The 54,283-nt window shown below is 44.7% G+C and carries 52 protein-coding genes (1 of these 52 only partly in view); 26 read left to right on the forward strand and 26 right to left on the reverse strand.

Translation table 11 applies throughout. The features are described 5' to 3' along the window. A protein-coding gene (locus tag R8N28_RS14995) for a GGDEF domain-containing protein (RefSeq protein ID WP_065275587.1) crosses the window boundary here: on the forward strand, window positions 1–805 show its 3' portion. It extends 344 nt beyond the left edge of the window; the window shows 805 of its 1,149 coding nt (coding positions 345–1,149); its start codon lies beyond the left edge, outside the window; the stop codon is at window positions 803–805. Window positions 806–808: 3 nt separating this feature from the next. Here the strand turns inward: R8N28_RS14995 and R8N28_RS15000 are convergent, their stop codons facing one another. Then, window positions 809–1,090 (reverse strand): hypothetical protein, encoded by a 282-nt coding sequence (locus R8N28_RS15000; RefSeq protein ID WP_005374405.1) that lies wholly within the window; start codon window positions 1,088–1,090, stop codon window positions 809–811. Between the two features lie 132 nt (window positions 1,091–1,222). Continuing rightward, window positions 1,223–1,507, reverse strand: a complete 285-nt coding sequence (locus tag R8N28_RS15005; RefSeq protein ID WP_065275586.1) for a pyrimidine/purine nucleoside phosphorylase — start codon at window positions 1,505–1,507, stop codon at window positions 1,223–1,225. A 328-nt stretch (window positions 1,508–1,835) separates the two neighbouring features. On the opposite strand from R8N28_RS15005, the gene R8N28_RS15010 reads away from it, so the two are divergent. Together R8N28_RS15010 and R8N28_RS15015 are read left to right on the forward strand one after the other, a co-directional pair. Then, window positions 1,836–2,339, forward strand: a complete 504-nt coding sequence (locus R8N28_RS15010) for a DUF2850 domain-containing protein (RefSeq protein ID WP_262635269.1) — start codon at window positions 1,836–1,838, stop codon at window positions 2,337–2,339. Between the two features lie 368 nt (window positions 2,340–2,707). Next, window positions 2,708–5,254, forward strand: coding sequence for a glycosyl hydrolase family 18 protein (locus R8N28_RS15015; protein WP_065275585.1), 2,547 nt, complete (start codon window positions 2,708–2,710; stop codon window positions 5,252–5,254). A gap of 168 nt (window positions 5,255–5,422) precedes the next feature. Here the strand turns inward: R8N28_RS15015 and R8N28_RS15020 are convergent, their stop codons facing one another. Beyond that, a complete protein-coding gene (locus R8N28_RS15020) occupies window positions 5,423–6,280 on the reverse strand; it encodes an alpha/beta fold hydrolase (RefSeq protein ID WP_065275584.1) in 858 nt (285 codons plus the stop codon). Window positions 6,281–6,408: 128 nt separating this feature from the next. After that, window positions 6,409–6,999 carry a TetR/AcrR family transcriptional regulator gene (locus tag R8N28_RS15025; protein WP_005374416.1) on the reverse strand — a complete coding sequence of 197 codons (591 nt, stop codon included), beginning with the start codon at window positions 6,997–6,999 and terminating at the stop codon, window positions 6,409–6,411. Between the two features lie 250 nt (window positions 7,000–7,249). Between R8N28_RS15025 and R8N28_RS15030 the strand changes: the two genes are divergently transcribed. Both R8N28_RS15030 and nhaD read left to right on the forward strand, forming a co-directional pair. Beyond that, complete coding sequence (locus R8N28_RS15030) at window positions 7,250–8,275, forward strand: acyltransferase (protein ID WP_065275583.1); 1,026 nt, start codon at window positions 7,250–7,252, stop codon at window positions 8,273–8,275. A 420-nt stretch (window positions 8,276–8,695) separates the two neighbouring features. Continuing rightward, the gene (nhaD, locus tag R8N28_RS15035; protein WP_065275582.1) at window positions 8,696–10,126 is read left to right on the forward strand and encodes a sodium:proton antiporter NhaD; all 1,431 of its coding nucleotides are present in this window, start codon (window positions 8,696–8,698) and stop codon (window positions 10,124–10,126) included. A gap of 37 nt (window positions 10,127–10,163) precedes the next feature. Here the strand turns inward: nhaD and R8N28_RS15040 are convergent, their stop codons facing one another. Then, a complete protein-coding gene (locus tag R8N28_RS15040) occupies window positions 10,164–10,559 on the reverse strand; it encodes a GFA family protein (protein WP_017821038.1) in 396 nt (131 codons plus the stop codon). Between the two features lie 201 nt (window positions 10,560–10,760). Between R8N28_RS15040 and R8N28_RS15045 the strand changes: the two genes are divergently transcribed. Beyond that, window positions 10,761–11,369, forward strand: a complete 609-nt coding sequence (locus tag R8N28_RS15045; RefSeq protein WP_005374427.1) for a YitT family protein — start codon at window positions 10,761–10,763, stop codon at window positions 11,367–11,369. Window positions 11,370–11,441: 72 nt separating this feature from the next. On the opposite strand, the gene R8N28_RS15050 is transcribed toward R8N28_RS15045, so the two are convergent. The 3 genes from R8N28_RS15050 to R8N28_RS15060 all read right to left on the reverse strand — a co-directional run bounded on the left by R8N28_RS15050 (window position 11,442) and on the right by R8N28_RS15060 (window position 14,207). Continuing rightward, on the reverse strand, window positions 11,442–12,260 hold the full coding sequence (locus R8N28_RS15050; RefSeq protein WP_065275581.1) for a hypothetical protein: 819 nt from the start codon (window positions 12,258–12,260) through the stop codon (window positions 11,442–11,444). Between the two features lie 100 nt (window positions 12,261–12,360). Continuing rightward, window positions 12,361–12,843, reverse strand: coding sequence for a methylated-DNA--[protein]-cysteine S-methyltransferase (locus tag R8N28_RS15055; RefSeq protein WP_025768736.1), 483 nt, complete (start codon window positions 12,841–12,843; stop codon window positions 12,361–12,363). Further along, window positions 12,840–14,207: an AlkA N-terminal domain-containing protein gene (locus R8N28_RS15060; protein ID WP_065275580.1), complete on the reverse strand. Its 1,368-nt coding sequence runs from the start codon at window positions 14,205–14,207 to the stop codon at window positions 12,840–12,842. The genes R8N28_RS15055 and R8N28_RS15060 overlap by 4 nt, the downstream gene beginning before the upstream one ends. A 194-nt stretch (window positions 14,208–14,401) precedes the next feature. Here R8N28_RS15060 and R8N28_RS15065 point away from each other — a divergent pair, with 194 nt between their 5' ends. From R8N28_RS15065 to R8N28_RS15075, 3 genes are all read left to right on the forward strand, one after another. Continuing rightward, entirely contained in the window at window positions 14,402–14,605 is a 204-nt protein-coding gene (locus R8N28_RS15065) for a hypothetical protein (protein WP_017633816.1), read from the forward strand. Between the two features lie 325 nt (window positions 14,606–14,930). Continuing rightward, window positions 14,931–15,374, forward strand: a complete 444-nt coding sequence (locus R8N28_RS15070) for a DoxX family protein (RefSeq protein WP_025768734.1) — start codon at window positions 14,931–14,933, stop codon at window positions 15,372–15,374. A 9-nt stretch (window positions 15,375–15,383) separates the two neighbouring features. After that, entirely contained in the window at window positions 15,384–16,079 is a 696-nt protein-coding gene (locus R8N28_RS15075) for a pirin family protein (protein WP_065275579.1), read from the forward strand. An 81-nt stretch (window positions 16,080–16,160) separates the two neighbouring features. Here R8N28_RS15075 and R8N28_RS15080 read toward each other — a convergent pair whose 3' ends face one another. After that, entirely contained in the window at window positions 16,161–17,054 is an 894-nt protein-coding gene (locus tag R8N28_RS15080; RefSeq protein ID WP_005374436.1) for a LysR family transcriptional regulator, read from the reverse strand. A gap of 149 nt (window positions 17,055–17,203) precedes the next feature. Between R8N28_RS15080 and R8N28_RS15085 the strand changes: the two genes are divergently transcribed. Further along, window positions 17,204–17,557 carry a DUF413 domain-containing protein gene (locus tag R8N28_RS15085; protein WP_005374439.1) on the forward strand — a complete coding sequence of 118 codons (354 nt, stop codon included), beginning with the start codon at window positions 17,204–17,206 and terminating at the stop codon, window positions 17,555–17,557. 147 nt (window positions 17,558–17,704) lie between these two features. Here the strand turns inward: R8N28_RS15085 and R8N28_RS15090 are convergent, their stop codons facing one another. Further along, window positions 17,705–17,956 (reverse strand): DUF3081 domain-containing protein, encoded by a 252-nt coding sequence (locus R8N28_RS15090; protein WP_005374440.1) that lies wholly within the window; start codon window positions 17,954–17,956, stop codon window positions 17,705–17,707. Between the two features lie 374 nt (window positions 17,957–18,330). Between R8N28_RS15090 and nagB the strand changes: the two genes are divergently transcribed. Beyond that, window positions 18,331–19,131 (forward strand): glucosamine-6-phosphate deaminase, encoded by an 801-nt coding sequence (gene nagB, locus R8N28_RS15095; RefSeq protein ID WP_005374441.1) that lies wholly within the window; start codon window positions 18,331–18,333, stop codon window positions 19,129–19,131. 90 nt (window positions 19,132–19,221) lie between these two features. Here nagB and R8N28_RS15100 read toward each other — a convergent pair whose 3' ends face one another. Continuing rightward, entirely contained in the window at window positions 19,222–20,088 is an 867-nt protein-coding gene (locus R8N28_RS15100) for a glycerol kinase (RefSeq protein ID WP_065275578.1), read from the reverse strand. A gap of 154 nt (window positions 20,089–20,242) precedes the next feature. Further along, window positions 20,243–21,469: a sodium/glutamate symporter gene (gene gltS, locus R8N28_RS15105; protein WP_065275577.1), complete on the reverse strand. Its 1,227-nt coding sequence runs from the start codon at window positions 21,467–21,469 to the stop codon at window positions 20,243–20,245. 413 nt (window positions 21,470–21,882) lie between these two features. Here gltS (R8N28_RS15105) and R8N28_RS15110 point away from each other — a divergent pair, with 413 nt between their 5' ends. From R8N28_RS15110 to R8N28_RS15120, 3 genes are read left to right on the forward strand one after another with little or no spacing between them, the layout of a single operon-like run. Then, complete coding sequence (locus R8N28_RS15110; RefSeq protein WP_005374444.1) at window positions 21,883–22,254, forward strand: GntR family transcriptional regulator; 372 nt, start codon at window positions 21,883–21,885, stop codon at window positions 22,252–22,254. Continuing rightward, window positions 22,251–23,108, forward strand: coding sequence for an ABC transporter ATP-binding protein (locus tag R8N28_RS15115; RefSeq protein WP_005383221.1), 858 nt, complete (start codon window positions 22,251–22,253; stop codon window positions 23,106–23,108). Before R8N28_RS15110 ends, R8N28_RS15115 begins: the two co-directional genes overlap by 4 nt. Further along, complete coding sequence (locus R8N28_RS15120; protein ID WP_017633815.1) at window positions 23,108–23,938, forward strand: membrane protein; 831 nt, start codon at window positions 23,108–23,110, stop codon at window positions 23,936–23,938. The genes R8N28_RS15115 and R8N28_RS15120 overlap by 1 nt, the downstream gene beginning before the upstream one ends. A gap of 101 nt (window positions 23,939–24,039) precedes the next feature. On the opposite strand, the gene gltS (R8N28_RS15125) is transcribed toward R8N28_RS15120, so the two are convergent. After that, window positions 24,040–25,275, reverse strand: coding sequence for a sodium/glutamate symporter (gene gltS / locus R8N28_RS15125; RefSeq protein WP_005374448.1), 1,236 nt, complete (start codon window positions 25,273–25,275; stop codon window positions 24,040–24,042). Between the two features lie 862 nt (window positions 25,276–26,137). Here gltS (R8N28_RS15125) and R8N28_RS15130 point away from each other — a divergent pair. The 4 genes from R8N28_RS15130 (at window position 26,138) to R8N28_RS15145 (ending at window position 29,797) form a co-directional block, all read left to right on the forward strand. Beyond that, window positions 26,138–26,932 (forward strand): DUF4344 domain-containing metallopeptidase, encoded by a 795-nt coding sequence (locus R8N28_RS15130; protein ID WP_065275575.1) that lies wholly within the window; start codon window positions 26,138–26,140, stop codon window positions 26,930–26,932. 24 nt (window positions 26,933–26,956) lie between these two features. Continuing rightward, window positions 26,957–27,343 carry a thiol-disulfide oxidoreductase DCC family protein gene (locus tag R8N28_RS15135; protein ID WP_025998548.1) on the forward strand — a complete coding sequence of 129 codons (387 nt, stop codon included), beginning with the start codon at window positions 26,957–26,959 and terminating at the stop codon, window positions 27,341–27,343. Window positions 27,344–27,518: 175 nt separating this feature from the next. Further along, window positions 27,519–29,180, forward strand: a complete 1,662-nt coding sequence (locus R8N28_RS15140; RefSeq protein WP_065275574.1) for a methyl-accepting chemotaxis protein — start codon at window positions 27,519–27,521, stop codon at window positions 29,178–29,180. 122 nt (window positions 29,181–29,302) lie between these two features. After that, complete coding sequence (locus tag R8N28_RS15145; protein WP_020195057.1) at window positions 29,303–29,797, forward strand: peptidylprolyl isomerase; 495 nt, start codon at window positions 29,303–29,305, stop codon at window positions 29,795–29,797. Between the two features lie 140 nt (window positions 29,798–29,937). On the opposite strand, the gene R8N28_RS15150 is transcribed toward R8N28_RS15145, so the two are convergent. The 7 genes from R8N28_RS15150 to R8N28_RS15180 are packed head-to-tail and all read right to left on the reverse strand — an operon-like array spanning window position 29,938 to window position 36,552. Next, complete coding sequence (locus tag R8N28_RS15150) at window positions 29,938–30,729, reverse strand: LytR/AlgR family response regulator transcription factor (protein WP_053303980.1); 792 nt, start codon at window positions 30,727–30,729, stop codon at window positions 29,938–29,940. A gap of 15 nt (window positions 30,730–30,744) precedes the next feature. Then, a complete protein-coding gene (locus R8N28_RS15155) occupies window positions 30,745–31,767 on the reverse strand; it encodes a sensor histidine kinase (protein WP_065275573.1) in 1,023 nt (340 codons plus the stop codon). Further along, window positions 31,768–33,096 carry a hypothetical protein gene (locus R8N28_RS15160; protein WP_065275572.1) on the reverse strand — a complete coding sequence of 443 codons (1,329 nt, stop codon included), beginning with the start codon at window positions 33,094–33,096 and terminating at the stop codon, window positions 31,768–31,770. It lies immediately after the preceding gene. Between the two features lie 45 nt (window positions 33,097–33,141). Further along, window positions 33,142–33,927: an outer membrane lipoprotein-sorting protein gene (locus tag R8N28_RS15165; protein WP_065275571.1), complete on the reverse strand. Its 786-nt coding sequence runs from the start codon at window positions 33,925–33,927 to the stop codon at window positions 33,142–33,144. Further along, window positions 33,920–35,188 carry an ABC transporter permease gene (locus R8N28_RS15170; protein WP_318183391.1) on the reverse strand — a complete coding sequence of 423 codons (1,269 nt, stop codon included), beginning with the start codon at window positions 35,186–35,188 and terminating at the stop codon, window positions 33,920–33,922. Before R8N28_RS15170 ends, R8N28_RS15165 begins: the two co-directional genes overlap by 8 nt. Beyond that, window positions 35,176–35,874, reverse strand: coding sequence for an ABC transporter ATP-binding protein (locus R8N28_RS15175; protein WP_054578576.1), 699 nt, complete (start codon window positions 35,872–35,874; stop codon window positions 35,176–35,178). Before R8N28_RS15175 ends, R8N28_RS15170 begins: the two co-directional genes overlap by 13 nt. Before the next feature lie 9 nt (window positions 35,875–35,883). After that, complete coding sequence (locus R8N28_RS15180) at window positions 35,884–36,552, reverse strand: hypothetical protein (protein ID WP_005383200.1); 669 nt, start codon at window positions 36,550–36,552, stop codon at window positions 35,884–35,886. 393 nt (window positions 36,553–36,945) lie between these two features. Between R8N28_RS15180 and rodA the strand changes: the two genes are divergently transcribed. Continuing rightward, the gene (gene rodA, locus R8N28_RS15185) at window positions 36,946–38,028 is read left to right on the forward strand and encodes a rod shape-determining protein RodA (protein WP_065275570.1); all 1,083 of its coding nucleotides are present in this window, start codon (window positions 36,946–36,948) and stop codon (window positions 38,026–38,028) included. Window positions 38,029–38,100: 72 nt separating this feature from the next. Here rodA and R8N28_RS15190 read toward each other — a convergent pair whose 3' ends face one another. The 3 genes from R8N28_RS15190 to R8N28_RS15200 form a co-directional block, all read right to left on the reverse strand. Continuing rightward, the gene (locus R8N28_RS15190; RefSeq protein ID WP_005374482.1) at window positions 38,101–38,817 is read right to left on the reverse strand and encodes a YebC/PmpR family DNA-binding transcriptional regulator; all 717 of its coding nucleotides are present in this window, start codon (window positions 38,815–38,817) and stop codon (window positions 38,101–38,103) included. Window positions 38,818–38,952: 135 nt separating this feature from the next. Then, the gene (locus tag R8N28_RS15195; protein ID WP_005374484.1) at window positions 38,953–39,162 is read right to left on the reverse strand and encodes a DUF3283 family protein; all 210 of its coding nucleotides are present in this window, start codon (window positions 39,160–39,162) and stop codon (window positions 38,953–38,955) included. A gap of 100 nt (window positions 39,163–39,262) precedes the next feature. Further along, window positions 39,263–41,161: a hybrid sensor histidine kinase/response regulator gene (locus tag R8N28_RS15200; protein WP_064369543.1), complete on the reverse strand. Its 1,899-nt coding sequence runs from the start codon at window positions 41,159–41,161 to the stop codon at window positions 39,263–39,265. Window positions 41,162–41,229: 68 nt separating this feature from the next. Between R8N28_RS15200 and R8N28_RS15205 the strand changes: the two genes are divergently transcribed. Next, window positions 41,230–41,985 (forward strand): substrate-binding periplasmic protein, encoded by a 756-nt coding sequence (locus R8N28_RS15205; protein WP_005374490.1) that lies wholly within the window; start codon window positions 41,230–41,232, stop codon window positions 41,983–41,985. A gap of 68 nt (window positions 41,986–42,053) precedes the next feature. Here R8N28_RS15205 and ribA read toward each other — a convergent pair whose 3' ends face one another. Both ribA and R8N28_RS15215 read right to left on the reverse strand, forming a co-directional pair. Continuing rightward, the gene (gene ribA / locus R8N28_RS15210; RefSeq protein WP_082240200.1) at window positions 42,054–43,115 is read right to left on the reverse strand and encodes a GTP cyclohydrolase II; all 1,062 of its coding nucleotides are present in this window, start codon (window positions 43,113–43,115) and stop codon (window positions 42,054–42,056) included. A 238-nt stretch (window positions 43,116–43,353) separates the two neighbouring features. After that, window positions 43,354–43,551 carry a PA3496 family putative envelope integrity protein gene (locus R8N28_RS15215; protein WP_005374493.1) on the reverse strand — a complete coding sequence of 66 codons (198 nt, stop codon included), beginning with the start codon at window positions 43,549–43,551 and terminating at the stop codon, window positions 43,354–43,356. A gap of 361 nt (window positions 43,552–43,912) precedes the next feature. Here R8N28_RS15215 and R8N28_RS15220 point away from each other — a divergent pair, with 361 nt between their 5' ends. From R8N28_RS15220 to R8N28_RS15230, 3 genes are read left to right on the forward strand one after another with little or no spacing between them, the layout of a single operon-like run. Next, window positions 43,913–44,761: an ABC transporter ATP-binding protein gene (locus R8N28_RS15220; protein WP_065275569.1), complete on the forward strand. Its 849-nt coding sequence runs from the start codon at window positions 43,913–43,915 to the stop codon at window positions 44,759–44,761. A 2-nt stretch (window positions 44,762–44,763) separates the two neighbouring features. Continuing rightward, a complete protein-coding gene (locus R8N28_RS15225; protein ID WP_065275568.1) occupies window positions 44,764–45,696 on the forward strand; it encodes an ATP-binding cassette domain-containing protein in 933 nt (310 codons plus the stop codon). Beyond that, entirely contained in the window at window positions 45,696–46,163 is a 468-nt protein-coding gene (locus R8N28_RS15230; protein WP_065275567.1) for a transcriptional regulator, read from the forward strand. Before R8N28_RS15225 ends, R8N28_RS15230 begins: the two co-directional genes overlap by 1 nt. 289 nt (window positions 46,164–46,452) lie before the next feature. Here the strand turns inward: R8N28_RS15230 and R8N28_RS15235 are convergent, their stop codons facing one another. Continuing rightward, entirely contained in the window at window positions 46,453–48,423 is a 1,971-nt protein-coding gene (locus R8N28_RS15235) for a replication initiator protein RctB domain-containing protein (protein WP_017635223.1), read from the reverse strand. A gap of 1,238 nt (window positions 48,424–49,661) precedes the next feature. Between R8N28_RS15235 and R8N28_RS15240 the strand changes: the two genes are divergently transcribed. From R8N28_RS15240 to R8N28_RS15250, 3 genes are all read left to right on the forward strand, one after another. Next, window positions 49,662–50,879 carry an AAA family ATPase gene (locus R8N28_RS15240; protein ID WP_005374503.1) on the forward strand — a complete coding sequence of 406 codons (1,218 nt, stop codon included), beginning with the start codon at window positions 49,662–49,664 and terminating at the stop codon, window positions 50,877–50,879. A 7-nt stretch (window positions 50,880–50,886) separates the two neighbouring features. Beyond that, window positions 50,887–51,861, forward strand: coding sequence for a ParB/RepB/Spo0J family partition protein (locus tag R8N28_RS15245; RefSeq protein WP_005374504.1), 975 nt, complete (start codon window positions 50,887–50,889; stop codon window positions 51,859–51,861). A gap of 105 nt (window positions 51,862–51,966) precedes the next feature. Continuing rightward, a complete protein-coding gene (locus R8N28_RS15250) occupies window positions 51,967–53,994 on the forward strand; it encodes a tRNA(Met) cytidine acetyltransferase TmcA (protein ID WP_213907521.1) in 2,028 nt (675 codons plus the stop codon). The last annotated feature ends 289 nt before the right edge of the window (window positions 53,995–54,283 follow it).

Consider the following 54,283-nt stretch of genomic DNA (forward strand, 5'->3'; position numbering starts at 1 on the left):
AATTAATGAGTTTAAGGTCGGTCTGCTGTTCAGTGTCACCTACATTTTACTGATCTTTTTTGGGGTCGCTTTTTTAGATCGACTGCCAACAGCCACAGAAATCATAGAGCGGAGATTGATGCTGACCCTGATAGCGACCGCGTTTGTGTGTCACACGTTCTCGTATTACTACACGAAAGTCCTCAATTACATTCAAACACTGTATCGTGAGGGGATTGAGGAGTTAGCATATTTTGACCAGCTCACTGGGCTTGCCAATCGCTGGAGCTTTGAGACTTGGGCGCGCGCAAAGCTCGATGAAATCAAGCACTCATCTGATGACAGCATCACCGCATTGGTTTTTCTCGATATCGATAACTTCAAGCACATCAACGACACCTACGGGCACGATATTGGTGACCAAGTACTTCAAGCCTTCGCAACTCGATTAAAAAATAACATTCGCAACAAAGACAGAAAAACAGATAAACACGACTACTCCATCGCTCGATTTGCGGGCGACGAGTTTGTAATCATGCTTTACGATGTAAAAAGTAAAGATGACCTAGACAGCATCCTAAAACGGATCGTAAATCTGTTTCCGACAGGTTACCGAAGCTACGATATGATTAACGAGTTAACGATGAGTGTAGGTGCTGCTATCTATAAGCAAGATGCAAAGGATTTGTCTGAATTGACTCGATGTGCAGACAAAGCAATGTACGCAGCTAAACATACTGGTAAAAACCAGTACGCCTTTTATGAGCACTGCAATACGGAAGAACAGTCAACATCTGATGCACCAGCGGTACCAGAAGCTTGCTAATGACTAAGCGAACACATGCATCACCCAAAGCCCCACAACGAGGAATACGATTAACCACACTACTTGCAACGTTCTGTTCGGCTTGTCTTGCTGACGAGTGGGGTGATCTTTAAACGCACGGCCCTTCATTTTGCCCATTAAGCTCTTTCCTAGAGCACGTCGATAAAATTCACGTCTCTTATGAGCGGCGTTGGCAACTTCGGTAAAGCGCTGTCTTTGCTCATTGGTGAGATCTTTATCCTCGTAACGAGGAGGGAGATCAGAATGCTTGCGTTGTACTGCCATCACTTCCTCCCTGGTCGATGGGTACATTTTTATTAAGTATATACCCAAATAACCAAAAAGATGCGTTATAAGTGAAGCACATAGACGAAAAAACCACCCGAAGGTGGTTTTATGACGAGCAACAAATGAACGCTAGAAGTACTCACATAAATACGCAGTCGCTTCTTTCACTTGAAGCTCAAATGAAGAATTACCTTCCACTTCAAAAAACTCACCACTTTGACAAGTCGTCCAATCGCTCTCGCCAACACGCTTGACCACAAGCGCACCTTTTACAACCGTCATACGCTCTGGTGCTTGAGTACCAAACGTGTACTCACCAGGAAGCATCACACCAACGCTAACATCCTGATCTTTCTGGTTAAAGCCTAGTGATTTTACACTACCAGCAAAATAGCTATTTTCCTTAATATTCATTATTGGTTTCCTTATCAAAAGTCCGCTCTTTTTTACCTTGTTTCTTTCCGTTACTCAAGCTTTGAAAGCCATTAAACTCAACGTAATAACGCACATCCTTTGCTACTGAGCGAGAACCTTTTTTCGCGAGGATTAATCAGGCGACCTAAACCGAGCAAGAAAACCTACGAAGTAATGAATGTGAGCAAACAACAAAACCATCAATAAGATGTGTATCTGAATGTAAAAGTGGACATTAGATCATAGTTTCGTCGTCTCAATGGCGGGATTGTTTGTTTTTAAAAAGGAAGGTTTCCACCATGTTAAAAAAGTGGAGAAAATTAGATCTATGGCGGACTCAACCCGCCGAAGGCGAAAAGCACGACAAGAACCAAAACTTTCATTTTTGGCTCGCCACCAATCTAAAATCCTCAAGAGTACATTTGTCTGCTTCGGGATGGGTCTGTTGACGTTTTTTGGCTATCAAATCCACCTTTCCTATCAAGACCACATTGATCCGGAAAAGGTGTACGGCGAATGGATTGAGATTGGCGCGCCACCCTACCAAACAGAACGTCTCGTTTTCACTGAAGATGGGGTATACCGAAACCATCGACTTATTACGACGGAATTTGAATTCGATGGCAAGGTCATCACGTTGAATACCGGATTAGGAAAGACAGCGTATCAGATCTCGGGCTCTCATCTTTCACCTCAAATACGCCGTATTGAGCCTCTTATTCCAGATCAGCGATTCATTCGTAAAGGATTTGAGCATACCGTTCAGGGCTCAGAAACCGGTGCAGCCTCTAAACGTCGCGCCGCGTTGAGTGAACACTTCAGCCGTGACTAATACGTCTTCACGGCTATTTTTCCTTTCAATTCTCTTTCTATATCAATGAAACAAAACCTTAATAAACAACAAAATAAGGCCTTCATCGCATTTAACTAACTCGTTACTGAGTAAACAATAATTTTAGTTTCTGCTGAGATTTTATAAATTATTGACTCAGTCTGACACTTTCTGTGTAACAGAGTGCGAGTTTTAGTTAAGTTCTCTCAAGTGCCTCGAAAACCGTCTTAATTTTTTTGACGAAAAAAAACTCTCTGAAATGCTGAGTGTGATGCTTTTGCACGTGGAGTAAATCCAATCATCTTATCTGGTGCAAGAGCAGCCTATGTTCTAGGTAGAACATGAATCCAAGGATTGAGAGAGAAGTTATGATTCGATTTAACCTATGTGCAGCTGGAGTTGCTTTAGCGCTATCAGGCGCTGCAGTTGCGGCTCCAACCGCACCAAGTATCGATATGTACGGTTCCAACAACCTTCAGTTTTCTAAAATTGAACTCGCGATGGAAACCACGTCAGGCTACTACGACATGGTGAAATACCATGAGCAAGCGAAGATCACTGTTAAATTTAACCAGTGGAGTGGCACACCTGGTGACACTTACAACGTCTATTTTGATGGTGTAAAAGTAGCAAGCGGCCCTATCACTGGTAGCCAAACGACAGCTTCGTTTGAATACGGCCAAGGTGGCTTATACCAAATGGAAATCGAAGCATGTGATGCGACAGGTTGTGCGAAAAGCGCACCAGCTGAAATCACAATTGCAGATACCGATGGTTCTCACCTGAAGCCACTAACGATGAATGTTGATCCAAACAACAAAACCTACAATACCGATCCAAGCGTCGTGATGGGTACGTATTTTGTTGAATGGGGCATCTATGGCCGTGACTACACAGTCGATAATATGCCGGTCGACAACTTGACTCACATCCTTTACGGTTTTATCCCAATTTGTGGCCCAAATGAGTCTGTGAAGTCTGTTGGCGGCAACAGTTTCAACGCGCTACAAACTGCTTGTACAGGTGTGCCTGATTATGAAGTCGTTATCCATGACCCTTGGGCTGCTTATCAGAAGAGCTTCCCACAAGCTGGTCATGAATACAGCACGCCTATCAAGGGTAACTACGCAATGCTAATGGCATTGAAACAACGTAACCCTGATCTAAAAATCATCCCATCGATCGGTGGTTGGACACTGTCTGACCCATTCTTCGATTTCGTGGACAAGAAAAACCGTGACACATTCGTCGCATCAGTTAAGAAGTTCCTGAAAACTTGGAAATTCTACGACGGTGTTGACATCGACTGGGAATTCCCTGGCGGCGGCGGTGCAGCAGCCGATAAGGGCGACCCTGTAAACGATGGCCCAGCATACATCGCACTGATGCGTGAACTGCGCGTAATGCTTGATGAATTAGAAGCTGAGACAGGCCGTACTTACGAGCTAACGTCCGCTATCGGTGTCGGTTACGACAAGATTGAAGACGTAGACTACGCAGATGCAGTTCAGTACATGGATTACATCTTCGCAATGACTTACGACTTCTACGGTGGTTGGAATAACGTTCCTGGTCACCAAACTGCGCTTTACTGTGGTTCATTCATGCGTCCTGGTCAGTGTGACGGTAGTGGCGTTGATGAGAACGGCGAACCGTACAAAGGTCCTGCTTACACAGCAGATAACGGCATCCAACTTCTTCTTGCTCAAGGCGTTCCTGCGAACAAGCTAGTACTTGGTACAGCAATGTACGGTCGTGGCTGGGAAGGCGTAACTCCAGATACACTCACAGATCCAAACGACCCAATGACAGGTACTGCTACAGGTAAACTGAAGGGCAGCACAGCGCAAGGTGTTTGGGAAGATGGCGTAATTGACTACAAAGGCATTAAGTCATTCATGCTAGGTGCAAACAACACTGGTATTAACGGCTTCGAGTACGGCTACGATGCACAAGCAGAAGCACCATGGGTATGGAACCGTACTACGGGCGAGTTGATCACATTTGATGACCACCGTTCAGTGCTAGCAAAAGGTAGCTACGCGAAGTCTCTTGGTCTTGCTGGTCTATTCTCTTGGGAAATTGACGCGGATAACGGTGACATTCTAAACGCGATGCACGAAGGTATGGCTGGTGGTGTGGTTCCTCAACCAAACCGTAAACCAACCGCAGCCGCTGGCGCAGATCAATCGGTAACAGGTCCTGCAAATGTGGTTCTAGATGGCAGCCTGTCAAAAGACTCTGACGGCACCATCGCAAGCTACGCTTGGGAACAAGTATCTGGCACAGCAGTGGTACTAACAGGTGCAAACACAGCGAAAGCAAGCTTTGATGCAGCAGAAGTTACTGTTGAAGAGCAATTAACTTTCAAGCTGACGGTGACTGATAACGAGGGTGCAACGGCATCTGACCTCGTTGTAGTAACAGTGAAACCAGCAGGTGTTGTTGACCCAGTGAACAGCGCACCAGTAGCACAAGTTGTTGCTCCAGCAACAGCAAACGCTGGTGACGTTGTGGTTGTAGATGCATCTGCGTCTAGCGATGCAGACAACGATACCCTGACATTCAACTGGACTCTACCTCAAGGTCTGAATGCAACGGTTGAAGGCTCTAAAGTCACGTTCACTGCTGCGGAATACCCGCAAGACACAAGCTTAAGCTTCACTGTAAGTGTGAGCGACGGTAAAGCGTCTTCATCGGCAAACGCGACAGTGGTTGTTGCACAGCACACAACCGATCCGAACCCTGGTACTTGTGACAACGCATGGGATGCGAGCGCAGTGTACACAGGTGGTAACCAAGTGACTCACGCAGGTAAAACGTGGGAAGCGAAATGGTGGACTCAGGGTAACGATCCTAGCCAATCTGGCGAATGGGGCGTTTGGAAAGAAGTTGGCGTAGCTAACTGTAACTAATTTCAGCCTTGCAGACGTTCTGCTAAATAAACAAAGGACAGCTTCGGCTGTCCTTTTTGGATTTAACCTCTTAACGAGGAGAGCAACACCAGAGACGAAAAAATCTGAGGTGTTACTTTCAAATCGACTTAGCCCAAAACGGAGCGAGTCAATCAGTAAAAGTAAGGGTTACCAAGCACTATCGAGCAAACGGTCAAAACTACTGAAGACTTGCTCACACTTCATCACTCGACCATGCCCCTGACCTTGTGTTGTCACTAACTCAACGTTTTTAATCTCTTCAGCCGCTTTTGCCGAGACACTGTATTTGGTGAACTTATCTTGCTCATCATGAATAATAATGGTGTGAGACGGACGCTCAGACAAACGCTTCATCGGATCAATGGACTGTAACGGATAGCCAAATTGGTCTTCAACTTCTGAAACCACAGCATTAAAAAGCTTCATCGAGTAACCGGAACGCGCAATGCTACCGAATAAGTTCTCTACGTAATTTAATACCGGAGCAATAAGCAGCAAAGGCTTGTTTTCTAATTTGCTGTGTCGGCACTCAAGAGCAGAAGCGGTGCCCATGCTGTGCCCAACTAGGCCAACAACATCCTCGACCGTATCCAACACATCTTCTAATCCTCTGACAAACCCCGGAATGTGCCCATACTGCCCCTCACTCTCACCATGTGCCGGATGATCGTACGCCAAAGCAGTAAACCCTTTCGACGCAATATGTTCCATCAGTGGATAAAACTGACTTGCCGTGCCAGACCAACCATGAGTTAGCACCCAAATAGGTCCAGAGCCCAAAGTATAGGTTTTGATGATGCCTGCATGCCCTTTAATTTCACCTTTGATAAGCCCTTGAGGTTCAATATTTTTAGGTTGCGTACGAGCAGGTGTCAGAAGAAGCTTGCGCGCGGTCTTCTTTGCATGTGACGGGGCCAGTGTATGGTGTAACCGAGTACTAATGTTCACCAAACTGCGCTTAATACTGAAACGTTGCGATGTATTAAAGTAAATTTTTTCACTCATAATCATGTCCTTAACTATCAGCTTTGCAAAAAATAGAACGGTCGTGCTTTTTACGCTGATAAGAAAGAGCGAACTCAGCCGCTCTTTGTGATTTTATGTCTACGAATCTGGGAAGCGAATAACCGATATTAGCCTTTCCAGCGAGAAAATAAGTTGTCGATCCCTTGCCAAAACAGACGCAAGCTTTCTTGCTCACCTTTAATTGAGTAAAAAACATGCGCACTCAAATAGAGACCGTACAAATCAAACGTTGCTTGGCGTGTATCTAAGTCTGCTGCAAATTCTTGCTTCTCTTTGCCTTTCGCTATTTGGATCTCCAAATAACTCAGCCAAGTGTCTATGGATTTACGCAGTCCGGCCTGAAGCGGGCAATCTTTATCTGCCGTATCATTCCAAGCGTCAAGAAACATACAACTTCCTTGGAATGCGTGATTCCAAGTCATCCAAGAGTCGAGCAACCCTCGAATTTTACGCTCGATATTGCCATCCCCGAGTTCTCGAGCAGGCTCAATAACCCGATCAGCGAACACTTTATTGGCGTGATCAAGCACCGATAGCTGTAAATTCAACTTCGAATTAAAGTGGGCAAACAGACCACTTTTCGACATACCGCATTGCTTGGCTAACTCTCCAATCGTAAGACTTTCTAATCCGTCTTCGCTGGCGATCTCAAAAGCCCGCTGCAGAATAAACTCTTTTGTCACTTTTCCTTTTTGCATAGTCTTATTTTTAGCACGATCGTTCTTTTTTGCAATCTCGAGTTAACTGGTCTAACCATTATTCAGTGCTATTTTCGACTCACGAATCAGGTATTGATTGCGTTAATAGGTTAATAATTAAGAAGTTTGAAGTAAGTCTTAATTTTCAAAACAGCTTCAATGTAAGCGCAAGTCTGTTGACTTTTTCACGTATTACTTCAGTAACAACCTGCTATTTTCACCTAAGTTTTTTATTTAGGTAAACAATGTAATGGCAAAGAAACAAAAAATAGCCAGCTTAGAGTTTGCACGTATCATTGCGATGCTTGCGATTGTGGGTTTGCATTGCCAGATGGCACTGACGTACTGGCAGTTGGATGGGATACCATGGGTTGGCTATATGCTCAACCAACTGGCTCGTTTTGCTGTTCCGTTGTTCTTTCTCATCTCGGGTTATCTAATCCAGCCGAAGTTGAGTCACTCACCTATTGATACTCTTAAGAACTACGCCAAACCGTTAATGAAGGTTTGGCTCATTTGGAGCATGATCAGTTTACTGATGCCATTCCAATGGCAGACGGTCGCTGAGGCTGGGTATCTCGCCGAAAGGCAAGGTTATTGGGGGTACTTAATGTCAACCCCGATCAATTCACTCATCGAAGGCGGACTCGTTCATCTGTGGTTTATTCCGGCTCTGGTCATTGCCGTAGCGTTAATTGCCTTTCTCGTGCATATCAATATGGCGCAACTGATACTGCCAACCGCAGTATTGCTATACATATACGGGGTCTTTGCTGGCAGTTACGCGACCATTACCGACCTGCCAGCGCCTTTCTTTACTCGTAACGGGCCTTTTTTCAGCACGTTGCTAGTTGCTCTAGGTTATTTCGCACGAGAAGCGCAGTGGCGGTGGTCGAGAAACAATACGGTTCGATGCATTATTCTTGGCATGGCACTGCATTTTGGTGAAGCTTACTGGCTGATGCAACATGACATCGCTTTCAACTCGCACGACTTCCTATTCGGTACCGTTATCTGGACTGTAGGTGTCTTTATGTGGCTTTTGGCTCACCCTCATTTTGGCGACATGCCTTGGGTCTTCAAACTATCTCCTAGCGTGTTAGGAATATATGTTAGCCATCTGCTTATCATAATTGTCATGATGAATGTCGCTGGATTTATCGGGCTGCAACACCTCGCGAAAGATGTGTTTATTTATCCTGCAACGATTGTTGCAACCATACTGCTTGTGAAAGCAATCGACGCTTCACCGTTGAAAAAATGGCTCCTACGCTAAATGCATTCAGCTCTAGATATAGCTAGCTTTAACTCAAAAGGGTTAGAGCTAGCCAGTTAAAAATGAGATTTCTCTCTCACTGACCAATTTTTGACTTTCTAATCCTTCAGAATTTGCTTTCACTCACAAAAAACATTGTTCATTTCCTTTAAATTGGCTCGACTATTACAACATTGCTCATTAAACGGAGGCTGTATGTGGGCAGGTCAAGGACTCGTTCCTTTTTTAGAGATTAGTCACTGGTTAACTTACGGTTTATATGCCGCTGCGGTTTTATTCGGCGCAGCAAGCATTGCGTCACTCAGAAAATAGTGGCGCACACTATCATTTCCTAACTCCTACTGTTAATTCGAGCTCTCTCACAACTAACTCATTCATTTGTGGCTAATATTTCTCCAACCAGACAAAGGAGAAATGTCTATGCCAATCTATCCAATTGTGGCTTTCTGCTGTTTGTTGTTATCTAGCGCCACCTTTGCTGCATCAACCAATGAACTGAACCTTGTTAATTCTGGTGTCGGTTACGCGGCTCTGATTATCTTTTCGATCGCTTACATACTGGTTATGTTGGAAGAGTATCTGAAAATGAGAAAATCCAAGCCAGTGCTGCTCGCTGCAGGGTTAATTTGGATTCTGATTGGCTACACCTTTGCTCAGCACAACCAGCCTGAAATCGCCAAATCCGCACTAGAACATAACTTGTTGGAATATGCCGAGTTGCTGCTGTTTTTGCTCGTGGCGATGACCTACATCAACGCAATGGAAGAACGCAAACTCTTCGATGCCTTACAGGCGTGGATGGTTGGTAAAGGTTTTGGATTCAAAAAGTTGTTCTGGCTGACGGGGTTTCTCGCTTTTGTCATTTCACCGATTGCCGATAACTTAACTACGGCCCTTTTGATGTGCGCTGTAGTGATGAAAGTCTCTGGTGATAATCCTAAGTTCGTCAATCTTGCTTGTATCAACATTGTTATCGCAGCCAATGCTGGCGGTGCATTCAGCCCATTTGGTGATATTACAACCCTGATGGTGTGGCAGGCCGGTCATGTCAGCTTTGCTGAGTTCACTCCGTTGTTTGTACCGTCATTGGTGAACTACTTGGTTCCCGCATTTTTGATGTCACTTTTTGTTCCAAACACAAAACCGAATACGATTCACCAACACGTTGAGCTAAAACGCGGGGCAAGGCGTATTGTCGCGTTGTTCATTTTGACGATTGCCACCGCAGTCTCTTTCCATGCTGTGCTGCACTTCCCACCCGTTATGGGCATGATGATGGGCTTGGCGTACTTACAGTTTTTCGGATATTTTTTGCGCCAAACTCTCAAACACTCACTCGCAAAAAAAGCAGCTATGGCAATTGCCAATGGCGATGATCAGGCATTGAAGCGCTTAGGCTCAGTGGTTCCGTTTGATGTGTTTCATCGTGTGTCTCGAGCCGAATGGGACACCTTGTTGTTCTTCTATGGTGTTGTGATGTGTGTTGGCGGTTTAAGTTTACTTGGCTACCTCGAACTGGTTTCAAACGTCATGTACACGCAATGGAACCCAGTCTGGGCAAACGTAATGGTTGGTGTCCTATCTGCAATCGTCGATAACATTCCGGTTATGTTTGCTGTACTGACTATGGAACCAAACATGTCGATGGGCAACTGGCTACTGGTCACATTAACCGCAGGTGTCGGGGGCAGTTTGCTTTCCATCGGATCCGCGGCAGGCGTCGCTTTAATGGGAGCCGCGCGTGGGCAATACACCTTCTTTGGCCACTTAAAGTGGGCTCCCGTCATCGCCTTGGGTTATGCCGCCAGTATTGCGGTACACTTGTGGATGAATAGCGGTTTATTTACTTAAAAGCACCGACAATCAGGTACTTAACTTGCAACACAACCTAGCGGTCGGATGGATGGTTAACGCCATCCATCACTTCAATCGCTCCCAACTCATATGGGTTGACGCCCTCTAAGCAGCCGACATTATAGCCATACTCACTCGGGTCAGAACGACGCTGATGGTGCGTATAAATACCGCACTCGCCACAGAAAAAGTGCTTCGCAGTGTGTGTATTAAATTGATACTGCTTCAAGACGTCTTCGCCTTGCACAATACGAATACCGTTCAAAGGTACAGATGCGACAATCGCGCCACGACGTCGACACATAGAACAGTCACACCGTCTCGGTTTCTCAATACCATTGGGTAACGCCAGTTCCAACTCAACTTTTCCACAGTGACAACTCAGTCGATGTAATGTGTTGATTTGGGTGTTGCCAACTTTCTTAATCATAACTTTTCCTTGTTGTTTTTCTATCTGTGTACATTATGTTAAACAGGTTAATATCATCATAATCTCGTCCAAAAACTCGACATCCATCACTTTTCGCGACATTTTATTTGCCGATTTGTTAGTTGCTATTTTGGCGACTGTCTATCGCGTCCGTGAGACGTGTTATCTCCGGCGCGTTTTTTAAACCAAGGAAATTAATTTATGGACAAAGATCATAGCCTAAGAGAGAACCTCTTGGCTCTGACGCTCGGCAGTGCGTTGGTGTCACTTGGGGTGATATTTTTTAGCAAAGTAGGATTGCTCACTGGCGGTACGGCTGGCTTGGCGATCTTCCTAACCAAAGTGAGTGACTTCAGTTTTGGTCAGATATTTTTCGCTCTTAACCTCCCTTTTTATATTTTATCTGTGATGCGCATGGGTTGGCGCTTCACTATCAATACCTTTATTGCGGTTTCGATTGTCTCTTTTGCGGTCGATCATCTGCATCATGTGATTGAGATTTCACGAATCGAACCTTTCTATGCGGCACTTTTGGGTGGTGGGCTGATTGGAATCGGTATGTTGGTAATTTTCCGTCACAAAATGAGTTTGGGTGGCTTTAACATTCTAGCGTTGTACCTTCAGGAACGTTTTGGAGTTCGAGCGGGTAAAGTTCAAATGGCGTTAGATTGTGCCATCGTGGTGATGTCACTGTTCATTGTAGATGTGCACCTTATCGCTCTATCTGTTCTAGGTGCCATCGCAACGAACTTGATTTTGGCGATGAACCATAAACCAGGACGATACCAAGCAAAAGCGCAAGCAGCATAATCATCGCTGCATAGTCAACAACCCTAAAGCCCCCAGCCAGTCACTCGGGGCTTTTTTCATTCAACGCTAAGATCACGTCAACGAGCTCGTTTTGCAGTGCTGCTGCATCTCTTCATCCAATTTAGCTTTATATTTCTGACTAAGATGGAAGTGTACTTGCATCAACAAGTCATGTGCGTGGAACAGCTCAAACGCGTCGCTACCATTTTGCTGACAAATAGCCTCACAGCGCTCAGCATGCACTTTGGCTTCTTGCGGTTTATCCGCTTTAAGCAAGCTCATCGCTAAGCGATACTCTGCGCGCTCTTCTTGCATCCAACCCCCTGCCACTTTCCAATAGTCTAGCGCGAGTGTCGCTGCTTCTAACATCTTCGATTTTTCCATGCACGTGCGCTCAGCCAGCGCTTCGTACTGACATGCTAAGTTGTTCGCAGTGATCGCGATAGCGCGCGCTAATGGCCCTTCTGCATCGTTCGGCGTCGTTCCTAACGCTGCCTTCACCAACCATTGACTCGCCAGTTCAAGCTGAACAAGTGCAGAAAGTTCATTCGAAATCAAAGCGTAAACTCGGCGTTGTTCTTGCTCTTCCAATAATTCCATATTGTCAGTGCCATCTACGAAATAGCGCGCAACGGCAATACTGCGTTGAAATGCAAAACTCTCGGCAACCTTGCGTTCATCAAAGTGCTCTAAACAAGTAAGAAACTGTTCTGGGCACTGGAGATGCCCAATAGCGGTATGCAGCATCAATGCGAATATTCGCTCGATTTGGGTAACGTCTTCCACCTCGCTCAGAGCCGTTTCTAACTGAGCATAAATTTGTTCGGGATTTTCCTCGTGATGCTGCCAACACTCACTCATGAAGGCATCAAAATCCGTTTTGAAAGGCATGTCCTTATTGTCCTTTTTCTGTTCGTATAACGAATATGAAACTCTACACTATCGTTCCCCCTGTGTAGCACGCTTAATCCCAATATGAGAATCGCCTCACTTAAAGCGGTGTACCTTGCTCCAACGCGAGCAAACGTTGCTTGCGCTCCACTCCACCTGCATACCCAGTCAGTTTTCCGCTTTTGCCAATAACGCGATGACAAGGCACCACGATAGAAATCGGATTCTTCCCATTTGCTAACCCAACAGCACGCACAGCTTTAGGGTTACCTATCGCATTCGCGAGATCTTGATAGCTCCACGTTTCCCCATATGGAATGGTCGTTAGTGCCTGCCAAACTTGATTTTGAAAATCAGTGCCTGTCGCTGCAAGGGGCAAGTCGAATTCGTTGCGCAGACCAGCAAAGTATTCATCCAGTTGGGTGACAGCTTGGCGCAAGACCGGATGCTGCTCGTCTCGCACCCCCAGCTCAATCGGCTTAGTGGTGCATGTTTCAAACCAAATGCCAAGTAAGCCCTCAGCGTTCGATTGGATAGTCACCGTTCCTAGTGGACTCGGCATTTCGGTATAAAATGTTTTCATGATTGATTCCATAAGTGAAACGTCGCGTAGCTTCCCCAAGGGGCCGCAGTGTGCGTATTCAGTGATGGGTAACGCTGCATCGCCTTTTTCACCACTAAGTCTTTATCTAGAAAGCAATCGGGTTGAGATTGCCCTCGCAGTTGAGCATAACTGACGGTCCAAGGTCCAATGCCTTTCAAAGCTAGCCACTGCTGGGGGTCAGCTTCTGAGTTGTCCTGCATAAACTGGGCGAAGCGCACTAGCGTCTCTTTACGGCTTTGCGGCATGCGCAAAAAGCTCACGTCGGCGTTCGCAATATCACTGGGAGTCGGGAAACAACGTTTTTCTGACTCTCCACTAAGTGTGGCCACCAATAAGTTAAGTTGACCAATCGCCGCTTTAACCGACACTTGCTGGCCTAAAATAGCTCTAACCCCTGCTTCCCATGCATTCCATACACCAGGAATACGAATACCTTTACTCGACACGAGCCCAGGCGCGACATACTCCAAATGCTGCTCAACAGTACAAATATCAGCGTCAAGATCGAACATACGACGAATGTCAGACACCAAGTTTTGCAGCTTCGTTACGTCTTCAATTTCAAACGCCAGTTCTAAGTATCCTTCACCTTTTGTCGCTTTAAACCAGGCTTTGCTGTCATCCAAAAAAACGTTGCGCTGATAACTCTCATCACTCACCAGCTCAACTCCCTCAACCGCTCGCAAACGATAGAAGTCCAACATGTGCGACCAATTCAACTCACCTCGATAAGGTAAGGCAATTCGATTACAACCCGCACCATCAAACTCTTTACGGCGTACTTGAGAAGGCGTTAGTTTGAGAAACTTTTGAAAAGCATCGTTAAAGCGGCGCGTACTGTTAAAACCTGACGCAAACCCCACGTCGGTGACCGACATAGAGCTGGAGTGAAGCAACTGTTTGGCGAACATTAATTGCTGATATTGCGCATACTGCTTGGGTGACATACCTAAATACTGCTCAAACAACATACGTAAGTAACGGTCAGAAATCCCAACACGCTCAGCCAACTCAGACACCGAATGGTGATGCAACTCCCCTCTATCAATTAACGAAATCGCTCGTTGAAAGGTCGTCTCGACACCTTTCCATGCCCAAGATCCAGGCGCGCTATCAGGTCGACAGCGTAAACACGGACGATACCCTGCTTGAAGGGCTTGCGTCTTATCAGCGAAATACTCAACATTTTCTTCTTTAGGCAAATTTGCCGGGCAAATCGGACGACAAAAGATTCCCGTTGTTTTTACCGCCACATAAAATCGCCCATCAAAACGACTGTCTCGCGCGACTCGCGCCTTGTGACACTGCTCGAAGGTCAGTGAGGTATGGGGGTGAATAAACATAGTGCTTTCCTTGCTCATGCCTTTTGTCATTTATTGTTCATAGGCATCGTTCAATATAGTGTTATTGTAGCTTGCTTAAGCGCCCACAATTAGCCATTTTCGGAACTCAATATTGAGATTTATTGGCATTAGCGCTTTTGTACACTAAAGTTAGATCCAGAACATCACAACAACGTCGGCTAAAGGGAATTGGCATGGACTTACATACTTGCGTAATTGTATTAAGAAACCAAAAGGTTATTACCAGTAAATCCGTAGATCATTCTATTGGAATTATCGAACGAGACTCAGATAACGAGATCTCAGAAATTCAGATTAATGCGACGGATGGACGTAATATTCGAACTTATCACTACAACAATGTAGAGGAGTCATTAGAGAGCTTAATGAACCTCTGACGGTTTTCTTTAACACACCTTTCTCCCTTGTTAAAAGCGAAAGCAATAGAGCACAGTACATGTGCTCTTTTTTTGTTTAACAGAAAAAATGTTTATCGAAAATAATGACAGACCTTGATTTAAAACAGACAATAATCTGCAAATAAACACTCGAATATAAAAATCAAGGCATTGATTTAAATAAATAAAAACCAACTATTCAATTTTTTAGAACGAGTTTATCAAAATCCTCCCGTTATTTTTATGTTCGCCTCTACCTAAACTGTTCTCAACAGCACGGGAGCACACGCTTCCCACTCATTGAAAAGAGTCAGAGGACAGAATCATGAAAGCACTATTACAGAAAATTACCACGTCAAACGAAGGTTACAGCGCACTATCACTTCGCGTTCCAATCGGCATTATCTTTATGGCGCACGGCGCACAAAAACTATTTGGCTGGTTTGGTGGCTACGGGCTAGAAGGCACAGGTCAGTGGATGGCATCTATCGGTTTAGGTCCTGGCGTGCTCATGGCGTTACTTGCGGGCAGCGCAGAGTTCTTTGGCGGCTTGTTCATTTTACTTGGTCTGCTAACTCGACCAGCAGCGGTTGCTTTGGCGTTCACGATGGTGGTAGCGATATTCTCTGTCCACTTTGAAAATGGCCTATTCATGGCAAACAACGGTTACGAGTTTGGCTTAGCATTACTGGCAGCAAGCGTTTCTCTGGCGTTCTCTGGCGCAGGTAAAGCAGCGTTAGATAACTTTTTAAACAAAAAGCTCTCTTAAGGAGGCCTTATGATTACGGTAAGACATGCAGCAGACCGAGGTCGAGCAAACTCTGGCTGGCTTGATAGCAAACATACGTTTTCTTTTGGTAGCTACTACGATCCTCAACATATGGGCTTTTCTGAGCTGAGAGTCATTAATGACGATGTAGTCAAGCCTGGCGCGGGTTTTGATACACATGGCCACCGTGATATGGAGATCATCAGCTATGTGTTGGAAGGTGTTATCGCACACAAAGACAGTGAAGGCAACGTCAAAACACTACCTGCAGGTGAATTCCAACTCATGTCGGCAGGGAAAGGGATTTACCACAGTGAGTACAATGCATCGAACCAAGATACGCTGCGGTTTCTACAGATTTGGATTCAACCGAACACATTTGGAACCAAGCCAGGTTATCAGCAAAAAGATTTTGGTCGCAATCCTGGGTTAACGACTATCGCAACTCCAACTGGAGAAAACGGCACGCTACTTATTAAGCAAGATGCGACTTTGCATCAGTTAATTCTTGAGCCAAGTAGCGAACTAAACTTTGAGATTGAGTCGGGCCGAAATCTATTCATCCATCAAGTGACTGGGAGCCTTAGTGTCGACAATACCACTTTGACGGCTGGCGACGGCGCGAAGGTTGAACACCAGAGTAAGGTTGTTTTGCGCAATACATCAAACGAAAGCACAACAGCCCTGTTGTTTGACTTACCATAACTATCGATTCATCGAGATAAAAACAAAGCCGCCTTGATTTCTCAAGGCGGCTTTTTCGTTTTTCTGACTTTTCATTCAACGCTATTCGTCGGAAGTGCCAGAACCAATTTGCTGAAAACTGTAAGCGGTCAGTGGATCGATCTCTTTGACAATTTCTTCCACTTGCTTAATCGCGTCTACAGACGAGCTAGCTTTACGATAGCTCAAATAGATAGGGCGACACCAATCTTCTACTCCAGACACCTTGTGAAGCTGCCCATTAGCGATAAATGGCTCCACGAGAGAGATTGGTAAGTACGCGGCTCCACCCTTCTCTAAAATAAAGTCCAATGCGATACGCGCTGTTGAAGTGCGTAAATATGGAGCCGGAATCTTAGGGTGACGTTCAGAATGCTCTGAGGAGAAACGCGTCCCCCAGTCAACGTACACATATTTGTTTTCGAAAACGGTGTCTAAAGAATCTTTCTCAGTTGATACCAGAACGAGAACAACATCTGCCACTTTTTTACAGTTAAGCTCATCAGCTTTGATCTGATCGAACGCAAATGCCATATCTAACGTGCGCTCTAGCAAGCTACGACTGAGCATCTCACGTCCCATCACTTCTGCCATGAAGCCATAACCACCAAACGAATCTGTGACGACACTTAAACAATTCTGTAAATAAGCGTCCCAAATGTTTGGCGTGCCACCTAACGTTAGTTGCAGCGCTTTGCCATCTTCAAGCGATAATTCTAGCTTCGCTTGTTGCAATGTAGTGACCATTACCTCGGCATAGCTGATTAAGCGCTCACCTGCAGAGGTCAACTTTATGTTATTTCGATCACGAATAAACAATTGCGTATCGAAGTAACTTTCCAATTGTTTGATACGTGCGCTCACAGCGGCTTGGGTAATATAAAGGTTCTCAGCAGCACGTCCGAAGTGACGAACTCTTGCCAGCTCTAAAAATGTTCGAAAGACTTTTACATCCATAAACCATCTCCTGGTTAATATAAAACCAGATTAACAACTAATTAAAATCATGACGACAAAAAAGTTTTGTTTTTCTTTTGTTAGATTTAAGCCTAATTTTCGCCGTAAGTTCACTACATTCATCAATAACGGTTACAGAGGCTGTTGACATGTCTGACACTGAATTCCGTCATGGCAAAAAACGTTTTTACGATAACGTAAAATTCCCACGCGGCTTTGCAAAGTCTGGCGATTTTACTCTTTCAGAAGAGGAAATCCTAACAATTTATGGGGATACAATGCTTGGCTTAGAGTCAGGCGAATTAACACCTGAAAACAGCGAAGAGAAACACTTCATCAAGGTGTTAGAAAACCCGGGCAAAGCAAAAACAAAACTTGAGCGTACGTGGCTAAAGTACACCCAACTTGCTCGTGGTCGCAAGCGCTTCCATACGCTAAATGGTCGTAACAAGCCTGACGCCACAGAAGAATACATTGAAGAGAGTTTGGTTGAAGACGATTAATAACCAATAACCTAATTCTCGCCTTTTTCTAGCAGTAGGCGAAAGCTCGTTTGACTTTACTGAGCGAGCAAGACAAGCTCATTTCTTCTCCTAAAGCCCAAGGGGGCATTCTCCCAAGGGCTTTTTTAATATTTGGGTGATGACCGTTTACTTGGCGAGCGTCGCAATCTTTTTCAGAAAGCTCTCTTTCAAATGCTCTTGGTCATATTCCAAGTGATAGGTGTTGTGGAAGCCAATTTTTAGCTCAACACCATTCCCTCTCAAGAAAACGTTGTACCCATCGTAGTCAGAAAACGCTTCTACACCTTCATACATTTTACCAAATTCGGTTGGCGTACCGTTGTTCATCACACATTCGTAAGCCTGTAGTACTTTGCTCGGATCTAACTCATTTTTCATACCGAATTCCTCACTGGTTTACACATTTCAATTATGGTTAAAGAATGAGCGCCATGCCATATCTAACCCATAATATTTGAAGTTCGTGTGCGATTTCGCACTCTGTAGGTTGTTAAAAAACAAGGTTAAGTGCGAAGGCAGAACTTAATTTAGATCATAAATTTTATCTATTGATTCGTCAGTTTCATAATGCAATTTCTTTGTAAAAAATCGTCTTATAAAAGCATTTAGATATAAAAATCGTCGACAAAACCAACATTGGTTAAAGAAAAAGCAAAATTTTGACCTAAAACAATAGCAGTTCGCCATTACTTATTTTATAATGCGAATTAATGTTTCAGTACATCGTCAATTCCAATAACTAGGGGCACAAAATGAGACTTATCCCGTTAACTCGAGCAGCACAAGTAGGTAAGTGGGCAGCTGCGCATATCGCTAAGCGTATCAACGACTTTAAACCTACTGCTGAGCGTCCATTCGTTCTGGGTCTACCAACTGGTGGCACTCCTCTAGCAACCTACAAAGCCCTAATCGAGCTTTACCAAGCCGGCGAAGTCAGCTTCAAAAACGTCGTGACTTTTAACATGGATGAGTACATTGGCATCCCTGCGGATCACCCAGAATCTTACCGCTCGTTCATGTACAACAACTTCTTTAATCACATTGATATTCAAGAAGAAAATATCAACCTACTGAACGGTAACACAGACGATCACGACGCAGAATGTAAGCGTTACGAAGACAAAATTAAGTCTTACGGCAAGATCAACCTGTTCATGGGCGGCGTGGGTAACGACGGTCACATCGCGTTCAACGAGCCAGCGTCATCTCTTTCTTCTCGTACTCGCATCAAGACCCTCACTGAAGACACTCGCATTGCGAACTCTCGCTTCTTTGACGGCGATATCAACCAAGTGCCTAAATACGCGCTGACTATCGGTGTTGGTACGCTTCTAGACTCAGAAGAAGTGATGATCTTGGTCACTGGCCATAACAAAGCTCAGGCACTTGAAGCAGCCGTGGAAGGTTGTGTAAACCACCTATGGACAGTTTCTGCTCTTCAACTTCACCCTAAAGCAGTGATCGTATGCGACGAACCAGCTCAACAAGAACTGAAAGTGAAGACAGTGAAGTACTTCTCTGAGCTAGAAGCAGAAAACATCAAAGGCTTTTAACCCATAGGATGGCAGCCTAGAAACACACTAAAAATACAAAACCCGTGTTGAACACGGGTTTTTTCTTATCTGAACAGCGGGCTTAAGTCGTCAATAAGCTTTAATACCAAACTGACGAAGACGCTTAGGAAGCACTTCATCCAACTTGTCTAGTTCACTCGGTTCGACTTCGATAAGATTGAAATGATGCTGCTCATAAACAGTACGAATGGTCTCACGGTCGGCCTGAGCCATCTCCCCATCGTCACTTCCCCAAAATTGCAAATAGACTTTGCCACCTGGCAAGTAAAAATCGCTAGTGACATCTTGGTCAATCGGCAACTGACGCTCATAAGCGTGCACAACACCAGCCAAGTACAGCCAGTTGTCGATGAGCAACTCCCCCTTAGAGCGTACGTAATGCCCATCTAATGTTCGGTGCTTGGCTTCAAATTTTTGGCGAAAGCTTGAGTACGATTTATCCGTAGAATGTGACTCCGCGTCTTGCCCTAAAAACTCAATGACAGACTGCTTAAGACGCTTGTTACGCAGCACCACATCGTGCCATACGACAAAGGTATTTTGTGTTTCTTTATCGGTTCTTTGCTGTCCACCAGCGCGCACACCAGCTTCAGTGACACTCCATCCCTCTTCGGATTTGGTCAACCAACCCAGTTCACTCAAAAGCTGATTCATGCGCTTCGCATTCAATTTCAGCTTTTCACCCAGTTGTGTCGCGCTCAATGTTTTTCCTAAGCTGGGAGTCAGCTCAATATGTAAGTTGGTCGGCCAGACGATGAACTGGCCAAATTTAGGGTGATCCACATACTCACCGCCAAACTTTGCCCCTTCTTCGGTCAAAATCCACTTTTCATCTTGGCGAACGATGTAGCCTGCACGTTTGAGATCGGCAAACAGCAGCTTAGCTTCTACCTTGCGCATTTTCGCTAATGCCGACGTCGATATTTTTTCAGACATGTGGGTACCTCATGCTGCTGCAAAATTGAACACTATGTCGTCATAGTAACGCATTGATTTCACGGCTTGAAGTCAGGCAAACAAGATTTCGTGTTACAAATAGCAAAGCCAGCGTATAGGTGCTGGCTTTGTTATTTCGGTAAAAAAGCGAATGTTATTTAATAAAAGCGATGCATCCTTGCAAAATCACTAAATTCACAATGTCGATGAAGAATGCACCGACAATTGGAACCACCATAAATGCTTGTGGTGATGGACCATATCGACTCACGATGGAGCCCATATTCATGACCGCAGTCGGTGTAGCACCTAACCCAAAACCGCAGTGTCCGCTAGCGATCACCACCGCATCGTAGTTGCCTCCCATCATGCGGAATGTTACGTAGTAAGTGAACATCGCCAACACTGCCGACTGAATAGCAAGAATAATAAGGAATGGGATCGCAAGATCGAAAATATTCCACAATTTCAAACTCATCAAGGCCATGGCAAGAAATAGAGATAGTGCAACCGTGCCAAGAATATCAACGGTTTCTAAATCAACCTTGCGCGCCTTCGTCACTTCCATGATGTTAGTGATAACAACACCAATAAACAGCGCATAAACAAAATCGGGAATCATTAACCACTTGATGTCAAAACTGCTTACCCAGCTCTCGAGATACTTCGCGCCTGTCACGCAAAGTAGAATGATGGACAAGCTTTCAACGACTCTTTTCGCTGTGACACGATCTTCCTCATGTTCGTTGTACGTCACCAGTTCAGGGAAACTCTGATGACTTTGATTGGTGCGTCCGTATTCCGATTCCAAGTTGTGTTTGTTTAGTAGCTTTTGTGCAACAGGGCTGCCAATAATCCCGCCCATCACCAAGCCAAATGTAGCAGAAGCCATTGCCACCTCTAGAACATTATGCAAACCATACATTTCTTGAAAAGTTTGCGACCACGCAGCTCCCGTTCCATGTCCGCCAGAAAGCGTAATGGATCCGGCGATCAACCCCATGAGTGGATCTAACCCCAACGCTGTTGCTAAGGACACGCCGACCGCATTTTGGATAAGAATGTAGACCGATGCCACAACTAGGAAGATGAAAACCTTCGCACCGCCTTTAATCAGTTGGGTGTAATTTGCCGCTAAGCCAACGGTTGCAAAAAACATCAGCATAAAGACGTTTTGCAGTGGTAAATCAAAGGAAACATCCACACCGTTTAAGTGCATCGTCGTGATGACGCAAGCGACCACTAGACCACCAACAATTGGCTCTGGAATATTAAATTTTTTTAAGGTTGGTAACTTGGTATTGATGAACTGCCCTAAAAACAACACGCAAATTGCGACGAGGAACGACTCCTGTGGGCCGATAGATATTACCTGATTCATGAGACCTCTTTACTCTACTCTTTCTCATTCATTGAGCACGCGCTCAACGTGAGATAGGTGCCTAAGCCAGTCAGATTGCCTCTCGAAACTTTTGTTTTCTAGGCCTCTTTGACCATTGATTCTCATCAAGTAAGAAATAGGCAGACCTAAAATTATGCTAATTATCATTCAGTGAGAATATTCATTTAGAACAGGCGATAAGTGTATTGATGGGAAGAGAAAAACAACACTTCTCAACTTATGAGAAGCAATTAATTTCCATATAAAACAAAACCTCAAAACAACGACCACATAGGTGGATATTTAGAGCGAATAAGACAGGCGGATACACTAGGTTTTAAATTATTACTTTCTCTCTAACGCACTAGGTGTTATACATATATATAACACCATCTCAACCAAGAGATTCACTCATGACTAATTGGCATGATCGCCAACCGATATTTCGACAGTTGGCAGACCAGATCACGCAGCAAATACTGCAAGGTGTCTGGCAAGAAGGCGATGCTCTGCCCTCCGTCCGTAGCATCTCTGCAGATATGAAAATTAACCACCTCACCGTTATGAAAGGCTATCAATTGCTTGTTGATGACGGGCTAGTGGAGAAAAAACGCGGTCAAGGTATGTTTGTCGCTTCAGGAGCAAAGCTCAAATTACTCGCAGACGAGAAGGCACGTTTTCTTCAGCAACAAATTCCGCAGATAGCCGACACAATACAGCGTCTGGATATGTCACTCGACGAATTCATTCAACAACTAAAACCACACTTGAAAGGTGACCAATGAGCGCATTAGTCAGTGTAAACAACGTCTCCAAGCAATATCAGCAACAAGGAGAAGCACTGCATGAAGTGAGTTTCGACCTACATGCAGGACAAGTACTTGGCTTACTCGGCCATAATGGCGCAGGTAAATCAACGCTTATTAATGCCCTACTCGGTGCACATGAATATCAGGGCACTATTCGTATCAACGGATTTGAACCTATTATGCAACGCGACAAGATAATGCAGAGCTTATCCTACATCTCGGATGTCAACGTTCTGCCAGATTGGATGACCGTTGCTCAACTGCTTAACTATACCGAGGGCGTGCATCCAGGGTTCAATCGCGCCCAAGCAGATACGCTACTTCGTCAAACGGACATCAAACCTCGTGCGCGCATCAAATCTTTATCCAAAGGGATGAAGGTGCAATTACACCTCGCGATTGTGATCGCGACCAACACCCAAATCCTCATATTGGATGAACCGACACTCGGGTTAGATCTCGTGTATCGCGAGACGTTTTATCGTCACTTATTGGAATGGTTTCACGACGGCGAGCGCGTGTTGATCATCGCCAGTCATGAAGTATCAGAGATTGAGCACTTGCTGACAGATGTTCTGATTCTTAAGCATGGTCGCCCCGTTCTGCAAACCTCGATGGACAGTATCAGTGAAGACTATTTCATTCTTGAAGCCAACGACGAGCACCGCACACAAATTGAAGCGATGAACCCACTCTCGTCACAAAAAGGCCTCGGTTCAACGAAATGGTTACTCAAAGCCCAGTATGCCCAACAAGCAGAAACAATGGGTTCCATCCATGGGGTGAAGTTAGCGGATCTATTTTTAGCATTGCAGAAGGAGGCAGCGTAATGCGTTCAGTTGTCGCGATGTTGCAAAAAGAGTGGTTAGAAAACCCTCTTGTTTTACGTATTCCACTGTTTGTGTTGGCGTGTGGAGTTATTCTCTTTGTGAGTTTAATGAGTAACGATACTCTACAACACAATATGTTTTTCCAAATGAGCTTTGGTGGCGATGTCAGTGACATTCACAGAGAGCTTGGTGATGACGTCAATATGTTGATTACCGGAGGAGCAGGGCTGCTGTCTATCTTGTTAGCCGTTCAGTACTTCCCAAGAACGCTACGCAAAGAACGGGCGGAAGGCAGCATTATGTTTTGGCGCAGTATGCCTGTCAGTGACATAAAAACCCATTTAGTGAAGCTAGGGTTTGGCTTATTGGTGATTCCGCTCGTCTGCTCGGTGCTCGTACTCGCTGCAAATTTAATGTTGTGGTTGCTGAACATCTCTACTGATCACCAATTGGCTTTATTGTACCGCCAAGCCTCGTTAGGTTACGTGCTGCTGCATTGGGGAGAGTTTTTAATCAGAATGTTGTTCGCCGGTATTCTGCTGTTACCGCTGGCATTAACTGCGATGGCTATTTCACAAAAAGTGAACTCACCACTGGTCATTTTGTTTATCGCCATTTATGCGCTACGTTGGATGCCTATCGCACTTTTTGGTTACTACGGGCTAGATCACTTTTTCTCCGAAGTGCTTTACCTTCCGCTGCACGCCATTATTACACCAAACCCATTCAATACCATTCCTCAAGCGGGTTGGTTAAACGTTGGCATTTACGCCTTCATTGGTATTCTTGGTTGGACAGCTAGCCTCAAGTTCAGCCGAACCATTCAATAATCCGTCGTCCGATAAACGGCCAAAATCGAGCCATAAAAAAACGGTCACAACCTGTGTTGTGACCGTTTTTATTTCGCCTCTAGGAGCTCATCCACTTAACTTTAACCAAGGAATGAAATGTAGCCTTGCAAGATAATTAAGTTGACGATGTCGATAAAGAAAGCGCCCACAATTGGCACCACCATAAATGCTTGTGGCGACGGGCCAAATCGGTTAACGATTGAACCCATGTTCATTACGGCTGTTGGGGTTGCACCCAAGCCAAAACCGCAGTGCCCCCCTGCAATAACCGCAGCATCGTAGTTGCTTCCCATCACTTTGAACGTAACATAGTACGTAAAGATAGCTAAGACGACAGACTGCACAGCTAAAATAACCAAGAATGGAATCGCTAGATCGAAGATATTCCATAACTTCAAGCTCATCAGAGCCATCGCTAGGAACAGAGATAGCGATACCGTACCTAACATATCGACCGTTTCGGCATCTAACTTACGAATCTTGGTCACTTCCAAGAAATTCGTAATGATCACACCAATGAATAGTGCATATACGAAGTCTGGAATCATCAGCCATGAGATTTCATACGTGCTTACCCATTGCTCGACATACTTGGCCCCAGTAACACAGATCAGTAGGAAGAAGAGTTTCTCCACCACTTTTTTCGCCGTTACTTTATCTTCTTCGTATTCATTGTAAGTCACCAACTCCGGGAATTTCTCGTGAGTTTTGGCATCTCGACCACCACGACCATACTCAGACTCTATGCTGTTCTTTTCGACCAGGCGCTGCGCTACAGGACTACCAATGATACCGCCGATGATCAAACCAAAAGTCGCTGATGCCATTGCAATTTCTAAGACGTTATCCAATCCATACACGTCTTGAAAGGTTTGTGACCACGCAGCACCTGTACCATGACCACCTGACAGAGTAATCGAGCCAGCAATTAACCCCATCAAAGGATCTAAACCGAGCGCCGCCGCAAGTGAAACGCCAACGCCGTTTTGTATGATGATGTAAAACGATGCGACAGCTAAGAAGATAAAAACCTTCGCACCTCCTTTCATCAACTGAGTGTAATTTGCGGCCAAACCAACTGTCGCAAAAAACATTAACATAAACGTATTTTGTAATGGCAAGTCGAACTCTAAATCGATGCCGTTGAAATGAAGAGCAGTAATCATGCAGGCCACAATAAGACCACCTACAATCGGCTCAGGTATGTTGAATTTCTTTAAAATCGGTAGCTTAGCATTAATAAAATGCCCCAGGAAAAGCACACTGATTGCGACCAAGAAGGACTCCAGTGCACCTACAGATATTAAATGATTCATATCGCCTCTTATTATTGTTCTCTTCATTCTCCGTAATGAATGAGTGTTAGTTTAACCTTCGTTCAATAGCAAATTTTCTCGCTTTATTGTTTCGAAAATACTCAAAAAGTTGGTGTAGATGCGCCTTAGGCTAGTTTAAGGGGCGCTCCTTAAGCGATGTGTCAGTTTTTACGCTGTTAGCAAGCCCTTAAATGTGAAAGGAGCTGATACAGCTCCTTCAAATGGCCCCTCGCAATACCTGTGCGTTATCGCTTGGGGTGTCGTGTTGTGAGTAAATTCTGGGTGACACTTTCTGAACCACTTCGGGCTCCCTTACTTAAACAGAATGTGTCAATTACTATCAAACAAAGTTCCTTCCCGTTGTAACCGCTAAACGCCGAGAGCGCGTTCAAAACAATTGGGTTTGCCTGTTCCTGTCGTAGCTTTTCAACTCTGGCTCATGGTGTATAAACGAGCCGAATCCAAGGAAACTCTCAGGCTGCAACAAACGTTTTCGTTACAACGGAGCAGGATTATAACATATCGCTGATAATTTTCTTCAATTCAGTGACATTCACCAACCCCATGGTTAAACCTTGCAATGATTAACTGCCTATTATCATTTTCACAGATAAAGATCGAAGCACAGTTACTCAGTAAGCTTCTTAGAATACGATTCATAGCTAATAACTTCACCGCCGTTCTTATCCAAGAGGTCTTGATAAACGCCCTAGAGAACCAAGCAGCCGAAATATGCGATGTTATCATGATTGCTTTTCGAGACCGACGTCCCGACTTTGGCTAATGAGTACAACCCCAACTATGCATCAGACAAAAACATGTATAATTTTTTATACAAGTTATTCAATAACAAGAGTCCCACATGAACATTCATTCGCTTTGCCCTGCGCTATTACTCAGCATAGCCTCATCAGCTACAGCAGCTGAAAACATTCGTATTCAATATTCTCCCGTAGAGACAACTCATGAAAAAATAGCCCAACAATCTATTCAAAGCAGCGATGTAAACACCATCTTTGCTGAGCTATCTCAGGCCTACTTTCCATTTGATAAAGCTCTCACGCTGGTTTACGGTGGCGAAGATGGTCCAATGTATGATCCTGATACACACACAATATACGTTCCTTACACTTTTTATTTGGAGTCGCTCAATTACTTCTCCAATAATCAGTATGAAGAACGCTTCGGAAAATCCCCAAAAACAGGGGCGCTAGATACGTTATTGCACACTTTACTTCATGAAGCTGGACATGCTTACATCGAAGATCAAAGCATCCCTGTTCTCGGAAAAGAAGAAGATGCGGTCGATAATTTTGCCACTATTTTAATGATTGACTTCCTAGAAGATGGCGCAGATATGGCCATTAGCGCCGCCGACATGTTCGCATTCGAATCCGACGACAGACCGGACTACTACGATTTTGGCGAGTACATTGACGAACACAGCTTTGATTTGCAGCGTTACTTTTCAACGTTATGTTTGGTGTACGGTAGTGATCCGGAGCAATACAAAGCCTTACTCGATGAAGTAGAAAAAGACTACCTGCGTGATCGCAAAGAGTTCTGCCAATTCAATTACGGCAACATTCGCGACAATTGGCTGCATTACTTGCAAAACAATGAACCAAAAGAAAATTCGCCACGTAAAAGCGATTAGAAAATCTCAAACAAGAAGACCGCAATGACAAAACTCACCATATTTTATGACGGAACCTGCCCGCTTTGTGCCAAAGAGATGAAGGCGCTAAAACAACGCGATGCCAAGCAGCACATCAAAACCGTCGATATCTATAGTGATGCATTCGCAGATTATCCTCAGATCGCTCCTGAACAAGCCAACACCATTTTGCACGCCCTCAACGAAAAGGGGGAGCTTCTGCTTGGGTTGGACGTGACTCATCGTGCGTGGCAATTAGTTGGTCGCGGTTGGCTCTACGCTCCACTGCGTTGGCGCCTCGTTAAACCTGTTGCTGACTGGCTTTACCTCAAATTCGCAAAGAATAGGTATCGCGTCTCATATTGGTTAACAGGGACTTCTCGTTGCAATAGTGGGTCTTGTTCACGTTAATTGTGATCCCGCTTAAAAATGCTACGACCTTCGTCTAGATTTACAAATTTCCAGTACTTCTGATTGAGTAACTCGGTTAATCTCTAAGCATTACAACAATAAGTATTAACACTTTTATCAGGTAAGCTTATTCAGCTTGTCACTTGTAACGCTGCGCCGAGAGAAGGACGTCTCTATGAATCTGACGATCAGAAAACGACTATATATCCTTTCAATAATTCCAATTCTAACTATGGCAATAGGCATGATGTGGTTCACCTACCTACAAACCACTGCCTACAACGAGCACGAGATTGAGCAAACTCGAAGTCGAATGATGGAGATGAAAAAAGCCGAACTCAAAAGTTACGTGCAAATGGCGCGTTCCGCTGTCGAGCCACTACTCGCACAAAATGCCCCACTGGAAGAGGCTCTGCCTATCTTGAAACAACTAGAGTTTGGTCAATCCGGCTACATCTTTGGTTATGATTCAAAAGGCGTTCGCGTCGTGGTGGGTAAAAACACCAAAGGCATCGGGGAAAACTTCTATAACTTGCAGGACAAGAAAGGCAATTACCTGATTCAGGATTTGCTAAAAAATGCCAAAACTGGTGAGTTCACGACTTATTACTTCCCGAAACTCGGTCAGAGTGAAGCACTACCGAAACTCAGCTACTCAGTCTTTATTCCTGAATGGGACTTGATGTTGGGAACGGGTTTCTACACGGACGATATCGACGCCATTGTGGCAGACATGGAAAAAGCCGCACACGAAGATCTCAACACCACACTAACTGCGATAGCCCTGTTTTGTGCCTCGATAACAGCGATAGTTGCAGTCTTTGCCGTATTTGTTAACCGCAGCATCATGAAACCTATTGAGCAGTTTGATGCCTCAATCCACTCTTTCGCACAAGGCGATGCAGATTTAACAGCGCGCATGGAAGAATCTAGCGTGCCGGAGTTCACGCAGCTGAGCCGCAACTTCAATATCTTCGTTGAAAGCCTGCAAGGCATCATCAAGAGTGTTAGCCATGTCGGACAAGAAGTGGTTTCAGAGACCAACGAGATGTCACAGCGTGCATCGCAAGTGGACGAGTTAGCTTCAGGTCAACGTGAAGAAACCGAACAGGTCGCTGCGGCAATGACCGAGATGACAGCAACGGCGCACGAGATTTCAAACAACGCTAACCAAGCAGCGCAATCAGCCAGAGACGCCGATGAAAACTCACAACAAGCAAAACACATTGTTGATTCAGCAGCGAACTCTGTCGAAGCACTCGCGCTAGAGGTGTCGGAAGCCAGCACGGTGATTTCTCGTTTAGAGAGCGACGTAAAAAACATTTCTTCTTCTCTGGAAGTGATTCAGGATATAGCCGAGCAAACTAACCTATTGGCACTGAACGCAGCCATTGAAGCAGCCCGTGCAGGCGAACAAGGTCGCGGCTTCGCAGTCGTTGCCGATGAGGTTCGTAAACTGGCGAGTCGCACTCAAGACAGCACAGGCGAAATTCACCAAATGATTGAGCAATTGAAGTCTGGCTCGGATGCGGCAGTGAAAGCCATGGGCTCAAGCCAAGCGCGTGGTGAAGCAACGGTTGAGGAAGCACGAGCAGCCTCTGCCGCACTGCAAGAAATCCAAGCCGCAATTGCTAACATCATGGACATGAACACGCTTATCGCAACGGCAACTGAAGAGCAAAGCCAAGTTGGCCAAGAGATTTCACAACGTATCGAAGTCATCTCTCAACAAAGCAGCCAATCGGCACACCTTGCCAACCAAAACCGAGCAGGCAGTGGCAACCTTAACCACAAAGCCAACGAACTGTACGACTTGGTCGGTCGCTTTACGGTTTAACGCTTTCCTCCCCCTTACATCTTGCAAACAGCGACGCCAAAACGTCGCTGTTTTTATTTCTGCTATCCTCATACGACTTAGCTATAATGCCGCCAACTTAGCACCTACAAGGGCAAAACCAGATGATTATTATGACCACCAATTTCGGTGACATCGAGATTGAACTGAACCTAGAACGAGCACCAGTTAGCTCAAAGAACTTCAAAAAATACTGTGAAGATGGCTTCTACAACGGCACCATTTTCCACCGCGTTATCGACGGCTTTATGATCCAAGGTGGCGGTCATACCGAAGACATGGCAGAAAAGCCAACACGCGCCCCAATCGCAAACGAAGCAAACCGTGGTCTAAAGAACCTTGTTGGCACTATCGCAATGGCGCGTACCGATGCACCGCACTCTGCAACGGCACAGTTCTTCATTAACCTGGAAGACAACGATTTCCTAGACCACACCGCAACTACCAACCTAGGCTGGGGCTACGCCGTGTTTGGTAAAGTGACCGCGGGTATGGATGTCGTAAACCGCATCGCGAAAGTGAAAACGACCTCTAAGCTTGGTCACGATGATGTGCCATGCGATCCAATCATTATCGAGAAAGTGACGATCAGCGAATAAACCCATTCGCCTCTGCAGAGAAATCGTCGCTATAAAACAATAAAAGCGCCTAACGTTATATGACTTAGGCGCGTTTTGTTTTCGTTGCTGAAACAAATGAGCAGCGAGTTTACAGTGTAAAGAGTGAGCAGTTCTAGCGATTACATCCCTTTGAACAAACTTTGAGATGCACGGCTCACAGGGAGCTTAGTTTCTCCAACGTGCACAAACATTCTGCCAGCAAAGTCTTTGTTTACTTTGCTAATTTTGCACACTTGCACCACGCTTGAACGGTGCACTTGCCAGAACTGTTCTGGGTTAAGCTGCCCTATCAACTCTTTCAACGATGTACGAATCAAATACTCCTGCACTTTGCCTTGTCCTTGTTGGGCATACACAGAAACGTATTTTTCTTCCGCTTTGAAATACAACACATCAGACGTGGCAATCAGATGAATATCTTCCCCTTGCGTCGCTTTGATCCACTGAAGGTATTGCGGTGTTTGTGGCGCGGATAATTGCTGCAACTGTTCTAACAGGCTGCTCATCTGCACATTACTGCTTTCTTGCTCTCGCTTAGCAAGGCGTGCTTTCACTCTTTCACACGTCGTCAGGAGGCGCTCATCCGAGATAGGCTTGAGCAAATAATCGGCGGCATTTTGCTCAAAGGCTTTTATGGCGTAATCATCGTACGCGGTAACAAATACAATCAAAGGCGGGTTGGCGAGTTGATTGAGTTTTTGCGCTAATGTCATGCCATCCAAAACTGGCATACGAATATCAAGAAACGCAATGTCAGGTTGGCTTTGCTCAATGGCTTGCAACGCTTGTTCACCATCGGCGACTTTAGCTATTACCTCTAGCTCTGGCCACACTTCAGCTAGGCTTTTATCAAGATGACGCCTCAATAGCGGTTCATCATCAGCAATAATGGCAGTAAACCCTGTATTCATTCCTTTCTTCCTTGATTACGATTCCATTGGCCAGCTCAGGCGAACACATACGCCACCCTGAGCAGACTCACTGATAGAAACCTCTCCTTGCCCGGCGAACAAAGCTTCCACTCGCTGCTTGAGATTACTTAGACCCACGCCAGAGCCCATGTGCCCACTCACGTGATTTAAGCCAACACCTGTGTCTCTGACTTCAATCTTCAAGTTCTGCTGTTCGCGCTTAATGAACAAGCTGACTTCGCCACCTTCTCGCTTCGGTTCAATACCATGGATGATGGCGTTTTCGATTAAAGGTTGGAGCATCATCGGCGGTAATTCGGTTCTGCCTAGCCCCTCTTCCACCTCAATCTTGTAACTGAGTCGGTCACCTAAACGGGTTTGCTGGATGCCTAAGTAAGCCTCAATTAACGCCGTTTCATTGTCTATGGTGGTGTGCTCTTCACGCGAGCTTTTGAGCGTTGCTCGCAGCAGCGCGGTTAACTGTTCTAGCATCAGCTTAGCTTTATCGACATCTTGCGACATGAGCGCGCTGATATTCGCCAAGGTATTGAATAGAAAATGCGGTTCAATCTGGCTTTGCATCTGCTTAAGCTGACTCAGTAACAGCGCACGATCTTGCTCTGCTTTCTCGCGTTTGATGGCCTCTAACTCTCTTTGAGCGATCGCATGTTGCTCGCGTGAGTAGAAATAGAAAAAGCACATGGCACTGAATAACAAGCCCATGAGACCAACCGACAGCATACTTGAGATACCGAAGTATTCCCCAAGCCAAAGCTGGGCGTTCACCACACCAAACAATAGGCAAGCCGTCAAAGAGATAGCCACTTCTGCCAAACGAGGAATGGTAGGAAACAGGCGGTCGACAAGCCATGAGAAGAAGATTGCCGAATAGCCAAATCCAAAGCTAACCACCACATGAATGTAGAATGGACCGCCCCAAACCGAGAGCGTCATTGCTGCGATAAAGAGACAAAATGCCGTGGTCACTAATAAGCTACGCGGCCATCCACTTTTCACCACTGATTTTGCTGAACACATTTAGAATTTCCCTTTGATATTAAATACAATCATATGCTTATCATTGATTTGTGCGTAAGCAGATTGGTCGTCTCCGGTTAAAAAGCGTGCGGCAACTTCCACTTCTACACTTTGATCGCCAGTATCAATCCATTGGTAGTTAAGCCACTGCGTGACGATCACACCACCATCTTGTGGCGACAGCATCACATCCAACGTAGGGGTTACATCACTTAGCCAGCCCATATCCGCTTCGCCGTTCCTTGCAGCCCATGCTTCTACATCCCAACTCCAGTGCAGCATTACGTTATGCTGAACGATATTGGCATGCTGAAACCCTTGGGCGTAGCTTGTTGCAAGTAGAGACGTTTGGTGATTAATGGTTTCAGAGAGTAGTTCGCCACGCTCTATTGCTTGTTGCCATTCGCTTTTCGACCATGCTCGGCTGTCGTACCAATATTCAGCAATCACGTTGTGTCCGGCTTGGTTTGCCCAGTTCAATCCAATCAAGGCTTGGAATGCGCTGCCCTGCTTCTCAACCGAAACAGGTTGGTAAAGATCGTCTTGCTGAAACTGATAGCCGACACTTTGCTTTTGCCACAGCATGGAACCGTGCATGGCGATGGATTCATCCCACACGGCGATGGCACTGGCGCCAAGTAAACCTCGGCGCACATCATCGTAATAACCAATAAGTTGATACTCGGTATCACCCACCAGCGCATAACGACGAATACCAACACCTTGTTGCTCTGCGGCTTGATCCAGTGCACTTTGGTCTTGCTGCCCCCAGCTTGAATCCGTCGCAATGACGGTCCATTCGCCGGCCATATCGTAGTGTGAAAGTGAAAACACACCCGCACCCTCTTCTGCTACTAAGCCAACAGGATTTTGTCGATAAGGCTTAAACAGATCCAAAGGTCGGTAGCCATAACCCACGCCCCAATCCACGCGCAACTTACCCAAACTCACATCAAGAGTGGTGTCACCGACTTGCCACTCTCCTAGCCAAGCCAGCTCTCGAATCAACAGTTGATTATCTGCTTCACTCCACCAGTCACTCTCTCCTTGTTGGTTGAGGTACAATCCTTGGCTGTACAGAGCAAACAAGCCACTGAAGTTTTGATAATTCACCTGCACATCCAACAGTGCATTAAGTGAATCACGAGAACTGCCCTGCGCCTGCATAAATGCGCTATCACGCTGCTTAGCCGTTTCGTAACTGACAGCCCAATCCCACTCAAAACTCAGCTCATCATTGGCAAAAACTGGGGCTGCTGTGCCCACACACAACGACGCAGCAATCAACAAACTGGTGCTTTTGTTAAGGTTAGGCTGGTGCGGTTTCATGTGACTTCCTTGCTCGTTTTTATGGTTCTATTTACGAAGCTCAGACTAAAGCTGAGTCGTGTTGGCTTTTGGCAAATAACTTGGGTTGTAGAACTTGTTATCCAGCTGCCAAGGCACGATTTCTTGGTACTCGATAACGGTCTTTTTGCTCGGCTGAATGCTATCAAGCAAGGTCATCTCACTGACGTAGTCTTCACCGTTGTCAGTTGCACGTCCGTATTGCGCTTGCTTGGCGAGTTTGCCAGAGCGCAAGTAGAGATCAGCTTTAATTGGAAACGCATCTTGCTCAGACAACCACAAATCGATCTTCTGATAGCTTGCCCCTTTGGTTTTCGCGGTTAAAGCAAGATGATAAGCCGCGACACTTTCCCCGTTCACCGAAACGGTTTCTGTCGCTTTCCATTCACCTTGATAATCTTGGCTCCACGTCAGCGTTGAGATGTCGCCGATAGACGCTTCACCAAGCAGCTTCTGCATTGGCGTAATGCGAATCGGACGGCGGCTCTTTGGCATTTGCAGCCAGTAGTTGTCGCCCATCATCAGCATCTTTTGCCCAGCTTCGACTGCTGATTTGAACACCACCAGCGATTCACGATTTGGACGCGTGTACACATGGTAAAGACGGGTTTTATCTAACTCTTGGTCTTGATATAAGCGCACCAGTGACACCACTTTGGAGGAATCATCTTGCAAGCGGTAGCTGTCGGCTTTTTCAATCAATTGCGCAACTTGCTGTGCATCTAGTGCTGTTTCATTCGCACTGACATTCATGCTTGCTACGCCAGTTACCGTCAGCAATGCAATTGGTAATAGTGATTTGAAATTAAACATAAATCAGTGCCTCCGTAATTGGCTTGTTCACCCCTTTGCGCGCCGAGAAAAACGCCGCAACCAAACAAATCATCAATACTGCAAATCCTGCTATAGCTACCAGCTCCCAAGAGAAGTAAATCGTTAATGGATAACCTTCTGTGCGTCCTGGCGGTGGCGGCATTTGCACATCCACCACCATCAGTAAGACGGTGACTAGCGCCGTAAACAAAGCACCGATTAAGCTGCCAATCACGGCAAGTAACCCAGCTTCGCGCAAGAACCCAGCAATAATTTCGCGAGGGTAGCTACCAAGTGCCGACAAGGTGCCAATTTCACGGGTGCGTTCCGTTACCGATATGGTCATGGTGTTAAACAGCGCGACAAAGACCACCAACGCCATTACTGCGCCCATGATGCCGAAGATACGGTCGTACAAATCTTTCACTTTGAGATAGAAGAACGCGCGCTCTTGCCAAGGCGTAATCTCAATATCTTGGTCGCCAAAGTTCTGCTTTTGCTTACTCAGCACCGAAGCCACTTGTTGCTCGACTTGGTTAGTTAAACTGGTATCGAACAGGAAGACAGATAACGCACTGACTTTGTCTGAACCGAGCAACGATTGCGCGCTGTTGATGTGTACGTAAAGTTGGCGTTTATCAAGCTCAGGCACGCCAGTTGAGTAGATGCCACGTACTTTGAAGTCATACGCATTCAATGCACCGTCGGTTGTGGTCGCCAGCAAGGTGATCCAATCGCCAACGTGCACGCTTAAGTTGTTCGCCAAATCAACGCCAAGCATCACTTCCGGCTCTGCTGGGTCATAACGCGATGCATGAATGTTGGACAGCGTTTGCCCTTCGCGCACGTCTAAAAACGGTCCTTTCATATCGAATTCGCGTTCGTTAACGCCAATACCGATAAAGATCGACGACTTGTTGCCGTTGGAAATCAAGCCACTGAACTCAACTCGTGGCTGCACACCTCGCACTTCATTCAACCCAATCAATTGCTTGGTGATGTCGTCGGCGTGAGTTAACCCGTTACTCAGCGGCATCTCCTCTTCTTTGGCGAAGTAACCCGGAGTGGTTAATGTCAGATGCCCCGTGTCACGCGCTGTCGACTCTTTCAAACTGTCGTAGGTGTACAGACCAAAACCGCCCGCACTGGTTAACGCAAACACGGCAATGGCAATGATCAACATCGACAACAAACTGCGACGGCGATTGCGTTGCAGGTTCAACCAAGCAAGGCGAACCGAAACAGGAATTAGCTTGCCCATGAAACCTCCTCCACACTTGCGTGCGTTTGGGTAATTTTTCCATCCACCAACTCAATGGTTCGATCACAACGGGATGCCATGCGAGGATCGTGAGTGGCGACGATAAAAGTGGTGGCTAGCTCGTGTCCGAGCCCTTTCATAATGTCGATGACCTTGTTGGCAGTTTGGCTATCAAGGCTTGCGGTTGGCTCATCAGCAATCACCAATGCTGGTTTGTGTACTAACGCACGAGCAATTGCCACACGCTGCTGCTGACCGCCCGACAAGTTATCGGGCATGTGATGAATAAACTCGCCCAAGCCAACGTGCTCTAGCATTTGTGTGGCGAGCTCGGTTTGTTCCGCTTTTGAAAAACCGTTGAGATGCAGCGGATAAGCCACGTTCTCTAACGCTGTCATCACAGGTACAAGGTTGAATTTTTGGAACACAAAGCCAAGCTTCTCACGACGCATTTTCGCCGCTTGCATTTGTCCGGTTGGGTATGGGCTGCCTGCAAATGTCACCTGACCTTGGTATTGAGTATCCAGCATGCCAAGCACGTTAAGTAAGGTGCTTTTGCCTGAGCCAGACGGTCCGCACAATGCCACCATTTCGCCGGCAAACACTTCACCAGACACGTCTCGCAATGCACGTACCGTTTGGCTGCCAAGGGCGTAATCGCGACTAAGTTGATTAAAATCGATCATGACGCCTCCCTAATATTTCGCTAGCAACGCTTTCGCGGTTTGCGTTTCTAGATTGCTGTCGCCCAATTGCTCCATTTGCGCTAACCATATTTTGGCTTGTTGAACATCTTCAGCGCGCAGTGCCGCTTCAATGGCGTAGCGATAAATCCACGAAGTAGCCGCGAAAGGTTGTTGGCTAAAACTCGGTTCATCGAGCAGAGAAAGGTACAGCTCGTAGCCACGCTCAAAGTGATTGAACATATCTGGCAGAGAAGTAAAGGTAGTGGCTGCCATGGCGGTGGCTAATTGATATTCCGGCAAGCCTTGTAAGCGCTGTTGTTCTTGCAGTGGTACTGGCTGATTCGCCATTAGATCCAAACCTTTTTGGATTGTGGCAAGACCGCGCTCGGTGAACTTCATCTTGTTCCAAGGCATAAACGCCTCACGACCTTGCAACGTCTCTGCACTGCCTAAATACACCAAGGTCACTGGCGTTGCGCCTTGCTCTTCGAGTTGTTTGGATAATTCGCCGTAAACGGTATCAACTAAACCAGAGTCACCCTGCGCCGCTTGGTTGAATTGACTGAGCGTGCGCTCGCTTGGGTTAGCCAGAGCCAGATTGCTGCTGAGTGCAAATGCGGCGATAAAAGTACTTGCCAGTTTAAGAGCTTTGATTGAGCGAGATTGAGAAACCATCATGTACTGTCCTTAGTTGAACGTGATTTGATGGTTTCAGATTAAGGGAGAAGGTTGCACGCTGCTTTTGCATGCGACCAATGGCAGTTATGCAGAGTGAATGGTATTGAGAGAGGATGAATGACATTCACTTAAACAGAAAATACAATTCCGCTCATTCGTAACTCTACATTTTTACGGCAGTCACAATAAAAACACTGGCTTAAAATCTGAGGCTAGTGTATTTATCCATCCCACAGCTACCCATAACAGACAGTGTCGCACTCTCCTTTCTTACACACCTTTGCATGGTGTCTGTTGTTTCCAAATCGAGATTCTTAGCATCGGAATAGTTTGAACTCCTCGAGTTTTAGTTGTTTTCGCACTCAAAATAGGTGCGTTATTAGGTCGTTGAAAATGAATAAGCGTTATTTCCCAAGAGTTGATTTGCCACTACTCATGGCGATCATTCCGATCATGCTGTTAAGTTCGCTCACTCTCTGGAGTGCCAGTAGCTTTAATGAGGCGATGCTCTTCAAACATTTGGCGCGCTGCGGACTGACATTAGTTTGCATCTTGGTCATGTCCTCGATTCCAGCGTCCAGCTATCAGCGCTCAGCTCCATATCTCTACATTATTGCGGTTGCGCTGCTACTTGCTGTCGCTTTATTTGGTGATAGCACCAATGGCTCTCAACGTTGGCTCGATATCGGCTTCTTCCGCTTTCAACCGTCTGAGCTAATCAAACTTTCCATTCCAATCATGATCGCCTGGATGCTGCATATTGAAGGAGGTCGACCAGACAGTCGGAAAATTGCGTTTTGCTTACTTATTACAATGATTCCTGCCGGGTTAATCGCGCTACAACCGGATTTAGACGGTGCAGTTTTTACCATCATTTATGCATTGTTCGTTTTGTTTTTGGCTGGCATGAGCTGGAAAATAATCTGCGGGTTTATTGCGAGCATTTTAACGTTAGCACCTATTTTATGGTTCTTCGTTATGGAAACCTATCAAAAGAGCCGTGTAACACAGTTCTTGCACCCTGAGTCCGATCCACTGGGTTCGGGCTACCAAATCATACAATCTTTGATTGCGATTGGCTCAGGCGGTATGAAAGGTAAAGGTTGGATGAATGCAACGCAGGGAACACTTGGGTTTATTCCAGAAAGTCATACGGACTTTATTTTTTCGACCTATGCAGAAGAATGGGGCTTTGTTGGCAGTTTAGTCTTACTCGCATTGTACTTGTTTATCACTGCACGCGTTATGTTGCTTGCATGTCAGTCTGACCACTTTTTTAGTCGGCTGGTAAGTGGCGCATTAGCGATGAGCTTTTTTCTGTATGCTTTTATCAATACGGGCATGGTGAGTGGCTTGTTGCCAGTAATGGGTAGCCCACTTCCCTTCTTTAGCTATGGCGGCACGGCGATGCTAACTCAAGGTATCTGTTTTGGTGTAATCATGTCGCTGTGTTATTCCAAATATCGTAACGCATAGCGTTGCTTGAGAAAAAGCGATCAAAAAAGGCTTCCCTAAAGAAGCCTTTTTACAACGATATGAGCGAATTAATTACAGCTCTGCGTTGTGGTAAACCTGCTGAACATCATCACAGTCATCTAGAAGATCTAGGAATTTCTGGAACTTCTCAGCATCTTCACCCGATACAGGCGTATGAGTTTGCGGAACGAATGTGATTTCTTCAACATCGATCGTTAGATCTGGGAATGCACCGTTAAGCGCAGTTTTTGTTTTGAAGAATTCTGTGTGAGGTGCGAATACAGTGATAACACCGTCTTCTAGCTCAACGTCAGTAACGTCTACGTCTTCCATCATTAGCGTTTCTAGGATGATTTCATCATCGTCGCCTTTGAACTGGAATACCGCTTGGTGATCGAACATGTGAGAAACCGAGCCCTCAACACCAATTTTCGCACCGACTTTCACAAAGCATTGGCGTACATCTTGGAAAGTACGGTTGCCGTTGTCTGTTAGACAGTCAACGATAACGCTAGTACCGCCAGGGCCGAAGCCTTCGTAACGTGCTGGAGTGTAGTCTTCACCACCGCCACCGTTCGCTTTGTCGATCGCTTTATCGATAACGTGCGCAGGAACTTGGTCTTTTTTCGCTTTTGCGATCAGGTGTTTCAAAGACAAGTTCATGTCTGGATCACCACCACCGTTTTTCGCGCACATGTAAATTTCTTTACCGTATTTGGAATAAACTTTAATTTTCGCGCCTGCAGTTTTCGCCATAGAGGCTTTGCGCACTTCAAAACTTCTTCCCATCGGGATGTCTCTCTAAATTCAAATTTAATGCGAAGGATTTTAGCAAAAAGCGAAACCTTTTCAATTTCGCTTAGCAAAGGAATAGGGAGGTTACCTCATTCGTCGCATTGGATTGAACCATTGCCACGGTTCGCGTTAAGCGACACCCATTACTCGTTTGTACTTTTCGACCGATTGCTGGAAAAACGCCTTTTCATCAGCATCGTTAATCTTGGACAACTGTTCTTCTATTGCTTCAGGACCAGATTTGGCCTCTCTGAGCTTCCAAACCAAAAACGACGCCTGCTTATCCAGTTCGATTTTGTTTTTTTCGTCAGGCGGCAATAGGGATAGATTAAACGACATTCACAGCCTCAAGGTACTTTAAATACTAGCCGGGCACTATATCACACAGAGTTACAATTACAGAATAGAAACGCACTTAACTTGATCGATTTCAAGTTAACTATTTAGGCACAGCGCTGATTTTCAGTGCTTTTGGTAAATGCTGTTCGAATATTTGTTGTAATCGAGTCTTGGTAACGGGTTTAGCCACGAACTCGTTCATCCCAACATCGAAGCAATGTTGCTGATCCTCTTTAATGACATTGGCACTTAGCGCAATAATTGGAACGTGTTTCCCCCACTCTCCCATTTTTCGAATTCGCTCCGTAGCAATAAACCCATCCATCACAGGCATTTGGCAGTCCATAAAAATCAAATCGAAAGGCTGCTGATCACACAGCTGCAATGCTTCTTCGCCATGGTTGGCGACACTCACTCGCACACCCAGTTTTTCTAACATGATGCGAACTACCTTCTGATTGACGATGGTATCTTCAACAACCAATACCCAAGGTTTATCATTATCTTGAGGGCTGATTTCGTTGTCTTCCGCTTTCCGGAAATCTAATACATTAAGTTGGTCGGTATAGGTCGATTGCGCATTTATTACAGCAACAGGAATCGAAAATTCAAAACAGCTTCCCAGCCCAAGCTCACTTGTTAGTTGTATTTCCCCTCCCATCAAGTTAACCAACTGTGCAGCTATCGCCAAACCAAGCCCTGTCCCACCATACTTTCTGGTGGTACTACCATCAGCTTGTTGGAAGCGTTCGAAGATTGCTTGTTGGTGCTCTTTCGCAATACCAATACCAGAATCCACAACTCGAAACCGGATATGAGCGGTCTCTCCATCAAGTCGAGATAACGCTACAAGAAGCTTCACATGGCCGCGCTCGGTAAATTTAATCGCGTTGCTCAACAAATTGTTCAGAACTTGTTTCAATCGTGTGGCATCACCTTGCACTTCCATTGGCAAGTGAGGATCAATATCGCTGAGCAGCTGTAAGTTTTTCTGCTTGGCTTTGACACTATGTAAACTGATGACATCGTCAAGTAGCTCGCGAAGATCATAGCTCGTGTATTCCAGCTCTACTTTGCCAGCTTCAACTTTAGAGAAGTCCAAAATGTCGTCGATGATCGTCATTAATGAGTGAGAAGAACTGTCAATGATCTCTACAAACTCTTTTTGCTGGGGATCGAGGTTGGTGTCATTGAGCAACGACGACACACCAATAATGCCATTCATCGGTGTGCGGATCTCATGGCTCATAGTGGCAAGAAACTCACTTTTTTTACGATTAGCGACTTCTGCCCTATCGCGTTCAGCCTCTAACTCAGTCTGGTGCTCTTTCACTTTCTCAACACTTCGGTTGTATTTCTCTGCCAAAACACTCACTTCATCAAAGCACCATCGTTTAGGGAGAGTCACTTTACTCGGCACTGTACCGCCACGAAAATCGCTCACCGCACCAGACAGCAATTGTAACGGATTGACCAACAAGCGAAACGCCACCCAAAGAACACCAATGATGAGGACAAGAATTTTGATCGCTTCTGTCGTAAGTAGAAAAAAGAACTGCTGCCAAAGATCTTCATATATCGCGCTAAGATCCGATTGAACCGTTAATATCGCGAGATCATACGTTTTATCGCCGACCCGATACTGCATCGGCCAGCTTCTCTCGACAACATCCTCAGAAAGCGCCGAACCTAATTCAATGATAACTTCGTCTTCACTAGCAATACGTAAGTAGTCCACCGAGGGCATACGCATTGCACCTTGAGCTTGTGTCAGCAACAGCTCCCTATCCTCTACCCACAAACTCGCAGAAAAGCTCGATAAATAGCTAGACTCAACCTGCTTTAATTCAACATCTAAATGGGCTAAATCTTCGTGAAAAACTCGATATAAGCTCACTGTAGAAATGATGACCGTAAAGATTAAACTCAACGTTAATACCGCCAACATAAGTTGGTTGCCGATACTAAAACGACGTTGAGATCGCTCTTTTTCATCCATATGAAACCGCTCCGATAAACTTGCGCTACTCTAAATATAGCTACGCACAAATAATAATCGAGGATACGATGAAAAGACTTCTACTTAGATTGGCTTTTAGCTTAATTGTTGTAAGTTCTCATGTGACCGCAAATCAAGTGAACTATTACGTCATTGCTGAACAAGCTCGACCATTTCAAATTGAACAACAGGGACAAATGCACTCCGGAATTGTGACCGATATCGTCAGCGCTATCTTCGCGGAGTCGGATTACCAAGTGAATTATCATACTTATCCATTTAAACGTATGATTTCCATATTGGAAGAAGGCGCTGAGCCAAACTGGTTAACTTATGGCAGCCCGAACTGGGGCAAGGTGCAATCGGAAAATTTATCTGAGGAGCCCATTTACACTGTAAAACATGTACTGGTATCGAGTAGCGAGAAGCCTTTAGAGTTCAAAAATATGGATACGATGCATGGTCGTTCTATTGTATTACTGCTGGGGTTTGATTATCCAAATTTAACACCGTTCTTTGAAAATGGCAGTGTCAATGAAATGCGCGTGAAAGACTACAACGCCGCATACCGAGTGATAAGCCGAACCCCTGGAGATACAGCTTTTGTCGAGATGGAATCCCGAGTTCTTTACAACTTAAAGCGACTCAATTTGCCGTTAGAGAATTTTCAGATACAGCCTTTCAGCTCGGTTATTCCTGACTACTCAATCTACCTGGCTTTTTCTCCTCAAATGCAACCAGAAACTCAAAATTACATCAATACACGACTCGTTGAATTAAAAGCCTCAGGGGAAATTGATGAAATCATTCAAAAGTATCAATGAATCACCTCATTAACAAAAACGCCAACGATGATACGTTGGCGTTTTTGTTTCTGGGAAATCTGTAGCACTTACTTAGTGTGGTTAACAAACTTAGGATCAAACATGTGCCCCAATTTACTCGCCTTGGTTTGCAGGTAATGTTGATTACTTGGGTTATTCCCTTCTTGTAATGGCACTCGTTCAATGACGTTAATATCAACCGCTTTTAAGGCGGCGAGCTTGCGTGGGTTATTCGTCATTAGACGCACAGCGTCAATCCCCAAATGCTCTAGCATTCCTTTACAGAACGCGTAATCACGCATATCAGCGGCAAAACCTAAACGCTCATTTGCTTCCACGGTATCTGCGCCATCATCTTGTAAGTGATAGGCACGAATTTTATTAATCAAGCCGATTCCACGCCCTTCTTGACGTAAATAAAGCAGCACGCCACATCCCTCTTTGACGATGTTTTGTAGCGCTCTATTAAGCTGAAAACCACAGTCACAACGCGTGCTAAATAGAGCATCTCCGGTAAGACACTCCGAATGCAACCGAATAAGTGGAGCTGCACTTTTTGTTGGCTCACCATAGACCAGAGCAAGATGCTCTTTATTTGTCGCGGCTTCAATAAAGCCGTACATCATAAATGTGCCCCACTGGGTGGGCAATTTGGCTTTATCGATAAACTTCACGAGATTGTAAGGCTCAACATGTCTCAGCTCTGCCCGCACATTCATCAGAATCTCTCCTAGATGATTTTCTCCTTTACCATCTCCCCCGTCTCCCCAAAAGGCATCTTTATGAGAATGCTCTGTTAGGCAAGCGTTACCCGTTCTCATTAATTGCTGCGCTAATGGTGGATTTTGTAGAAACTTTTCCCTAACGATGAAAGCCATAACAGCCAACTTTATATCGTCCCAATCGCTTCTGACAAAGTGTTCGTATTTGCGGCTTAAAGCAAACGCTTCGTCAGGGGTGCTTGCGCGCTGAATTTTACTTTGCAACTGAGCATCGAGAAACTTTTGGGCTTGGTAATAATGTTCGCTGGTGGGCCAAGTTTGGGAGGAGATATTGACTGGGGCATGGCAAAAATTTGAGAGAAAACCGTGGGGCTCATCGGGCTCATAAAAAAGGATTTGATCAACCATACTTGCGCTCCTTGCTTTGTGGTTGCGATAATCAACAAAAAGCATATTGCTACTGATATATCTAGTAACACAAGGTCAGATTGTCAAACTTCTTCGGGACGGGACGTGAGTGTGAAACTCGTGCTTTTGAGGCGCAAGACAGGTAAATGGAGGTTTTGAATAAGAGAGTAATAGAGTGAAAAAATAAAAAGGGCAGTCCGTCGACTACCCTATGGGTTGCTAAACCAACCTGAGGCGATCAGTGTATCAAGCCAAGCTCCCTTGCTTCTTCAATGGTCAACCCACTTTCACGGATCTCACGTAACGCTTCAATGCGTCTTCTGGCTTCTGCTGATTTCACTGTTTTCTCTGGCTTCACAACGGTTTCCTCATCAGGTAATTCCCATTTGTGAGCGATGTTGGTCATCTCGTCATGGTCGATAGAATTAATGGACATATTTCCTCCGAACACACCATGTTTTCGATGCGTAATCTATAGCAAAACCGGAACAAGGTGGTAAGAAAAACTGTAGGGAAATGTGACCCCTCCCGCCCTTTCGTTAACTCCTTAATAGATTCATCATTTAAGTTTTGCCAAGGGACAAATTTACGATTAAATTTGAGTAATTCCCCCTACGAAAAGTGTGCTGATCTAGCTCTCAATTCTGCTCTTCTTTAGTTTTATCAACGACGCATTACACCACTTCCTGTTTAACCTAACTTTCGAGTCACTTCACTGATTCATAGCTTGATACTTTCTAAAAACCGCCACACCTGATAATGATAATAATTATCTTTTAGATTGATAAGGTGTTTATATGGATGGTATTAACTTAAGTCATGCATACCACAATGACCCGGTCATCCAGATCCGAGATTTGTGCGTCGATTACATCACTGATAATGGTGATTTTAATGCGGTAAAGTCCGTCAGCTTTGATATCGGCAAAGGCGAAGTATTTGGTCTTGCCGGTGAATCTGGATGTGGTAAAAGCACAATCGCATTCTCAATAAATCGTCTTCATAAGCCGCCAGCGTTCATTTCTGGCGGTAAAATATGGTTTGATGGCAAAGATATCCTTAGTATCTCAGACTCTGAACTGACCGCTCTAAGGTGGAGTGAAATCGCCATGGTGTTCCAGAGCGCGATGAACTCACTCAACCCTGTCTTAACGATACAAGAGCAATTTGCAGATGTGTTACGACACCATCAAGGCCTCACTAACGCTCAAGCAAAAGATAGAGCAGAAAAGTTGTTGGACTTGGTCAATATTCCTCGAGAACGCTTAGCAGAATATCCTCATCAATTTTCAGGAGGAATGCGTCAGCGGTTGGTGATAGCCATTGCTTTGTCTCTAAATCCAAAACTGATCATTATGGATGAACCCACAACAGCATTAGATGTAGTGGTACAGAGAGAAATTTTACAGCAAATTTATCAGCTTAGAGATGAGTTCGGTTTTTCAGTCCTCTTTATCACTCATGACCTGGCACTCATGAGCCAACTATGTGATCGAATTGCAATCATGCGTCACGGAGAAATCGTCGAAGTCAATCGAGCATACTATATACGCAATCATCCTCAACACCCCTACACGCAAAAGCTTTGGGCTTCTTTCCCAAACATCCATGACGTCCACAAACAACCAGAGTTACAAGGAGCGTAACCATGAGCCAGCCTATCATCCAAATGAAAAATGTGATTAAAGAATTCAAAGTAGGCGGTGGTTTAGCGAAAGAGGAAACCTTTCGTGCGCTTAAAGGAGTGACTTTTGATCTGTACGCAGGAAAAACCTTGGCTTTGGTTGGAGAGTCAGGCTGCGGTAAGAGTACTTGCGCTCGTTTAATAACCAAAGTCTATCCTGCAACGGAAGGCGAGATCCTTTTCAATGGCACTGACATAAATGAGATCACGTCACGATCGGCTCTACAAGAATATCGCAGTAAAGTACAAATGGTGTTTCAAGATCCGTTTGGCTCTCTCAATCCAACTCATACCATTCGCCATCACCTAACACGTCCTTTAAAAATTCATAAACAAGTCAAAAACGAGCGCGACATCCCAGCCCGCTTGGAAGAGCTTCTAAAGCTGGTGGAACTACCTGAAGAGACATTGAATAAGTTCCCTCACGAACTCAGTGGTGGGCAACGTCAGCGAGTAAACTTAGCAAGGGCTTTAGCGGTAGGTTCGCAAATCATTCTTGCGGATGAGCCTACGTCTATGCTGGATGTTTCTATTCGCTTGGGAGTGTTGAATTTAATGCAACGAATGAAGCAAGAACTGGGAATTGGTTTTTTATACATCACACATGATCTGGCGACTGCGCACTACATCGCGGAAGAAACCGCAGTAATGTACAAAGGGCAAATCGTTGAATGGGGCGACACTCATTCAATACTTAAGAATCCGCAGCATCCTTATACTAAGCTGTTGATTTCTGCCGTTCCTGATCCTGACTTACCTTTTGGTAACTTAGTGAAAAATGAGCCAAACTATTCGATAGATGCCGATGAAATTCGTCAACGTAGCAGCATAATTGTCGACGAATTTGATCAAATAGGGCCAAATCACTATGTAAAACAATGGACTGAGGCAGCGTAATGGATTTGAGTACTTGGCAAGATCAAATCGCCATGTGGTACGAACAGCGGAAACATGATCAAGTAGAAAAATTGGAAACGATCTTATATCAGGTGCCTGATGACGTGTTTGGACCCGAATTGAGTGATCTTCAAAGTAAAGCGATTGCTTGCTGGTTGGATGGATGTTTACGCGTGTTTCAACATGCAAGGTACCAAGACCCTCAGAAAGCATATCAAACCTTGCTTTATACGAGTGCAAAGCTTGAACAAGCAGCATGCCAAGTCTCGACTGATATTCTGATCAAAGATTGGTGTTTGAGACGACTTCAGCATCTCACCGTTGTGGCGTTAGAGTTTTGTAATCAGCAGTGTGATCAAAACAAGTGGCAGGAACAAGCCCATAGCTTAATCGAATCACATGTTGCGTTGATGCGTTCATTACACTGGAATGAATCCAAGAAGCATGATCAAGGTTTACCTCATTAGTCCGGAAAAATGATCAAGGCTTAATTAGCGGAATTTTAGGCAAAAAAAAGCGAGTTTCCTGAGGAGAAACTCGCGAAGTCTATTCAGAATGAATGTAACAATATGAGCCAATCTATTAATCATCAGAAAGGACAAAAGGTTGTCTATTCGGGATAAATAGTAGTATTAGGCTTGGCTTCTAATGTCAGTGGTTTGTAAGAGTTAAGTCTGTTTTTTATCATCGAAAGACATTGTTACATTTCAAACCGATACATCACACCTATAGCTTGATACACATCAAGCGACACTTTTAAATCGCCATTTCATCCAAGGCACGAAATACCATTTCATCCATGTGACCATCGAAGATTTGACGACAAACTTTCCGACGCACCGCTAACCCCGCAATCAAGCGCTCGATGGTAAGATGCTTAACATCGTTCTGGGTGTTAAACAGCTCGACGGTTTTACTTAATGTCTCATAAGGAATCGGCTCATCCCCTACCCTTAGCCAATCGAGCTTCTCTATGTAATCTGAGCACTCTTCTTTGATTGAGGCATAGGAGTGCCCTGTCATCGCAGACAAAGCCGTTATACTGCGTTCTAGAGCCTCTGGTGAGGTATATTTAGATAGAGTAATGGTGATCTCATCAGCATTGATCTCTACCAAATGTTTTCTTTGCTTCACGCGTCGCCCTAAATTTCCTCTTGGAGACGGTGCTTTGCGTTGAATGGGCTCAAATTCGCCGTCTATGATGCCTGAGAGCTCCTCAAGCTGTTGTCGGGTTACCATCTCATTACGAAGTGGATTTGGCAGCGTAGGCGCCATGTTACGCTTTCCTGCGTTGGTCGTTCGCGCTCGCGAGTAACGTAAGACCTCTTCGACATCACATTTGATGTCGATCTGGTAGTCCATCACTTTGTCATTTTCGATCATGGTTTCGATCGTCAGGTGATAACCCCACAAATTAACGACGAATAGATCATCATTCCCTTTTCCATCAGACAAACGCTTTAGTTCTCGGATCAGATCCATGGAGAAACGTCGCCATTCAATGTTACGTGCAAGTTTCTGGTTTAACTCACTCAGTAGCATGCAATCCGTGTGACGACGAACCATGCGACTACGGAAGAAAGAGTACAGTTGAAACACCAAAGTATGTTGTTTCAAGATCTCTGGCGGAAACAAGAAGAAATAATCGCGTGTTAACAGCTCTTCATAAAACGAAGGTTCCCAAACTAAAATATATAAGTTTGGCTTGATACGAATTTCACCATCGCTTCCCTCCACAGGTGCCTCTTCAGAGGCCGTGATGGTTCGAGCAAGAAAACGAAAACGATCACTTTTGAAGCCCTCTGGCATGTTTTCACTTAGCCAACGTCCAGTAAGTTCATGGAGCTGAAAATCAGTGAATTCAATGCGATCAATGCTATCGCGAATGGAATCACGAGCTGGGCCACTGTCTTTTTTGCCTCTGAGCGACAAAATATCAGTGATGTATAGCGGCGTTTTGTTTGGTACGTGAGCCGCATCAAGCTGATACTGATCTTTGTGATGATCATGATATTGAACCGTTAACGTGAAGAGAGCGAACAGGGTCATGAGATCATCCACAGTCATGATATTTTTGGATGATCGCGTCTCGATAACGGCTTTTGTGCCAGAGATCGACACCATGGATTTCTGATAACTTTTTCGAGTTCTTGGTGGCGCAAGTGCTTGGTCAATGATCCCAGCCCAATTTGTTGGAGATACAACAAATTGATCGGCTTCATCTTTCATCGTGGGAGGTGTGTTTAACCCGTGCTCATTCAACAAACGTTTGTTTACTTGAGTCTGAGCCAATGCTTTCGAACGTTTTTGTTTCTCGTTCTGGCGAACTTTGTCGGTAACAAGACTTGTTGCTCCCAATACAGATATAAGCTGATTTGGATTCACAAATTTATGTAGCATCGTTTTACCAGCAAGTCCCTCTTCAAAACGCACTGGTGTTTGAGTAAATAAACCAATATTTACTGCTGCGCGCAAACGTTGTTGCAGAGCTGCACGTGTAAGTTGCCCATCTGTTGCTTCAACAATCTCTGTGGTTGAAACCAAACCATCCTTGCTGCTGAAGCCTCGTAATGAGATCAGATTAAGCAACTCTAAGATGCTTTTGGTCACCCCTTTGAAATGTTGGTACTGCTCTACCCAATCCGCAGAGGATTCATGTACCTCAAAAAGATGGCCATCTTTGTGGCTTCTCGGTGCTTTAATCAGAATTTTTTCATCAGCCGTCATTTTAGATCCAGATCACACTAGCCGTAGTTGTGCTATGGTTCCGAAGAATAAAGAAAAACAGATCATAAATAAAGAAAAAAGATTGTTTTTTAAATAACTGATCTTTTTGATTAATCTGATCTTAATTGATTATATGATCTAATGATCTGGCTTGAAATTTCTCGCTAAGCTTTTGTTCTATAAGACTATTATTTCCATGTGTTTCGGAACTATGATCATAAGAAATCTGAAAGTATGATCAACAATAACCTGAAAGCATGATCATATTTATTCGTAAGCATGATCATTAAGGTTATGAAAAGATGATCAAAAGAGTCTTGAAACGATGATCATGATGTTTTTACAGGTTATCCACAGATGCAGTATTTAATAATGATCTTCACGATGATTATATTGTGCATTGGTGATGTTATTTATACTCGGATCGATGATCAAGAGCCAATATATCTATCGTTCTGGCGCCCATATTGATGAGATATCACTCATCTGATTAAAATACATTCAAGTTGCTCATATTTAGAAGTAAATCCTAGTCTCTGCTTATTTACAGGAAGCATGATCATGAGAGCGTGATTTATCATAGCAACTTGAGCAATTTCATTGTTCCGGCTTCTATAACGTCAATTTCTGCTCAATCCCCCATTCTGTCTGCACTCAACCGTAAATCAGAGAAGAAAACTCATGCTTCCGAGAGATTCTAAGGCTTGATCATATTTCCGATTAATGGATCTTATTTTATTTGCGTGTTTACACCGTACTCTGCTCTATTTTTCCATGATCATGCTTTCGGATTTGCTTATTAACACGGAAGCATGATCATAAGCATGCCTTGATCATACTTCCATAGATGTTTCGCTGGAACTGCCCTATTTTGCTCGGAGACATGATCAAGGTGTTCAGGTCTTTATTGTTCCGATATTACTTACTATTTATCGTTTAAATTAGGTTGGTCTAACATAACCCGTAATTTAGCTTAAGATTATAATCGTTCCGGTAGAAAATTGATTTACATTGTAAATGAGTGACGCTGTAACACTTTTTATTTTTAAGTTTAGGTGTCCACTTATGAGAAGATTATTTGATTAAAAATAGTTATCTTTTTGACCATAAATCATAAAAGCGTCGATTTGGGTGTTTTTTTATGTGATGGTAATTCAAAATGTTCGTGCACCTTTTTGTTGTTTTTGGTCTTTACTGCTGTACAATTGCAATTATAAATCCTTCCAACGGAATTTGGCATGAAAAGAGAAAAAACGATTGAAAACCTTCTTGAGTTAGCGGAGCTGACTCAGCAGGTTCAAGCTGACCGTATTGAAATTGTTTTAGAAGAGCGAAGCGATAACTACTTCCCACCAATGTCGAAAGCGATGATGGAAACCCGTTCTGGTCTAACTCGCCGCAAGCTCGACGACGCGATTGGTAAAATGGAAGCCGCTGGGCATCAATTTACTAAAAACAACGCGAATCATTATTCAATTACGTTAGAAGAAGCACACATGCTCATGGATGCGGCTGAAGTGCCTAAATTTCATGAGCGTAAAAAGAATTCAGGTAACAAACCTTGGATTATTAATGTGCAGAACCAAAAGGGCGGTACAGGTAAATCAATGACCGCGGTTCATTTAGCGGCATGTTTAGCGCTAAATTTGGATAAACGATACCGTATTTGTTTAATCGACTTAGACCCACAAGGCTCGCTACGTTTATTCCTCAACCCGCAAATCAGCATGGCAGAGCATGATAATATCTATTCTGCGGTAGACATTATGTTGGGTAACGTGCCTGATGGTGTGGAAATTGACAGTGAATTTTTACGTAAAAACGTATTGCTGCCAACGCAATATCCGAACTTAAAGTCGATTTCAGCGTTTCCAGAAGACGCGATGTTTAATGCGGAAGCATGGCAAACGCTATCTGAAGACCCATCACTCGATATCGTCCGTCTGCTGAAAGAGCAACTGATTGATAAAATTGCTGATGACTTCGATATCATTATGATTGATACCGGTCCACACGTTGACCCATTAGTATGGAATGCTATGTATGCATCAAATGCCTTGCTAATTCCTTGTGCGGCTAAGCGTCTGGACTGGGCTTCAACAGTAAACTTCTTCCAGCATTTGCCTACGGTATATGAAATGTTCCCGGAGGACTGGAATGGTCTTGAGTTTGTTCGCTTGATGCCAACCATGTTTGAGGACGACAATAAGAAGCAAGTTTCTGTTTTAACTGAAATGAACTATCTTCTAGGTGACCAAGTTATGATGGCTACTATTCCTCGTAGCCGTGCGTTTGAAACCTGTGCCGATACCTACAGCACAGTATTTGATCTGACAGTAAGCGATTTTGAAGGCGGTAAGAAGACACTAGCTACCGCGCAAGACGCTGTTCATAAAAGCGCACTGGAATTAGAGCGTGTGCTGCACTCTAATTGGCCGTCATTGAATCAGGGGTAATAAGTAAATGGCTTTGAAAACGTCTGAATTAAACGCGAAATTATTTGGCAAAACGAATAAGCGTCGTGTTGTGACTCCGCAAGAGGCGCAAACTGCGGCAAAAGAGAAAGCTCAAACGATTGAACTAGCAGTTGCAGGTGAAAATATTGTTCAGTTTGAACTTGTGCGTATTCCTGCAAATAAAGTTGCGACAGAAACAACAGTATTTGTTGATAACGCTCGTGAGCAATCGTTCTTAAACGAACATGCTTTATCTGATGTTTTAGTCACACTCAAAGAGCGTGGCCAACAATATCCAGCAGTGGGTCGTAGAACTGAAGATGGCAAGATTGAAGTTTTAGATGGTAGCCGTCGTCGCATGTCTTGTATCCTCGCTGAACAAGACTTTTTGGTTTATGTTGCTGACAACATTAATACTGACCATGCTAAGTTTTTGTCTGATGTGGCAAATGCTCACAAGCCGCTCTCTTTATATGAAAAAGGGAAAGAGATGCAGGCTAAGCTTGATAGTGGTGAAGCTGAGGATCAGAAAGCATTGGCAAAAATGTTCCAGTGCAGTGAAGCGTTGGTAAGTGGCGCTTTAAAAGCCGCAGCATTACCGTTAGAACTGCTTCAAGCGTATCCGAATGTTGGCGATCTCGGTCGCCCAACAATCGTGAAACTGCACAAACAGTTTTCAACGCTAACGCCAGAGCAGCAGCAAGAGCTGTTAGATAAATGTCGCTCTAGCGAAGGGTTTTTATGGCAGCGAAGCACTGCTCAAGGCGTTGCTCGTCTGACAAAAGAAGTCACGGAAAGCATCGAAAATTGGATTACTGAACTTGCACCAGCAAAACCTGGTAAGAAGACGGAAAAAGTCGACTTAGTTAAAGGTCGAGCAAGCTATAGCCGAAAAGGTAGCAGCCTGGCGTTGAACTTGAAGAAAGTTGACGACAGCTTAATGGAAGAGATTCTTGCGTTTGTACAAACCAAACTGCAATAACAAATGATGATTGAATCAACCGCCTCCGGGCGGTTTTTTTATATCTGAGAAGCGTCAAATTAAAGATGTGATACCATTGCGTCAGTTCAACGTTGGATAGACAAAATGCAGACACAATCTGATTTCCTTTCATCACTTCAACATCAAGCTCACCAATCTTTCCAAAGGATTGGTGTTGTCATTCAAGGCGAGGCTTCTTGGCAAAATGCGTTGATGTCAGAGTTCCATAAAACGCAGCGCCATCAACGTTGGTTTTCTGTTGGTGATTTTGGTTTGAAAAACGTATCCAGTGTTTCGTCTAAACAAGGGCACATGTTGCTAGGCAGAGAGTGTGACGTTCTATTGTTTGATGCTCGAAATGGCTTTGACGCCAATAGTTTTACCGCCGCGCTTGGCTCATTGGTTGGCGGCGGTTTTCTTATTGTCATTACTGAGCTGCGACAAAATGCGAATTTTGCTCAGCAATGGATGCACAAACAATGGGAGAAGCTCGTTGTTATTGAGCAAGACAAACCATTGCCAACGGCTCCAGACATCAAGCAAGCAGAAAAAGAAAGCCACTACACGGAACAAGAACATGCCATTTCTCTAATTGAAAAGGTGGTGACAGGACATCGAAAGCGACCATTAATTTTGACCGCTGATCGTGGACGTGGAAAAACAAGTGCCCTCGGAATTGCGTGTGCGAACTTATTACAGCAGAAGCCGCTTAGAATCTTAATTACGGCACCATCTATAAAAGCCGTTGAGCCTGTTTACCAACATGCTTTACGTTTACTCCCTAGCGCACAGCGTATTAAGAAGGACAGATTAGAATCAGGGCAGGGAGCCATTCAATTTATTGCTCCAGATGAACTATTATTGAGTCGACCTGAATGTGATTTGTTACTTGTCGATGAAGCGGCTGCAATTCCAGTTCCTATGCTCAAAAGCATTACCGAACATTATCATCGACTCGTTTTTTCTACGACTATTCACGGTTATGAAGGTTGTGGCCGGGGCTTTACGATTAAATTTGTTGATTGGCTTCAAAAACAGCGTTCGGGAATGAAAACATGGCACATGACACAGCCCATCCGCTGGAGCATGAATGATGCGCTTGAATCATGGCTCTATGACGCGTTTTTGTTGGATGCGGAGTTAACGCACCATCAACTTAAACAGGTCGACTCAATTTCCCTTTCTAAAGCCGATAAGAAAAATTTGATATCGCAGCCTAGTTTGCTGCGTGAGTGCTTCGCTCTTTTGGTGAATGCTCATTATCAGACCTCGCCGAATGATTTGATTCACCTTTTGCAAGACGACAACAGTCAGCTCTATTTTGCTAAGCAAGATAATGCGGTTGTGGGGGTAATATTAGCGGTCGAAGAGGGTGGGCTTGACGCTGAATTGGTTGAAGAAATTCAGCTTGGTAAGCGTCGTCCTAAAGGACACTTAGCCCCAGTTACGATTGCAAACCACCTAGGATTTCCGAATGTCGCGAATCTATCGACGCTGCGAGTCATGAGAATTGCTGTTCATCCGGAATTGCAAGGAAGAGGCATCGGTCAAAAAATGCTGCAGCAACTTGATCAAATGGCGGCTAAACACATTGCTTACTTATCCACGAGTTTCGGTGCGACGGAAGAGTTGGTCCATTTCTGGCGACAATCGAACTTCCGTACAATTCGCTTAGGGTCAATGCGCGATGCTGCTAGCGGTTGTTATTCAGTCTTGATGGTCAAACCTTGTGATTCCCAACAGACGGCTTGGGTCGATGAATCTCAGGCGCTATTTGAAGAAATGTTGTCTAACAATGTGGCTGACGTCTATCCAAAATTAGAAGCCTCTATTTTTCGAGCTCTATTACCGCAACCTTTGGGAATGAGTCCACTTCATCCCGCTAAGTTATTACTAATTGAATGCTATGCTGATGGTGGTAACAGTTATGAGTCCGTGTCTGCTTGGCTTCAGCAGTGGTTACTTAACTTAGGTTTGAACTCCGCTTCCGACTTGATGATCAGTAAGCTTTTTCTTAACCGTAGTTGGACTGAATGTGCTCAGCAATTTGGTTTACCTGGAAGAAGGCAAGTTGAGCAGCAGTTAAGGGACGAAGTAAGACACATTTGGAACGATTTACACTGTAAACACTAAAGGGAAATTTACACTGTAAATGAAATTATTAGGAGCTGATTTTACACTGTAAATCCAGCTCCTTTTTATTTCGGCGTGTATTTTGATTGAGCTTTAGGTTAAATCGAAATGCTCTCTTAATATCTGTTTAACCGTTATTGATGGATTACTTTCTTTAGTGACGTGAGCCCTATAATAAGAAATGCGAGGTTTGTTCAGAAAACGGATTTGGGTAGACTGAAAGTGTTGATGGGAAGCAAAGTGGTAAGGGTATGTGGAAGCTGTGTCTTGAGTTATCTGAAGATAAGAC

This window comes from Vibrio sp. Vb1554 (genome assembly GCF_033344235.1).

What these genes read in the sequence shown, in the direction of transcription:
- R8N28_RS15000 (WP_005374405.1), bottom strand. Translation starts at nt 1,090, where the DNA reads ATGGCAGTACAACGCAAGCATTCTGATCTCCCTCCTCGTTACGAGGAT.
- R8N28_RS15005 (WP_065275586.1), bottom strand. Translation starts at nt 1,507, where the DNA reads ATGAATATTAAGGAAAATAGCTATTTTGCTGGTAGTGTAAAATCACTA.
- R8N28_RS15010 (WP_262635269.1), top strand. Translation starts at nt 1,836, where the DNA reads ATGGCGGACTCAACCCGCCGAAGGCGAAAAGCACGACAAGAACCAAAA.
- R8N28_RS15015 (WP_065275585.1), top strand. Translation starts at nt 2,708, where the DNA reads ATGATTCGATTTAACCTATGTGCAGCTGGAGTTGCTTTAGCGCTATCA.
- R8N28_RS15020 (WP_065275584.1), bottom strand. Translation starts at nt 6,280, where the DNA reads ATGAGTGAAAAAATTTACTTTAATACATCGCAACGTTTCAGTATTAAG.
- R8N28_RS15025 (WP_005374416.1), bottom strand. Translation starts at nt 6,999, where the DNA reads ATGCAAAAAGGAAAAGTGACAAAAGAGTTTATTCTGCAGCGGGCTTTT.
- R8N28_RS15030 (WP_065275583.1), top strand. Translation starts at nt 7,250, where the DNA reads ATGGCAAAGAAACAAAAAATAGCCAGCTTAGAGTTTGCACGTATCATT.
- nhaD (WP_065275582.1), top strand. Translation starts at nt 8,696, where the DNA reads ATGCCAATCTATCCAATTGTGGCTTTCTGCTGTTTGTTGTTATCTAGC.
- R8N28_RS15040 (WP_017821038.1), bottom strand. Translation starts at nt 10,559, where the DNA reads ATGATTAAGAAAGTTGGCAACACCCAAATCAACACATTACATCGACTG.
- R8N28_RS15045 (WP_005374427.1), top strand. Translation starts at nt 10,761, where the DNA reads ATGGACAAAGATCATAGCCTAAGAGAGAACCTCTTGGCTCTGACGCTC.
- R8N28_RS15050 (WP_065275581.1), bottom strand. Translation starts at nt 12,260, where the DNA reads ATGCCTTTCAAAACGGATTTTGATGCCTTCATGAGTGAGTGTTGGCAG.
- R8N28_RS15055 (WP_025768736.1), bottom strand. Translation starts at nt 12,843, where the DNA reads ATGAAAACATTTTATACCGAAATGCCGAGTCCACTAGGAACGGTGACT.
- R8N28_RS15060 (WP_065275580.1), bottom strand. Translation starts at nt 14,207, where the DNA reads ATGTTTATTCACCCCCATACCTCACTGACCTTCGAGCAGTGTCACAAG.
- R8N28_RS15065 (WP_017633816.1), top strand. Translation starts at nt 14,402, where the DNA reads ATGGACTTACATACTTGCGTAATTGTATTAAGAAACCAAAAGGTTATT.
- R8N28_RS15070 (WP_025768734.1), top strand. Translation starts at nt 14,931, where the DNA reads ATGAAAGCACTATTACAGAAAATTACCACGTCAAACGAAGGTTACAGC.
- R8N28_RS15075 (WP_065275579.1), top strand. Translation starts at nt 15,384, where the DNA reads ATGATTACGGTAAGACATGCAGCAGACCGAGGTCGAGCAAACTCTGGC.
- R8N28_RS15080 (WP_005374436.1), bottom strand. Translation starts at nt 17,054, where the DNA reads ATGGATGTAAAAGTCTTTCGAACATTTTTAGAGCTGGCAAGAGTTCGT.
- R8N28_RS15085 (WP_005374439.1), top strand. Translation starts at nt 17,204, where the DNA reads ATGTCTGACACTGAATTCCGTCATGGCAAAAAACGTTTTTACGATAAC.
- R8N28_RS15090 (WP_005374440.1), bottom strand. Translation starts at nt 17,956, where the DNA reads ATGAAAAATGAGTTAGATCCGAGCAAAGTACTACAGGCTTACGAATGT.
- nagB (WP_005374441.1), top strand. Translation starts at nt 18,331, where the DNA reads ATGAGACTTATCCCGTTAACTCGAGCAGCACAAGTAGGTAAGTGGGCA.
- R8N28_RS15100 (WP_065275578.1), bottom strand. Translation starts at nt 20,088, where the DNA reads ATGTCTGAAAAAATATCGACGTCGGCATTAGCGAAAATGCGCAAGGTA.
- gltS (WP_065275577.1), bottom strand. Translation starts at nt 21,469, where the DNA reads ATGAATCAGGTAATATCTATCGGCCCACAGGAGTCGTTCCTCGTCGCA.
- R8N28_RS15110 (WP_005374444.1), top strand. Translation starts at nt 21,883, where the DNA reads ATGACTAATTGGCATGATCGCCAACCGATATTTCGACAGTTGGCAGAC.
- R8N28_RS15115 (WP_005383221.1), top strand. Translation starts at nt 22,251, where the DNA reads ATGAGCGCATTAGTCAGTGTAAACAACGTCTCCAAGCAATATCAGCAA.
- R8N28_RS15120 (WP_017633815.1), top strand. Translation starts at nt 23,108, where the DNA reads ATGCGTTCAGTTGTCGCGATGTTGCAAAAAGAGTGGTTAGAAAACCCT.
- gltS (WP_005374448.1), bottom strand. Translation starts at nt 25,275, where the DNA reads ATGAATCATTTAATATCTGTAGGTGCACTGGAGTCCTTCTTGGTCGCA.
- R8N28_RS15130 (WP_065275575.1), top strand. Translation starts at nt 26,138, where the DNA reads ATGAACATTCATTCGCTTTGCCCTGCGCTATTACTCAGCATAGCCTCA.
- R8N28_RS15135 (WP_025998548.1), top strand. Translation starts at nt 26,957, where the DNA reads ATGACAAAACTCACCATATTTTATGACGGAACCTGCCCGCTTTGTGCC.
- R8N28_RS15140 (WP_065275574.1), top strand. Translation starts at nt 27,519, where the DNA reads ATGAATCTGACGATCAGAAAACGACTATATATCCTTTCAATAATTCCA.
- R8N28_RS15145 (WP_020195057.1), top strand. Translation starts at nt 29,303, where the DNA reads ATGATTATTATGACCACCAATTTCGGTGACATCGAGATTGAACTGAAC.
- R8N28_RS15150 (WP_053303980.1), bottom strand. Translation starts at nt 30,729, where the DNA reads ATGAATACAGGGTTTACTGCCATTATTGCTGATGATGAACCGCTATTG.
- R8N28_RS15155 (WP_065275573.1), bottom strand. Translation starts at nt 31,767, where the DNA reads ATGTGTTCAGCAAAATCAGTGGTGAAAAGTGGATGGCCGCGTAGCTTA.
- R8N28_RS15160 (WP_065275572.1), bottom strand. Translation starts at nt 33,096, where the DNA reads ATGAAACCGCACCAGCCTAACCTTAACAAAAGCACCAGTTTGTTGATT.
- R8N28_RS15165 (WP_065275571.1), bottom strand. Translation starts at nt 33,927, where the DNA reads ATGTTTAATTTCAAATCACTATTACCAATTGCATTGCTGACGGTAACT.
- R8N28_RS15170 (WP_318183391.1), bottom strand. Translation starts at nt 35,188, where the DNA reads ATGGGCAAGCTAATTCCTGTTTCGGTTCGCCTTGCTTGGTTGAACCTG.
- R8N28_RS15175 (WP_054578576.1), bottom strand. Translation starts at nt 35,874, where the DNA reads ATGATCGATTTTAATCAACTTAGTCGCGATTACGCCCTTGGCAGCCAA.
- R8N28_RS15180 (WP_005383200.1), bottom strand. Translation starts at nt 36,552, where the DNA reads ATGATGGTTTCTCAATCTCGCTCAATCAAAGCTCTTAAACTGGCAAGT.
- rodA (WP_065275570.1), top strand. Translation starts at nt 36,946, where the DNA reads ATGAATAAGCGTTATTTCCCAAGAGTTGATTTGCCACTACTCATGGCG.
- R8N28_RS15190 (WP_005374482.1), bottom strand. Translation starts at nt 38,817, where the DNA reads ATGGGAAGAAGTTTTGAAGTGCGCAAAGCCTCTATGGCGAAAACTGCA.
- R8N28_RS15195 (WP_005374484.1), bottom strand. Translation starts at nt 39,162, where the DNA reads ATGTCGTTTAATCTATCCCTATTGCCGCCTGACGAAAAAAACAAAATC.
- R8N28_RS15200 (WP_064369543.1), bottom strand. Translation starts at nt 41,161, where the DNA reads ATGGATGAAAAAGAGCGATCTCAACGTCGTTTTAGTATCGGCAACCAA.
- R8N28_RS15205 (WP_005374490.1), top strand. Translation starts at nt 41,230, where the DNA reads ATGAAAAGACTTCTACTTAGATTGGCTTTTAGCTTAATTGTTGTAAGT.
- ribA (WP_082240200.1), bottom strand. Translation starts at nt 43,115, where the DNA reads ATGGTTGATCAAATCCTTTTTTATGAGCCCGATGAGCCCCACGGTTTT.
- R8N28_RS15215 (WP_005374493.1), bottom strand. Translation starts at nt 43,551, where the DNA reads ATGTCCATTAATTCTATCGACCATGACGAGATGACCAACATCGCTCAC.
- R8N28_RS15220 (WP_065275569.1), top strand. Translation starts at nt 43,913, where the DNA reads ATGGATGGTATTAACTTAAGTCATGCATACCACAATGACCCGGTCATC.
- R8N28_RS15225 (WP_065275568.1), top strand. Translation starts at nt 44,764, where the DNA reads ATGAGCCAGCCTATCATCCAAATGAAAAATGTGATTAAAGAATTCAAA.
- R8N28_RS15230 (WP_065275567.1), top strand. Translation starts at nt 45,696, where the DNA reads ATGGATTTGAGTACTTGGCAAGATCAAATCGCCATGTGGTACGAACAG.
- R8N28_RS15235 (WP_017635223.1), bottom strand. Translation starts at nt 48,423, where the DNA reads ATGACGGCTGATGAAAAAATTCTGATTAAAGCACCGAGAAGCCACAAA.
- R8N28_RS15240 (WP_005374503.1), top strand. Translation starts at nt 49,662, where the DNA reads ATGAAAAGAGAAAAAACGATTGAAAACCTTCTTGAGTTAGCGGAGCTG.
- R8N28_RS15245 (WP_005374504.1), top strand. Translation starts at nt 50,887, where the DNA reads ATGGCTTTGAAAACGTCTGAATTAAACGCGAAATTATTTGGCAAAACG.
- R8N28_RS15250 (WP_213907521.1), top strand. Translation starts at nt 51,967, where the DNA reads ATGCAGACACAATCTGATTTCCTTTCATCACTTCAACATCAAGCTCAC.